47 protein-coding genes and 1 riboswitch (1 of these 48 cut by a window edge) are annotated in these 57,671 nt (G+C 43.0%); of the genes, 39 read left to right on the top strand and 8 right to left on the bottom strand.

The window, feature by feature from the left end; translation table 11 throughout:
• From CST_RS11200 to CST_RS11110, 19 genes are all read left to right on the top strand, one after another.
• Positions 1-1,091, top strand: partial view of an alpha-glucuronidase family glycosyl hydrolase gene (locus tag CST_RS11200; protein WP_015360033.1) — the 3' portion only. Its footprint begins 958 nt before the window's first position; 1,091 of the gene's 2,049 nt are visible here — the last part of the coding sequence; its start codon lies off the left edge, out of view; it ends in the stop codon at positions 1,089-1,091.
• A 490-nt stretch (positions 1,092-1,581) separates the two neighbouring features.
• Positions 1,582-3,018 carry a proline--tRNA ligase gene (proS, locus tag CST_RS11195; protein ID WP_015360031.1) on the top strand — a complete coding sequence of 479 codons (1,437 nt, stop codon included), beginning with the start codon at positions 1,582-1,584 and terminating at the stop codon, positions 3,016-3,018.
• A gap of 50 nt (positions 3,019-3,068) precedes the next feature.
• Positions 3,069-3,938 carry a DUF368 domain-containing protein gene (locus CST_RS11190; protein ID WP_015360030.1) on the top strand — a complete coding sequence of 290 codons (870 nt, stop codon included), beginning with the start codon at positions 3,069-3,071 and terminating at the stop codon, positions 3,936-3,938.
• A gap of 223 nt (positions 3,939-4,161) precedes the next feature.
• Positions 4,162-4,944 carry a CAP domain-containing protein gene (locus CST_RS11185; protein WP_015360029.1) on the top strand — a complete coding sequence of 261 codons (783 nt, stop codon included), beginning with the start codon at positions 4,162-4,164 and terminating at the stop codon, positions 4,942-4,944.
• 29 nt (positions 4,945-4,973) lie between these two features.
• On the top strand, positions 4,974-5,147 hold the full coding sequence (locus CST_RS13580; RefSeq protein WP_015360028.1) for a hypothetical protein: 174 nt from the start codon (positions 4,974-4,976) through the stop codon (positions 5,145-5,147).
• A gap of 311 nt (positions 5,148-5,458) precedes the next feature.
• Complete coding sequence (locus tag CST_RS11180) at positions 5,459-6,634, top strand: TolC family protein (protein ID WP_015360026.1); 1,176 nt, start codon at positions 5,459-5,461, stop codon at positions 6,632-6,634.
• Between the two features lie 14 nt (positions 6,635-6,648).
• The gene (locus CST_RS11175) at positions 6,649-7,752 is read left to right on the top strand and encodes a TolC family protein (RefSeq protein ID WP_015360025.1); all 1,104 of its coding nucleotides are present in this window, start codon (positions 6,649-6,651) and stop codon (positions 7,750-7,752) included.
• Between the two features lie 104 nt (positions 7,753-7,856).
• Positions 7,857-8,333 carry a general stress protein gene (locus tag CST_RS11170; protein WP_015360024.1) on the top strand — a complete coding sequence of 159 codons (477 nt, stop codon included), beginning with the start codon at positions 7,857-7,859 and terminating at the stop codon, positions 8,331-8,333.
• A 378-nt stretch (positions 8,334-8,711) separates the two neighbouring features.
• Entirely contained in the window at positions 8,712-9,239 is a 528-nt protein-coding gene (gene hpf, locus CST_RS11165) for a ribosome hibernation-promoting factor, HPF/YfiA family (protein ID WP_015360023.1), read from the top strand.
• Positions 9,240-9,378: 139 nt separating this feature from the next.
• Complete coding sequence (locus CST_RS13575; protein WP_015485137.1) at positions 9,379-9,552, top strand: hypothetical protein; 174 nt, start codon at positions 9,379-9,381, stop codon at positions 9,550-9,552.
• A gap of 215 nt (positions 9,553-9,767) precedes the next feature.
• On the top strand, positions 9,768-10,196 hold the full coding sequence (locus tag CST_RS11150; protein WP_015360020.1) for an NUDIX hydrolase: 429 nt from the start codon (positions 9,768-9,770) through the stop codon (positions 10,194-10,196).
• Positions 10,197-10,464: 268 nt separating this feature from the next.
• Entirely contained in the window at positions 10,465-11,115 is a 651-nt protein-coding gene (locus CST_RS11145; protein WP_015360018.1) for a YigZ family protein, read from the top strand.
• Between the two features lie 97 nt (positions 11,116-11,212).
• On the top strand, positions 11,213-11,941 hold the full coding sequence (locus tag CST_RS11140; protein WP_015360017.1) for a YebC/PmpR family DNA-binding transcriptional regulator: 729 nt from the start codon (positions 11,213-11,215) through the stop codon (positions 11,939-11,941).
• A 29-nt stretch (positions 11,942-11,970) separates the two neighbouring features.
• Entirely contained in the window at positions 11,971-12,429 is a 459-nt protein-coding gene (fabZ, locus tag CST_RS11135; RefSeq protein ID WP_015360016.1) for a 3-hydroxyacyl-ACP dehydratase FabZ, read from the top strand.
• Between the two features lie 3 nt (positions 12,430-12,432).
• Complete coding sequence (locus tag CST_RS11130) at positions 12,433-13,143, top strand: metallophosphoesterase (RefSeq protein WP_015360015.1); 711 nt, start codon at positions 12,433-12,435, stop codon at positions 13,141-13,143.
• 40 nt (positions 13,144-13,183) lie between these two features.
• Positions 13,184-14,815, top strand: a complete 1,632-nt coding sequence (dnaX, locus tag CST_RS11125) for a DNA polymerase III subunit gamma/tau (protein ID WP_015360014.1) — start codon at positions 13,184-13,186, stop codon at positions 14,813-14,815.
• Positions 14,816-15,287: 472 nt separating this feature from the next.
• Positions 15,288-17,081, top strand: a complete 1,794-nt coding sequence (gene rho, locus CST_RS11120; protein ID WP_015360013.1) for a transcription termination factor Rho — start codon at positions 15,288-15,290, stop codon at positions 17,079-17,081.
• A 310-nt stretch (positions 17,082-17,391) separates the two neighbouring features.
• Positions 17,392-17,616, top strand: a complete 225-nt coding sequence (locus CST_RS11115; RefSeq protein WP_015360011.1) for a hypothetical protein — start codon at positions 17,392-17,394, stop codon at positions 17,614-17,616.
• An 81-nt stretch (positions 17,617-17,697) separates the two neighbouring features.
• Positions 17,698-18,273 (top strand): uracil-DNA glycosylase, encoded by a 576-nt coding sequence (locus CST_RS11110; RefSeq protein WP_015485136.1) that lies wholly within the window; start codon positions 17,698-17,700, stop codon positions 18,271-18,273.
• A gap of 130 nt (positions 18,274-18,403) precedes the next feature.
• On the opposite strand, the gene CST_RS11105 is transcribed toward CST_RS11110, so the two are convergent.
• Complete coding sequence (locus tag CST_RS11105; protein WP_015360009.1) at positions 18,404-19,423, bottom strand: SGNH/GDSL hydrolase family protein; 1,020 nt, start codon at positions 19,421-19,423, stop codon at positions 18,404-18,406.
• A 191-nt stretch (positions 19,424-19,614) separates the two neighbouring features.
• Here CST_RS11105 and CST_RS11100 point away from each other — a divergent pair, with 191 nt between their 5' ends.
• The gene (locus CST_RS11100) at positions 19,615-20,760 is read left to right on the top strand and encodes an aminotransferase class V-fold PLP-dependent enzyme (RefSeq protein WP_015360008.1); all 1,146 of its coding nucleotides are present in this window, start codon (positions 19,615-19,617) and stop codon (positions 20,758-20,760) included.
• Here the strand turns inward: CST_RS11100 and CST_RS11095 are convergent.
• On the bottom strand, positions 20,757-21,572 hold the full coding sequence (locus CST_RS11095) for a metallophosphoesterase (protein WP_015360007.1): 816 nt from the start codon (positions 21,570-21,572) through the stop codon (positions 20,757-20,759). The genes CST_RS11100 and CST_RS11095 overlap by 4 nt on opposite strands.
• A gap of 121 nt (positions 21,573-21,693) precedes the next feature.
• Between CST_RS11095 and CST_RS11090 the strand changes: the two genes are divergently transcribed.
• The 8 genes from CST_RS11090 to CST_RS11055 all read left to right on the top strand — a co-directional run bounded on the left by CST_RS11090 (position 21,694) and on the right by CST_RS11055 (position 30,735).
• Positions 21,694-22,884, top strand: coding sequence for a phosphopentomutase (locus CST_RS11090; protein ID WP_015360006.1), 1,191 nt, complete (start codon positions 21,694-21,696; stop codon positions 22,882-22,884).
• Positions 22,885-22,974: 90 nt separating this feature from the next.
• The gene (locus CST_RS11085; RefSeq protein WP_015360005.1) at positions 22,975-24,276 is read left to right on the top strand and encodes a pyrimidine-nucleoside phosphorylase; all 1,302 of its coding nucleotides are present in this window, start codon (positions 22,975-22,977) and stop codon (positions 24,274-24,276) included.
• A gap of 95 nt (positions 24,277-24,371) precedes the next feature.
• Positions 24,372-25,598: a D-alanyl-D-alanine carboxypeptidase family protein gene (locus CST_RS11080; protein ID WP_015360004.1), complete on the top strand. Its 1,227-nt coding sequence runs from the start codon at positions 24,372-24,374 to the stop codon at positions 25,596-25,598.
• 123 nt (positions 25,599-25,721) lie between these two features.
• The gene (locus CST_RS11075) at positions 25,722-26,759 is read left to right on the top strand and encodes a hypothetical protein (RefSeq protein WP_015360003.1); all 1,038 of its coding nucleotides are present in this window, start codon (positions 25,722-25,724) and stop codon (positions 26,757-26,759) included.
• The gene (locus CST_RS11070) at positions 26,749-27,411 is read left to right on the top strand and encodes a DUF4129 domain-containing protein (RefSeq protein ID WP_015360002.1); all 663 of its coding nucleotides are present in this window, start codon (positions 26,749-26,751) and stop codon (positions 27,409-27,411) included. The genes CST_RS11075 and CST_RS11070 overlap by 11 nt, the downstream gene beginning before the upstream one ends.
• The gene (locus CST_RS11065) at positions 27,408-28,427 is read left to right on the top strand and encodes a DUF4350 domain-containing protein (protein WP_015360001.1); all 1,020 of its coding nucleotides are present in this window, start codon (positions 27,408-27,410) and stop codon (positions 28,425-28,427) included. Before CST_RS11070 ends, CST_RS11065 begins: the two co-directional genes overlap by 4 nt.
• Positions 28,428-28,433: 6 nt before the next feature.
• Positions 28,434-29,387 (top strand): AAA family ATPase, encoded by a 954-nt coding sequence (locus CST_RS11060; protein WP_015360000.1) that lies wholly within the window; start codon positions 28,434-28,436, stop codon positions 29,385-29,387.
• A 22-nt stretch (positions 29,388-29,409) separates the two neighbouring features.
• Positions 29,410-30,735: a DUF58 domain-containing protein gene (locus CST_RS11055; RefSeq protein ID WP_015359999.1), complete on the top strand. Its 1,326-nt coding sequence runs from the start codon at positions 29,410-29,412 to the stop codon at positions 30,733-30,735.
• Here the strand turns inward: CST_RS11055 and CST_RS11050 are convergent.
• Together CST_RS11050 and carB are read right to left on the bottom strand one after the other, a co-directional pair.
• Positions 30,711-32,111 (bottom strand): amidophosphoribosyltransferase, encoded by a 1,401-nt coding sequence (locus tag CST_RS11050; protein ID WP_015359998.1) that lies wholly within the window; start codon positions 32,109-32,111, stop codon positions 30,711-30,713. The genes CST_RS11055 and CST_RS11050 overlap by 25 nt on opposite strands.
• Before the next feature lie 23 nt (positions 32,112-32,134).
• On the bottom strand, positions 32,135-35,368 hold the full coding sequence (carB, locus tag CST_RS11045; RefSeq protein ID WP_015359997.1) for a carbamoyl-phosphate synthase large subunit: 3,234 nt from the start codon (positions 35,366-35,368) through the stop codon (positions 32,135-32,137).
• Positions 35,369-35,815: 447 nt separating this feature from the next.
• Here carB and CST_RS11040 point away from each other — a divergent pair, with 447 nt between their 5' ends.
• Positions 35,816-36,817, top strand: a complete 1,002-nt coding sequence (locus CST_RS11040; RefSeq protein WP_015359996.1) for a polysaccharide deacetylase family protein — start codon at positions 35,816-35,818, stop codon at positions 36,815-36,817.
• Positions 36,818-36,864: 47 nt separating this feature from the next.
• Here the strand turns inward: CST_RS11040 and CST_RS11035 are convergent, their stop codons facing one another.
• Positions 36,865-37,437 (bottom strand): hypothetical protein, encoded by a 573-nt coding sequence (locus CST_RS11035; RefSeq protein WP_242823553.1) that lies wholly within the window; start codon positions 37,435-37,437, stop codon positions 36,865-36,867.
• A gap of 31 nt (positions 37,438-37,468) precedes the next feature.
• Positions 37,469-38,302, bottom strand: a complete 834-nt coding sequence (locus CST_RS11030) for an SDR family oxidoreductase (protein WP_015359994.1) — start codon at positions 38,300-38,302, stop codon at positions 37,469-37,471.
• Positions 38,303-38,505: 203 nt separating this feature from the next.
• Here CST_RS11030 and CST_RS11025 point away from each other — a divergent pair, with 203 nt between their 5' ends.
• Positions 38,506-39,711 carry an aminotransferase class I/II-fold pyridoxal phosphate-dependent enzyme gene (locus tag CST_RS11025; RefSeq protein ID WP_015359993.1) on the top strand — a complete coding sequence of 402 codons (1,206 nt, stop codon included), beginning with the start codon at positions 38,506-38,508 and terminating at the stop codon, positions 39,709-39,711.
• 63 nt (positions 39,712-39,774) lie between these two features.
• Here the strand turns inward: CST_RS11025 and CST_RS11020 are convergent, their stop codons facing one another.
• Positions 39,775-40,152: a universal stress protein gene (locus CST_RS11020; RefSeq protein WP_015359992.1), complete on the bottom strand. Its 378-nt coding sequence runs from the start codon at positions 40,150-40,152 to the stop codon at positions 39,775-39,777.
• A gap of 469 nt (positions 40,153-40,621) precedes the next feature.
• Positions 40,622-40,758: riboswitch (cyclic di-AMP (ydaO/yuaA leader) on the top strand.
• Positions 40,759-40,865: 107 nt separating this feature from the next.
• Here CST_RS11020 and CST_RS11015 point away from each other — a divergent pair.
• The 9 genes from CST_RS11015 (at position 40,866) to CST_RS10975 (ending at position 57,174) form a co-directional block, all read left to right on the top strand.
• Positions 40,866-42,263, top strand: coding sequence for a citrate/2-methylcitrate synthase (locus tag CST_RS11015; protein WP_015359991.1), 1,398 nt, complete (start codon positions 40,866-40,868; stop codon positions 42,261-42,263).
• Positions 42,264-42,688: 425 nt separating this feature from the next.
• Complete coding sequence (locus CST_RS11010; protein ID WP_015485133.1) at positions 42,689-45,688, top strand: PD-(D/E)XK nuclease family protein; 3,000 nt, start codon at positions 42,689-42,691, stop codon at positions 45,686-45,688.
• Positions 45,681-48,962 (top strand): UvrD-helicase domain-containing protein, encoded by a 3,282-nt coding sequence (locus CST_RS11005; protein ID WP_015359989.1) that lies wholly within the window; start codon positions 45,681-45,683, stop codon positions 48,960-48,962. The genes CST_RS11010 and CST_RS11005 overlap by 8 nt, the downstream gene beginning before the upstream one ends.
• Positions 48,963-49,173: 211 nt before the next feature.
• Positions 49,174-50,946: a sensor histidine kinase gene (locus CST_RS11000; protein WP_015359988.1), complete on the top strand. Its 1,773-nt coding sequence runs from the start codon at positions 49,174-49,176 to the stop codon at positions 50,944-50,946.
• The gene (locus CST_RS10995) at positions 50,921-52,474 is read left to right on the top strand and encodes a response regulator transcription factor (protein ID WP_237266336.1); all 1,554 of its coding nucleotides are present in this window, start codon (positions 50,921-50,923) and stop codon (positions 52,472-52,474) included. The genes CST_RS11000 and CST_RS10995 overlap by 26 nt, the downstream gene beginning before the upstream one ends.
• A 116-nt stretch (positions 52,475-52,590) precedes the next feature.
• A complete protein-coding gene (locus CST_RS10990) occupies positions 52,591-53,901 on the top strand; it encodes an ABC transporter substrate-binding protein (protein ID WP_015359986.1) in 1,311 nt (436 codons plus the stop codon).
• A 147-nt stretch (positions 53,902-54,048) separates the two neighbouring features.
• Positions 54,049-54,963, top strand: coding sequence for a carbohydrate ABC transporter permease (locus CST_RS10985; RefSeq protein WP_015359985.1), 915 nt, complete (start codon positions 54,049-54,051; stop codon positions 54,961-54,963).
• A gap of 76 nt (positions 54,964-55,039) precedes the next feature.
• Positions 55,040-55,891 carry a carbohydrate ABC transporter permease gene (locus CST_RS10980; RefSeq protein WP_015359984.1) on the top strand — a complete coding sequence of 284 codons (852 nt, stop codon included), beginning with the start codon at positions 55,040-55,042 and terminating at the stop codon, positions 55,889-55,891.
• 137 nt (positions 55,892-56,028) lie between these two features.
• Positions 56,029-57,174 (top strand): alkaline phosphatase family protein, encoded by a 1,146-nt coding sequence (locus CST_RS10975; protein WP_015359983.1) that lies wholly within the window; start codon positions 56,029-56,031, stop codon positions 57,172-57,174.
• A 29-nt stretch (positions 57,175-57,203) separates the two neighbouring features.
• Here CST_RS10975 and CST_RS10970 read toward each other — a convergent pair whose 3' ends face one another.
• Positions 57,204-57,506: a hypothetical protein gene (locus CST_RS10970; protein WP_015485132.1), complete on the bottom strand. Its 303-nt coding sequence runs from the start codon at positions 57,504-57,506 to the stop codon at positions 57,204-57,206.
• Positions 57,507-57,671 lie beyond the last annotated feature (165 nt).

The following is a 57,671-nucleotide window of genomic DNA, read 5'->3' as shown; positions in this document are numbered from 1 at the left end:
TATGGCGCTGTTTTGTATATAACTGCAAGCAGGACTGGCGGGACAGAAAGACCGACAGAGCCAACGCAGCCTATGATACTTTCATGCCCCTTGACGGAAAATTTATGGATAATGTAATACTGCAGATCAAAAACGGGCCAATGGATTTTCAGGTGCGTGAACCGGTATCGCCGTTGTTCGGCGGGCTGACGAAGACAAATCAGATGCTGGAGCTTCAGATTACGCAGGAATACACAGGGCAGCAGAAGCATATATGCTATCTTGTCCCGCAGTGGAAAGAAATCCTTGATTTTGACACTTTTGCGGAAGGCAGGGGCTCAACGGTCAGGGAAATAATAGCCGGTAAAATATATCCCCAGAAATACGGGGGAATTGCTGCGGTTTCCAATATCGGCAGCGATTTGAACTGGACCGGACACGTTCTTGCCCAGGCCAATCTGTACGGTTACGGATGTCTGGCTTTCAATCCTGACAGGAGCGCTGAGGAAATTACCGAAGAATGGGTTCGTCTTACCTTTTCGTCGCATCCCTATGTAGTTAAAACAATAAGCAGCATTCTGCTGAAATCCTGGAGAACATACGAAAATTACACTTCACCGCTTGGCATTGGCTGGATGGTTAATCCCGGGCACCATTATGGCCCGAACGTGGACGGATATGAATATTCGCCGTGGGGTACATATCACCGTGCAGACTGCTTCGGCATCGGCGTTGATCGTTCGGTTGAAACAGGTACGGGTTTTGCAGGAAGGTACCACAAAGAAAATGCCGAAATGTACAATAACATTGAAACCTGCCCCGAAGAGCTGTTGCTGTTCTTCCATTATGTGCCGTATACATACAGGCTGAAATCAGGGAAAACGCTTATCCAGCATATTTATGATACACATTTTGAGGGCGTTGAGCAGGTCCGGAAATTCAGGGAACAATGGCTTACGCTGAAAGAACTGATAGATAAGGAACGCTTTGAACACGTCCTCGGGAGACTGGAAATACAGATAAGGGACGCTATTGAATGGCGCGACGTTATAAATTCATATTTCTACAGGAAAAGCGGAATTCCTGATGAAAAAGGGAGAACAATTTATTAAAAGGGATGAGTGCGCGGATAAAAAATGCAGTTTCGGGGAATTTTTACTGCAGTGCAAAAATATTTAAAGGCAAACGGTAATTTGCCCGGTTGCTTGACACGGAAAAAAAGCTATACTATATTAAGAATATCCGGTGTTTATTCAGCCTTTGCCATCGTACAGTGACGGACTGAATTTGCCGGAGGGTTCTGAAAAACTTCATACGGCAAATTTGATGAAGGGGCTGCGAAAAGTAAACTGTTCCCAGAGAATGAAGCCATAAGGTGGAAGGCTTCTGAACAAAAGACTTTTCTTCCCACCCCGGAGAAGCAATTGATGAAATTGCCGTCTGGCTTGCGATAAAAGCTTTCGAGCTGGGTAGTAATACCAATGTGGGTGGTACCGCGGTTTTTCCGTCCCTGTCGTGAGGGACGTTTTTTTATATACATGCCTTATCCAGCTTGTTACCGAAATAAGATTAACAGATGATCTTTAGGAGGAGTGCGGATATATGTCAAACGAAAAGAAATTTGTGGAAGCCATAACTCCAAGGGATGTAGACTTTGCCCAGTGGTATACCGATATTGTGAAGAAGGCCGATTTAGTGGATTATTCCAGCGTGCGCGGATGTATGATAATACGCCCGTATGGCTATGCAATCTGGGAGCTTATCCAGAAGCATCTGGACAAAAGGTTTAAGGAAACCGGGCATGAAAATGTGTATATGCCGCTGTTCATCCCCGAAAGCCTTTTGCAGAAGGAAAAAGAACATGTTGAAGGTTTTGCGCCGGAAGTGGCGTGGGTTACCCACGGCGGGAATGAGAAACTCACCGAAAGGCTCTGTGTAAGGCCCACTTCCGAAACCCTGTTTTGTGAGCATTATGCAAATATCATTCATTCCTACAGGGATCTTCCCAAATTATATAACCAATGGTGTTCGGTTGTGCGGTGGGAAAAAACAACTCGCCCGTTCTTAAGGACACTGGAATTTTTGTGGCAGGAAGGCCATACGGCGCATGCAACTGCCGAAGAAGCAATGGAAGAGACAATCAGAATGCTGAATATATATGCCGAATTCTGTGAGAATATTCTGGCAATTCCGGTGATTAAGGGCCGGAAAACCGAAAAGGAGAAATTTGCCGGTGCAGAGGCAACATTTACGATAGAAAGCCTGATGCATGACGGAAAGGCGCTTCAGACGGGTACGTCTCACAATTTTGGCGACAAATTTGCAAGAGTGTTTAACATCAGGTATACCGACAAAAACAATGAGCTGAAATATGTTTATCAGACATCCTGGGGTATGACTACAAGGCTTATCGGAGCGATAATCATGGTTCACGGCGATGACGACGGCCTTGTGCTGCCGCCTGAAGTGGCTCCGGTTCAGGTTATGGTAATTCCCGTACAGCAGCATAAGGAAGGAGTTCTGGAAAAGGCAAGGGAAATAACTGAAAGGATAAGCAGGGTGGCCCGGGTGAAGATTGACGACAGTGACAAGATGCCGGGCTGGAAATTCAGCGAATACGAAATGAAAGGTGTTCCGCTGCGCCTTGAGCTGGGACCGAAGGATATCGAGAACAACCGGTGCGTTCTGGTTCGCCGCGATACAAGAGAAAAGATTTTTGTTTCCCTTGATAATCTGGGGGATACGATCCCCGAAATTCTTAACCGCATTCAGAAAGACATGCTTGTAAGGGCGACGCAGGAAAGGAATAAAAAGACTTATACTGCAAAAACCATGGATGAATTTGACGAAATTATCACAAAAACACCCGGATTCATTAAAGCCATGTGGTGTGGCGATGAAGCTTGCGAAAATGCCGTGAAGGAGAGGACAAGCGCAACTGCCCGCTGCATACCGTTTGAGCAGGAGCATATTTCGGATACCTGCGTATGCTGCGGAAGACCTGCAAAACACATGGTGATCTGGGGCAAGGCCTATTAATGAAACGGTCTTGACGCGGTCGCGGTAATGACCGGCAGGAGGAAGAATTGATGGATAAACTTGTGAATGTCTTAAAGGGAATAATAATAGGTATTGCCACACTTGTTCCGGGTGTCAGCGGCGGAACAATGGCTATTATTTTGGGTGTGTATGATGATATTATTCATTCAATCAGTTCATTTTTCAGTGATGTCAGAAAAAATGCCGTATTTCTGGCAACCGTAGGAATCGGCGGGGTGATAGGCCTTTTCGGCTTCAGCAGGCTCATGGAATACCTGCTTGCCAATTTCAGGTATCCCATGATCTACCTTTTCATTGGCGTTATTATCGGCGGCATACCCGTTTTGTATAAGAAAACCGATACGGGAAATAAAAAGGCGGTCGACTGGATTTTTTTTGCCGCCGGTTTTGTCATTGTCCTTATTATGAATCTTTTTAACGTAACGATTGTAAATCTTGCAAATTCTACCGGAATTCTGCAGTTTGTTTTTCTTTTTGTCGCCGGAATAGTAATCGCAGTGGCGCTAATCCTTCCCGGGATAAGCACTTCATTCATGTTGCTGGCTATAGGGCTTTATGACGTTTTTATAGACGCAATAAGCAATGTTAAGCTGAACTATCTTATACCCATCGGTTTGGGGGTGGTTTTCGGGGTTCTTACTACAACAAGGATCCTTGAAAACAGCATGAATAAAAAGCCAAGGCAGACATATCTTCTGATACTTGGTTTTGTGGTAGGGTCGGTGATAGAGGTGTTCCCGGGGCTTCCGGAAGGATTTGACACAATTCTTTCGGGCGGTACCGGCGAAGTTGTTTCTGAAATCCTGCCGGCGGTACTGGAAATAGTCGCTTCGGCTGCGACCCTGATTCTCGGATATTTGTTAATCAGATTCATGAGTAAAAAATTCGGTGACATATAATCAGGAATAAAGCCGAGGATTTTTGTTTAAACTAAAATTACACAATTCAAAGAAAGCTTTGAATTGTGTAATTTTTTTATTTTCTGTAAATAATTCTGATGCTCCCGAGACATACTATTTATTACAATGCGGATTCTGTGGCAAAAACGGAACTGCGAGGAAATTTCACTGCCTTTGCAGGGTGAAACCATGGGATCCAGATTATGGTATGAGGAGGGAACATATGAAAAGAAAAGTCTTAGCAGTTCTTCTGCTTACCTTTCTGTTTACAGGCGTGTTTGGCATGTTAAGCCGCGATATGACCCCGGCCAATGCCGAAATGACGTGGAAAAGGGTGGACTTTATCAGCGGAATTGTTACTGCTTATGAGCTGAATGTGCGGAAAGGACCGTCAACGAAGTATCAAATTATAGGTACGCTGAAGAAGAATCAGTGGGTCAATGTATTAGCGGAGATTGACGGATGGTACGTAATTTTCGAGCCGAATACCGGATTGGTTGGATGTGTCAGCAGCAAATATCTGCAGCCACCTCACAAAGTAAATCAGACTCCCGATACAGGTACTTCCACTCCAAAAGCGACAGCAACGCCGACACCTACTCCGGTTCCGTCAAGTGTCACTCTGTCCAAGGACGAACAGGAGCTGCTTGATTTGATTAATGCTGAGCGCGCCAAGGCAGGTCTTGCGGCCCTGAAGGCCGATCCTGAACTTATGGAAGTTGCAAGGCTCAAAGCAAAAGACATGGTTGAAAACAACTATTTTTCGCATCAGTCCCCAAAATACGGATCACCTTTTGATATGATGAGACAGTTTGGTATAAGTTTTAAATCTGCGGGAGAAAATATAGCAGGGAACAGTACTGAGGAAGGCGCTGTTAAGGCGTGGATGAATTCCGAAGGACACAGAAAAAACATCCTGAACGGAAATTTCAATTATACGGGAATCGGAATTTATCAGAGTCCGAAGTACGGTAAAATTTTCGTCCAAATGTTTATTGGACGGTAAAAACTGAAATCAATGGAGGTGTTCGGAAAGTGAGCAAAAACCAAAACCGTAATCAGAATGAAAACCGCAATAACAATACTCAGGAACAGAAGAAAAAGAATACCAACCTGTGCAATGACCAGTTGGGAGAGAACCTGACCGAATTTGCGCAGGAGGTAAACCCGAATAACGAACAACAAAAAAAGAAAAACAACAATAAGTAAAAACATCCACAAGGAGGAAACGACGCTTTCAGCGTCTGAATCCCGGCGTTAATTTGCGCAATAATTGAAAAAAAAAAGGGCTGCCTCTAAGAAAGGATTACCGGAGGCAGAACCCTTTTTATTTTTTGCCAGGGAATAATTTTTCAGCTTCCGGGCGGGTTCCGGTCCGTTAAGCAAGACCCCTTGCAGACAGGCTGATTACGCGTCCTGAACAGTTCGGGCACTCAATGCGTATTTCAGACTTTTCAGGATGAATTTACGTTTATATAATAAATGTGCAGGGCAAAGAACAGATAAAAAGGAGGGCTATTATGGGAAAAAAAGTAACCGCCCTTGTTACATTGATGTCCGTTTTTTTCGTATGGTTTATTCCACAGGCCCGGGCTGTTTCGGAAAACATTCTGAACAGGCAAACTGCGGTTGAACTTGTTGTAAAGAATTCCACTCAGCTTTGGAATGCAAAGGAAGAAGAACGGTTTGCCAAGGAGGAATACGAGGAGCAGGCGGCCAGAGCGCAGAGCATTGACATTGAAAAGTTTTCATTTGAAAACCCTTTTACCGGGGAGGAGGAATATTACTACTATACATCGGCCGAACAGATGCAGCTCAGGATGGCCAAGGAATTTGTCCCCGAAAGCCTTAAATTCAGCCATGAAGTTAAGGAAAAGACTGTAAAATTCACAGAAAATGCTCTGTCAAATGCCGCAGACGAACTTTTTCTGGGACTGTACAGTACATATCATTCGGTGAAACTGGCGGAAAAGGGCCTTGAACTGGCAAGAAAAAATCTGCAGAGACAGCAGGAGCTTTTTGATAAAGGCATAATAACCGAACTTGAGCTTGAGGAAGCGGTGCTGGATTTGAAAGAAGCCGAAAATTCGGTTAAAAAGGCGAAACGGGATTTTGAAAATATGCACCGTACATTTAACCGGCTTGCAGGCCTACCTCTGGATTTCAGGTATGATTTGATTGGTACCCCGAGGACCGATGCAGAAGATATACGGATAACCGAGGACGAGGCTGTAAAAAGTGCATTGGAAAACCGCATGGAGATTTGGAGTACAAAGAGGCAGATTGAGCTTGTTGAACTGAGAATGGAAATCTACCGTCATAAAAATGTTTACAAATTCGATTACTATACGATTAAGGACTATGCCGAAGCGCAGGATGAACTGGAAAACCTTAAGCTTACCCTTGTTCAGCAGGAATATGATATTGAAAAGGAAATACGTCAGGCTTATAAGGATCTGAAAAAGAGTTATAATAATCTGAAACTTGCCGAACTTAACCTGGAAAGGCAGAAAAATCAGCTCGAGACTTTGAAAAAGCAGTATGAAAAAGGACTTATACCGGCCTCAGCGGTGGAGCAGACCGAACTTGCGATAAGTAACCTTGAATTTGCTGTGAATATGAGCCTGATAAGTTATTTAAACAAGCAGGATAGGTTTTACCGCGCAATCTCGGTTGGCCCGGGGGTTACTGAATGAAAGGAGAGGTGTAAATGAAAAAATTTGTTGTGTTAATCCTTTGTTGCATGCTTGCCACCGGTACGTTTGCCCATGCTGAAGAGAATGTTGTCAGATTCACCTATGAATCGGCGGTGGAAACCGCAGTGGAAAACTCAATTCAGCCCGAACTGGATGATTATAATATAAAGGCGATGGAAAGCGCATTGGAAAAGGCAAAGGAAGAGGCGATCAAGGGGTTTATAGGCGGAACGCCCCAGGAAGTTGCTGAAAGAAAAATAATAAAAGAAGTGGGGCCTTTTGAAGCAGAGGTAAACCTTGAGGTTGCAAAAAGGCAAAAAGCCGACAACATAAGGCAGATTAAGGCCGATGTCTACCAGGAAATGATGAAGGTATTGCTTGCGCAGGAAAGCATTGAGATAAAAAAGAAAAGGATAGATCTGCTCGAGGAAAAGTATCAGATAGATTTGCAGCGTTTTGACGAGGGGCTTGTTTCAGAGGCAGAAATAACAGAACAGGAACTGGCTTTGTCGGTGGAAAGACTTGAGCTTAAAAACATGGAAACCGCTCTGGCTTTAAATATTTTGAATATGAAACAAAAGCTGCATGTGGACTTAAGCGATGACTGCAGAATTGAATTTGATTATAAGCTTCAGAAAATAGGAACGCCTTATGTACTTGACATTTTTGACATTGAAAATGCCATAATTAAGGCGAAAGAGAACAATACCCTGGTTTATCAGAAAAAAATGGCTCTGGAAGCGGCGGAAAAAAAGCTTGAAATTACAAAACAGCATCTGAAGCCCGGCCATGACTTTTATGAAAAAAAAGTTTATGAATTTGAAAAGGCAAAAAAGGATTTGTATGATGCCGAAACAGATTTGGAAGTATCAATAAGGAATGCATATAACGAGCTTCTTACCGCATCAGATGCACTGGATCTGGCCTTGAGACGGGAAGAACTGGAAAACAGCAGGTTTAAAACACTGGAAATAAAATATAATGCCGGCGTAATAAGCCGCAGGGATATGATAGACACCGAAATTTCGCTGCTGGCGCGCAGGCAGGCTACACTTGAGGCGATTTGCGATTTCAATATTAAAAACGATGTACTCAGAAACCTGATTGAATTCGAATAATCGTAAATTTTTGCAGGAATACTATATATGTTGAATTTTTATTCAACATATATAGTATTTTTTTGTCGCTTTATCAGAGCGACGCTGTAAGGAGGGATATTTTTATGGCAACCATAGTTGGCATATTTGACAGGGTGGAAAACGCTGAAAGAGCGGCAAGGGAAATAAAGGAACGGGGATACAGTACCGATGAGATCTCAATAATGGTTAAAAACCAGGATGAAGGGAACGGTCAGAGAGTAGAGGGCGTGACCAATGACAATATTTCCAATGGGGCTGTAACCGGAGGCATAATAGGTGGCCTTGCAGGCCTTCTGCTTGGAGCTGGTATGGTTGCAATACCCGGCCTGGGGATTATTGCAGCCGCCGGACCGATAACCGGACTCATCGGTGGTGCCGCTGCGGGCGGAATTATCGGAGGGCTTATTGATTTGGGTATTCCTGAACAGGAAAGCAGAAAATATGAGAATGACATCAGACAGGGAAAAGTTGTATTCACAATGCGGACAGACGACGACAAGGTTGAAGAAATACTCAATATTCTTCATGAGAATGGCGCCGAAAGGGTAGATACCCACTGACACTTAAAGGACGACTATTGTCTGAAGGCAGTGAAAATGGCCAGTGTCCCGCGCGGATAATGGCCATTTTTGTTTTGAACTTAAAACCTTCCCCACATACATACACAAAAATGTGCATAACTTATCCACAACCTGAGATACAACCGGTAATAGTTACTCACAGAGTTATTCACATTATCCACAGCTTTTTCAGATAAATTGTGAATAACTGCTGTGCATTTGTGGATATCCTGTTTAAACCGCCTGTACTGCGTGCAAATAATGTTTCATGCGAATTCTTTGCGGGTAAAAAATAAACAAACGGATGTTAATTATCCGATATTAATATATAATATTGGATAAGGAGAACTATTCTAATTCCCGAAAGGAGTATGGGATATGAAGTACATTGTAAACGGCAAAAACATCGAAGTGACCGATGCATTAAGGGAACGGGCAATAAAGAAACTGAGCAAAATCGAGAAATTTTTCAAATCTGACGCCGAATGCAATATTATGTTCAAGGTGGAAAAAAACCGTCACATCTGCGAAGTTACCATTTTTTCCAAAGATCTCTTCATCAGGGCTGAAGAAACGACAAATGACATGTATGCTTCAATAGATATGGTAATTGACAAACTGGAACGTCAAATCAGAAAAAACAAAACCAAACTTGGAAAAAGAATTCGCCAGGAAAGTGTTATCCCTGAAAATTTTGACATAAAAGAAGACATAGAGGAAGAGAATTATAAAGTTGTAAAAAGCAAACGGTTTGCGATAAAACCCATGGATGTTGAGGAAGCCATACTGCAAATGAATCTTCTGGGGCACAATTTCTTCGTATTCACCAATGCCGAAACCGAGGAAGTAAACGTGGTTTATAAACGTAAGGACGGAAATTACGGTTTAATAGAACCTGAATATTAATCATAAAATAATATTAAAATATTATTAAAGATGTAGTAAAAATCAAATTTTGTGGTAAAATATAAGTAAGAGATGCACAAAAAACGGTTTTGGTTTAAGTGACATTTTGTTGAATCCTCCTGAAAAGGAGTTGGAAATTTTGACAGACGAAAAAATCAGGCTTTCGAAACAGGATCTTCGTATAATTGACATATACTCCAAAAAAAATCCGGAAGACATCATGCCTCAGTTTGGAAATCCTGATTATGAATTTATTGATGTTTCAAATACTGCGCAGGGTTTTAGAAGGGCAAACAACAGTTTTTTCGAATAATATGCCGGAAAGCAGGTAGTAAAATTGGAAGGATTTCATTTAACTTTTTTTAACAAGTGTGTATTAAAAAATTTATATAAGCTGTTTATAAGGCACCTGAATGAAATTGTTGGTAATTTCATCATGGTGCCTTTTTTGTTATCTTTAAAACCTGTTTATCCTTCCGTCCGTACTACGGGGAACCGTATAAGAATAAATGAAAGGGGTAATGGGATATGATATTGCGCAATTGCGCCGGAGGTGTGGTTTTCTCAAAAAACCACAAAGTTTTTCTTCTTAAGAACGAAAAAGGGGAGTGGGTTTTTCCGAAGGGAGTAATCAGAAACAATGAGCCGCAAAGCGAGGTGGCTCTGCGGAGGGTGAGGGAAGAAGGCGGGATTAATGCCACAATTATTTCACCGGCAGGTAGAACCAACTATGAATTCTTTTCAGTAACAAGGCAACAGCCCGTATGCAACCGTATAACATGGTTTATTATGCTCGCCGAAAGTGAGGATTATAAAATAGGAGAACCTGAGAAATTTCAGGATGCCGGATTTTTCACAATAGAAGAGGCAATGGAAAAAATAACTTACAGTCAGGATCGTTCATTACTTCACGTTTCTTATCTGAAATTTAAGGAACTGGTTCAGATTGCAAGCTAAAGCGATTAAAAACGAAAATAACGGATCAGCCTGGGGGTTGGCCGATAAAATGTTGAATATCATATAAATTTTCCGGGAGTAATTTGTATAAATTACTCCCGGAATGTGGCGGACTGTGTAAATTTCCTGGCTGGCCGTGATTTCGCCGGAATTTACAGAAAAAATTCGCCTTTCGGTTTATCACATCCCTATATAATTCATTTGTCATATCCGCATGTTTTCTGATAGAATAAAGGGTGATTAAAAAAGCTTTTACCGGAGTGGTCGGATGTACGAAAATATTCGTACCGTTTTGAACATCGGTACAGGAGAGTATGAAGAAAAACGATCACGTTTTTTGGCGTGGGTTTTTCCCGTAAGTTCGGAAGAAGAAGTTTTCTCACACTTGGAGTTTCTTAGAAAAAAATATTATGATGCAAGGCATCACTGCTATGCTTATATAATAGAAAATGAAACGGAGATTCAGCGTTTCAGCGATGACGGTGAGCCTTCCGGGACGGCAGGTCTGCCCATACTTGAGGCCATCAGGAAAAAAGGGCTTGTAAACGTCCTGGTAGTGGTTGTGAGGTATTTCGGGGGCATACTTCTTGGTGCCTCGGGATTGGTAAGGGCATACGGCAAGGCTGCAATTTCCGCCCTTGACAATACCACTACGGTAATAAGAAAATTATGCTGTGAGGCCTGTGTTCGGGTGGATTACGCATTGTACGGCAAGATACGGAACTTTCTTGAGACAAATAATTATCCGGTTAAGGATACACGGTTTACCGACAGCGTAGAGGTGGTACTGGTTATAGAGGAAGGGAGAAAGGATTCTTTTTGCAATGGACTGACAGAAATTACCGGCGGAAAAACCGAGGTTGTTTTTGGGAACAAAATACATGCCTATTTTGACGAAGAAGGAAATTTTGTTAAGTGATTATTTTAATACAATAATGTTGAAATTGTTCTGATGTCATGAGAGAATATACTGTAACTAAAAACCGATATGAATTTATTTTATTTGAGGTGAGGTTATGTCAGGACATTCGAAATGGGCCAATATCAGACACAAGAAAGAAAAAACCGATGCGCAGAAGGGAAAGATATTTACTAAACTGGGCCGGGAAATAGCGATGGCAGTTAAGGCCGGCGGGCCCGATCCCGAAACGAATTCCCGCCTGAAGGATGCAATTGCAAAGGCGAAAGCCAACAACATGCCTAACGAGAATATAATGAGAAGCATTAAAAAAGCAGCCGGGGATATATCCACCGATGATTACGAGGAAATTGTTTATGAGGGCTATGGTCCCGGCGGCGTTGCAATTATTGTGGAAACCCTTACGAACAACCGAAACCGCACCGCGGGGGATATAAGACATATTTTTGACAAATACGGCGGAAACCTCGGAACAACCGGATGTGTGTCTTTCATGTTTGACAAAAGAGGGCAGATTATAATTGAAAAAAACGACAGCATAGACGAAGACAGTCTCATGATGTCTGCGCTCGAAGCCGGTGCTCTTGATGTGGCTGTTGAGGATGAGTATTATGAAATAATCACCGAGCCGCAGGACTTTTCGAAAGTTGCCGATGCACTGGAAAAGGAAGGCTATAAGTTTGAAAGCGCGGAAGTTGCCATGATTCCGAAGACAACAACAACGCTGACCAATGAAGAAATGATCGCAAACATGGAAAAACTGATAGAAAAGCTTGAAGATCACGATGACGTGCAGAATATTTATCACAACTGGGAACAGGGGTAATTTAAAAAATTTTGTCCGGGAGAGTATTTATGGAGAAAAAATCGCTGGATATAACCGCTATTCAGGAAATTATCCCGCACAGGTTCCCATTCCTTCTGGTGGACAGAATAACCGAACTGGAGCTGGAACCTGTGATAAGGGCGGTCGGAATTAAGAACGTGACCATTAACGAACCGTTTTTTCAGGGCCATTTCCCGTCATATCCCGTAATGCCCGGTGTACTGATTGTTGAAGCCCTTGCTCAAACAGCGTGTGTAGCGGGGATGATGCTGGAAGAGAACAGGGGAAAGATTCCGCTGTTTACAGGAATAGAGGATTTGAAATTCAGAAGACAGGTGGTGCCGGGAGATACCTTAAGGCTTGAAGTTGAGTTCATTCAGATGCGCCATGGGATGGGGAAGGCCAGAGTGCGTGCTTCGGTTCAGGACCAGACGGCGGCAGAGGGAATAATTAAATTTGCCATAATTGAACAAAAGGGAAAAGAATAGGCTATGCGTGTATTTGCGATATCGGATTTACACCTTTCACTGGCCGAAAACAAACCCATGGATATTTTTGATCGGGTATGGGAAAATTACATGGACCGTATCCGGGAAAACTGGATTAAAGCCGTAAATGACGATGATCTGGTCCTGATTCCCGGTGATATATCATGGGCGACGTATATTGAAAATTCCGCTCCCGATTTTCTGTATCTGGAAGCGCTTCCCGGAAAGAAAATAATATCAAAGGGAAATCATGATTACTGGTGGACAACCCACAGTAAACTGAACAAGTTTAAAGAAAGTCTGTCATTGAACAGTATTGCCTTTCTTCATAACAACGCTTTTTTTTACGGCAGCCTGGCGATAGTCGGAACAAGAGGATGGAAGAATCCGGAAGACGAAGATTTTTCAGCCGAGGACGAAAAAATATATAACCGTGAGCTGGAACGGCTGAAAATATCGCTGAAATTAACCGAAAATTTCGGCGGAACGAAAATTGCAATGCTTCACTATCCTCCTTTTTCAGCCAGGGGTAACCCTACAGGGTTTGTGGATATAATGAAAAACTACGGTGTGAATATATGCATTTACGGTCATCTTCATGGCAAAAGCAGTAATTCCGCTACTGAGGGAGAAATTGACGGGATAAGGTACCACCTGGTGTCTGCGGATTATCTGAAATTTGAGCCTCTTTATTTGGGGGAATGGCTGACCTAAGCAAGGGGTGATTAAAACGTCACATCTGGCATTATACCGAATGTATAGACCTCAGACCTTCGATGAGGTCGTGGAACAGCAGCATATAGTAACAACACTGAAAAATGCGGTTATTTCAAAAAAAATAGCCCATGCATATCTATTTTGCGGGACCCGGGGTACGGGAAAAACCACGATGGCGAAGATATTTGCCCGTGCGGTTAATTGCCTGAATCCCGTTGACGGTAATCCCTGCAACAAGTGTGAGATATGCAGGGGAATTATCGACGGGACGATACTTGACGTCATGGAAATCGACGCTGCGTCCAATAACAGCGTAGACAATATAAGAAACATAATTGACGAAGTGGTATATACTCCCACGAGGGCTTCGAGGAAAGTGTACATTATAGATGAAGTGCACATGCTGTCGATTGGCGCCTTCAATGCCTTACTGAAAACTCTGGAGGAACCTCCCGAACACGTAATATTTATTTTGGCGACGACCGAACCCCATAAGCTTCCTGCCACCGTGCTTTCACGATGTCAGAGGTTTGATTTCCGGCGCATAACGTCACGGGGAATAGCCAACAGGCTCATTTCCATTGCAAAGGACTGCGGTGTGGCTTTGTCTGAAGAAGCGGCGTTGTTTATTGCCTCGCTCAGCGAGGGGGCTTTAAGGGACGGTATAAGCATACTGGATCAGTGTATTTCCACAGGAAAGCCTGAACTGGACCTGGAATCGGTTCAAAAAATCGTCGGGGTTGCGCCGGGTACGGTGATAATTAATACGGTGGGTTATTTTTTAGAGCGGAGAAGCAGAGAGGCAATTTCGCAGATTGATTTGGTATTTTCGGAAGGAATGGATCCGGGGCAATTCATTCATAATTTGATCCGTTTCATGCGGGACATTCTTATTTTTAAAACCACCGGCGACCTTTCCCATTTATACAGCGTAACCGAGGAGGAAAAAAAGGCTGTTCAGAATTTCGCAGGGAAAATGTCCATGCCTTTAGGCCTTGCGGTAATACGTGAACTGACCGGCCTTGAAGCTTCTTTAAGATGGAGTTCCAGCCAGCGTATTCTGATTGAAACTGCGTTTTTACGTATTTGTTCGAGGGATATTGGTTACGGAGAAGAGGAACTTGCGGAGCGTATTCAACTTCTTGAAGACAGATTGAGGGAAATTGAGGAAGGAATTGTTAAAGGGGAATTGCGGCAGGATTTTGCCTCAGACTGTGCTGTGAAAAATGACGGTGAAAATGGAACCAGGCCCGTGACGGAGGCTTTTGAAAACGGCCTGGAGACCAATACCGGACGAAATGACGAAAATTCCAAAACTCAGAATAAAACGCAGTTTAAGCCGTTTACCGAATGGGAAAGCGTTCTGAAGGAACTTTCAGGTATTGGGCGTATGAAGCTCTATAGCAGCCTGATAGGAACAAAGGCGGTTTGGACTGACGATAAAACCATAGGCATATTATTTCAGGAAGAAGACGAATTCAAACGGCGCATACTGAACGAGAACGGCAATATGTCAGTAATAGCCGATACCGTAAAAAGAGTTACCGGTTTGGAGGTTAATGTATCGGTGCTTAATAACAAAAAGGAAGAAAAGAATTCAGATGTACCTGAAAACATTCTTGCCTTCGCCAAAAGAAAAGGAGTAAAACTTGATATAATAGACGAATAGACAAAAATAATTTGCAAACATATTAGAAAAGGGTATTGACAACGCCCTTACCAAGCTGCTATAGTAAAAAACAGAACAGAGGCGTATAAGCTGTTCCCTGCGACATGTATCATTTTTGGTATTTCAGTCCATGATATTGATAAGGGCTTTGTTATAGTCGGTTGATCGTAATAACTACCCAGTGACACAACAAAATCCAGTTTATATCCGGATATATGAAAGATTAATTAGTTATTTTGTTGGTTTTTCTGCGGGAAATATATTTTGGTGTTCACAAAAACCAAAATTTTTAATATGATCTATTATTAGGTTAAGGAAATTGTATACTTATTCAGGCACCCGGGGCCAATAAAAATTGAAAACAATAAACAATATAATAACCCGGGCGTTTCGTGAAAAAATAATTGGTTTAATCATCCGTACCAATCAAATATAGATTTCAATTACGAAAAACAGAATAAGGCGGTGTGTCATGGAAGATATAGCGAAACTGCAAGGCAAGAGCCTGAATGATTTGAGGTATATTGCCAAAGTAATGGGTATAAAAAGCATAACCCGTTACAGAAAGCAGGAATTAATAGAAAAAATACTGGAAGCCGGACAAAAAAAGGACGAACTTGTCCAGCCGATGCAGGCTACTGTGAAAAAAAGACCGGGGCGTCCGAGAAAAAATAAGGATGCCGAGGAAAATGAGATGCAAGCCGTACAGCAGCCTGTTCCCGCTGAAGAAAAGGATAAGGAAACTGCAGAATCGGATGCAGCGGGTGAAACATATGATAAGCAGGAAGAAACAACTGTAACGGCGCAAACCGAAGAGACGGCTAAAGAAGAAGCCAAAAAAGATACCGAACATCCTGAAAAAGTTGTTACCGAATCCGCTGTAAAAGAGGAGAAAAAAGCCGAAACCGGCGAAAGCAGACAGCCGGCTTCAGAACAGCAAACCGAACGGGAAACGGCTGTTGAGGATACGGATAAACAGGATAAACAAGATAAACAGGAAAGAACTGATAAACAGGAAAAGGTTCAGGATAAAGAGACTTCCACTGAAAGCAATGTTAAGGAAACAAAGGAATACAGCGTAAAACCGGTTCATATAAGAGACCTTTCCAAACTTGAAAGTGATGAGCCGGTGAGCGGTATACTTGAAGTTTTACCCGATGGTTACGGGTTCTTAAGAGGACAGAATTATCTTTCGGGACCTCGGGATATTTATGTTTCCCCGTCACAAATCAGGCGTTTCAATTTAAAAACAGGCGACAAGATTGTAGGAAAGGGAAGAATTCAAAAAGAAGGCGAGAAATTCCAGGCGCTTTTATACGTACTGTCGGTAAACGGAGATCCACCAGAGGTCGCACAGCAGCGCAAACCCTTTGATCAGCTTACGCCCATCTATCCCAATGAAAGGATTACCCTGGAGACCGAACCAATGGAGCTGTCGACGAGGCTGATAGACTTAATTGCTCCGATAGGCAAAGGTCAGAGAGGGTTGATTGTCTCTCCTCCAAAAGCAGGTAAAACAGTTCTTCTGAAAAAGATTGCGAATGCCATTACCCAAAATTATAAAGACATGGAATTAATAGTGCTGCTTATTGACGAGAGGCCGGAAGAAGTAACAGATATGCAGCGCTCAATAAAGGGCGACGTAATTTACAGTACTTTTGACGAGCTGCCGGAGCATCATATTAAAGTGGCCGAAATGGTGCTCGAACGTGCACAGAGGCTTGTTGAGCAAAAGAAGGACGTGGTGGTGTTACTGGACAGTATAACCCGTCTTGCGAGAGCGTATAATTTAACCATTCCGCCGACGGGAAGAACTTTGTCAGGTGGTCTTGATCCCGGTGCGTTGCATAAACCTAAAAGATTTTTCGGTGCAGCAAGAAATATTGAAAACGGAGGGAGCCTTACAATCATAGCCACCGCCCTGATAGACACCGGAAGCCGTATGGATGATGTTATATACGAAGAATTTAAGGGAACGGGTAACATGGAACTGCATCTTGACAGAAAGCTGTCTGAAAAGAGAATATTCCCCGCAATAGACATTAACCGTTCAGGAACACGCCGTGAAGAACTGCTTTTGAGTCAGAAGGAACTCGAGTCTGTCTGGGCTATACGAAGGGCAATAAGCAACATGGGCACGGCGGAAGTGACGGAAATGATTATAAACCGCCTGATGCAAACAAAGACAAATGAAGAGTTTATAAACAGTATTAACCTGGCTTTTCTGCAGAAGGAAAAAAATAATTTCGAATTACTGTACAAATAATACAGTCTGTAATAATGAACCCAAAGGGGCGGGGATTCCTGCCCTTTTTGCATGAATTCCTGAAATGAAATATTCTGAGATTTTGCCGGTATTTGTGCAATTGTTCATCTGTCGCCGGCGCGGCTGAATTTTAAGCGAGCGGGATTTTTTCGCAGAAACCTCAGAAAACTGCGCATAGTATCCCTTTTAACCGGGCACAATACAAATGCATTAAGATGTGTTTTGTTGATATGGTTTGTTTTTCGGTGTTTCTTTAATTTTTCTGAAAATAGTTTTTTAAAATAATTCATTTCAAAGAAAGAGGGATACTATGGTCAATGGATATGATCAGGACGTCTTTGGCGAAAAGACAAAATTTGTAAAGAAGAAAGGTGTATACAGGCTGAAAAAAACCTCTGAATTCAACGGCGTTATCAACAAAAACAGTCATTTGAGCGAAATGGGCAAGGAATATCCTTCAGGCGAAGACGTTAAAAACAAAAAGGATAAGGAAAAACTGTCATTCCAGGAATGGGCTGAAAAATATCGTCAATAGGTTACGCTTTTTCAGGTCCGGTGCTTTTCATGCCCGCTGTTTTGTGATAGGATAACTACAGAAAATTTTCTGAAGGGAATTATGATGCAGGACCTGAAACTTTACGAAAATTTTGTAAAGGCGTGCCAAAACTGTACGAAGTGTGACCTTGCCAAAACAAGGACCAATGTTGTCATTGGCAGAGGGAATAATATAAACGCGCCTGTAATGCTTGTGGGGGAAGGTCCCGGTGAACAGGAAGATCTTACGGGACTGCCGTTTGTCGGCCGGGCTGGAAAGCTCCTTGATCATTTGCTTAACGCTCTGATGTTCAGCCCGGAAGATTATTATATCTGCAATATTGTCAAATGCCGGCCGCCGAATAACAGAGAGCCTACAAGGGAAGAGGCTGAGGCATGTCTTCCTTATCTCAGATTCCAGGTAAGATACATAAAACCTAAAATTATAGTCTGTCTTGGCGGTACGGCGTTAAGGTACATTGTCGGGGGTGACGCGCGCATCACCAAGGTTCGTGGCAACTGGGTCGACAGACCGGGATTTTTCAGAATAATGCCTACTTATCACCCGGCAGCGGTTCTGAGGGATCCGTCCAAAAAAGAGGAATTGTACCAGGATATGAAAAAGGTTAAGGAATACCTTGATTCCATTTCGTCGTAAAACATATCTCATATGTTTGAAGCCTTATTTAGCAAATATGGGCAATATGCAGGGCATGGCATGTAATGAACCGAATGAACGCGGCTGAAAAACGGACGGCATTCTGCCAGGAATGCCGTCCGTTGATTTTTTAACGGTAATCTCTGAGAAGATGTGACATAAGCGGGTAAAGGGTTTCGGCCATACGCATGAACCCAAGGGCGTTAGGGTGGCAGCCGTCAATCGTGCATTCACTTCTGCCCACAGGCCCGAAGAACTGCATGCCGTCTACGAAATATACATTATTATCGCCGGATTTCTTTGCATTAATGTATGTCTGATAAATTATGTTTCTTCGTTCAATGCTGTCCTTAGGATCCCTGTCAAAATCCGGACGGGACATCATTACTATCGGGATATCCGGGTGAGCCTCTCTTATAACCTTGAAAAAGGGTTCATGGGTATTGGCAAGATGCTCGGGAGTCGGCGCATTGTGATCATAGTCATATACAAAGACCGAAATATTTTTATGTTTTGCGATATATTCGGCAAATACAAGTTCGCCCTTCGCACCGCCTGAAAATCCGTAGTTAAAGTAATCGGCGTCCAGCCATCTTGACAGTATGCTGGTGTAAGCCGTTCCCGGTCTGGGTGCACATCCTCCTTCGGTAATCGATGAACCATAGTATATTATTGGGCTATTTACCCTGTATTCAGCGGCCTGGTAAATATTTGCGCCGTCATCAATGCCTATTTCCATCGATGCTATCTGCTCGTTTCGGGGGAGATTTATTGTTACCGTTTCAGGCTTTGAGGATTTGACCAGTTTGGTTTCAACTGTTTTGTCCGTTTCATTGTAATTTGTCGGCGCGACATATCCGGCAAAACGGGATTGAATTCCAGTACCAAAGTATACGTCGGCTCCCGCCGAGCCGGGCAACGGAATAGCCCTGTCCACGTTAAGGGTTTTCAGCTCCATACGTATAGTAATGGTGGCTGAATCGGTGACAAATCTTACTCTCCCGCCGATACAGCGTTTACCCACTATATTGTACTGGGGCATTTTCTCCATGATGTCGGGCGTGAGACGCCAGAAGTTCCCGTTGTCGGGATCAATTACATTAAGTCCGTAAATTTTTATTGGAGGGTCGGTGATTTTATAAATTTTCATATTATCCTTCCTTTATACATGAAAAATTCTGTCTGCTTCATTCAGAAACTTTTTACCACAGAAAAGCTGAAAAAGCAAGCATAGCAAACCGGCTTCACAATAAATTTTTCGGGGTTTAACATTCCGGTACAGGGTTAAATTGCATGAAGTATAGTCATATAATTTAATATCCGGGGGAAAGGAGTATTGCTATGATTTATCTGGATAACGCCGCAACTTCATGGCCTAAGCCTCCGCAGGTAATACAGGCAATGACGGATATTTTGAAAAGAGGATGTGCAAATCCCGGCAGAAGCGCCCATGCCATGGCGCGCCAGACAGAGGACGCGGTGCTGAACGTAAGGGAAGCCGTTGCAAAATTTTTTAATATAAAAGACCCGTTGAGGATAGCTTTCATGCCAAACACAACCTACGCACTCAACGCGGCAATTTACGGAGTAATCACCGAAGGTTCTGTTGTTGCAACAACGGCAATGGAACACAATTCGGTGCTTCGGCCGCTGAAAACACTGGAAAGCAGGGGCATAATCGGTCTGGAAACGGTAGAACCTGACAGGTACGGCAGAATTTCGGTTCAGAGCATTAAAAAAGTTTTAAGAAAAGGAATAGACCTTTTTTGCATGACAGTTTCCTCAAATGTTACAGGTGCAATAATGCCGGTCACCGAAGCCGGGAGGATTTGCAGGGAACTGGGCATAACCTTTTTGGTGGATGCCGCACAGGGAGCGGGAGTAATCCCGATAGACGTTGAAAGGATGAATATTGATATGCTGGCTTTTCCGGGACATAAAGGACTTTTGGGACCCCAGGGAACGGCAGGGTTATATGTAAGAGAGGGGATAAAAATAAAACCGTTCATTCAGGGGGGCACGGGGAGCTTTTCAGATCGCCTTTTTCAGCCCGAGGTTTTTCCCGACATTCTTGAAAGCGGAACACTGAATGTACCGGGTATTGTAGGCCTTGGCAAAGGAATTTCGTTTATCAGTGAAACCGGAATCGAGCATATACGGCTGAAAAAAAAGAAACTGCTGACAATGCTTTTTGAAGCCCTGTCAAAGGAAGAAAACATCACCGTTTTTTCGCCCGGGCCGGAGCAAAATTCCGGAATTTTTGCATTTCTGGTACATCATATGGATTCGTCCGAGGTCAGCTATATACTTGACAGAAAATTCGGAATTTGCACAAGAAGCGGATTCCACTGCGCGCCGTTGGCACACCGTGCTCTTGGCACATCAGACTCGGGACTTGTCAGGATCAGTCCGGGATACTTTAACAACGAGACCGAAATAGAACTTACAATAGAAGCAATACGGAGTATAGCGCGGAGAAAGCTTTAAATGTCAATTACCGTCACCTCAGGAACCGAGAAAAAGCGGAAAGGTATTAATACCGTTCCCAGCCCTCTGCTTATGTATATTAAGTTGTCCCGTACTTTTGCAAATCCCTTTATGTATCCCATTCTGCTCAGTTTGTCCCTGCGCAGCAGCAGGTACTCGATTTTAAACGGCATCCATATCTGGCCGCCGTGAAAATGGCCCAGTAAAAGCAGGTCGACGCTTTTTTCGGGAATATTGAGGGAAACGTCGGGGTTATGGGAGAAGGCTATTACAATGTTGCTGTTACCTTTAACGCGGTTGAATATATCATTGCTGACGGGCTTGCCTGTTTTCACGTCGTCAATCCCGACAAGGGCAACCTTTTTGTCTTTCCCGGAATTTTTCCCGCAAAAAAAGACCACGTCATTTACAAGCAACTGAATATTCAGTTGCTTCATTGTCATGTCAAAGTTGTCCTTGAATGACGGATTTTGCCTGAAACACCTGTGTTCATGGTTTCCGTATACGGCAAAGACAGGAACGCCGATGTCAAGATTTTTGTACCATTTTGTGAATTTATTCAGATTTTCGGGTTTTTCAATCAAGTCGCCGCTTATCAGTATAAAATCTGGATTTGCTTTGCGTATGGTTTTTCTTAGCCGGGAAGATGAAACAAGCAGAAGGTTTATATGTATGTCTGTAAGGTGCAAAAGCCTTAGCCCCGTTCCGAAATTCAGGTTATAGTATCTCGTTTTGTATACTGAAGCCTGAACAAGCATGTAAATAATTACCGTCAATAAGAACAAAGGTGTCATTATATACCATTTAAGCATTCAGCACTTTCCTTTCAGGGGATTTTTTCTGCTCCGGGAGTTACGTTGTTTATTTTAACAGATAAATGATAATATATGAATAGCGTTTGTTTTATATCCTTTAATGACGGGAGGCATGAAAATGAAAAGATTTATTGTCATTGTACTTGACAGTGCCGGGATAGGCGAGCAGCCCGACAGCATAAATTACGGGGATGAAGGCAGCAATACCATCGGACATATATCACAGCTCGTAAAGGATTTTTCCCTTCCGAATATGGAAAAACTGGGGCTTGCGTTTATAGACGGATTCGGCGAAACATACCGTACGACAACGGATTTAAATAAAATTGAGCTTTCGGGCGCATACGGAAAAATGACCGAAAGATCTGCCGGAAAGGATACCACGACCGGGCACTGGGAAATAGCTGGTATTGTATTGGACAAACCTTTTCCCGTTTTCCCGGACGGTTTTCCTGAAGATTTAATGAGGGAATTTGAAAGGAGAATAGGCCGAAAAACCCTTGGAAACAAACCCGCGTCCGGAACAGTTATAATACAGGAATTGGGCGATGAACATGTAAGAACCGGCTATCCTATCGTATATACATCGGCTGACAGCGTGTTCCAGATTGCGGCCCATGAAGGCGTGATACCCGTTGAAGAATTATACGAAATATGCCGGATCGCCAGGGAGCTGCTGACCGGCGAGTATGGCGTCGGCAGGGTAATTGCGCGGCCTTTTACGGGGGAATCGGGAAATTACACACGGACCGAGAGGAGAAAGGACTTTTCCATTGAGCCGCCTGACAAAACAATATTGAATTACCTTGCCGAAAACGGTTATGAGGTCCGCGCGGTCGGCAAAATTGAAGACATTTTTGCCGGATCGGGAATTACAAAATCGGTTCATACGGGTTCAAACAGCGAAGGGATAGAAAGAACGATTGAATGGATTAAGGATGACTTTGAAGGAATGCTGTTTACGAACCTGGTTGATTTTGATATGCTTTACGGCCACCGAAACAATGTGGAAGGGTATGCAAAGGCTTTAATGGATTTTGACCGGAGACTGCCCGAAATAATCGGGAATCTCAGGGATGGGGATGTATTGGTTATTACCGCCGACCACGGATGTGATCCGTCCACGGCAAGTACCGATCATTCCAGGGAATATGTTCCGCTGCTTATTACCGGAAAGCATGTCAAAAAGGGAGTAAATCTTCATACCAGAAGCAGCTTTTGTGATGTCGCAAAGACAATAGCCGAGTATTTCGGGGTGGAAAACCGGCTTGGCGGCAAAAGTTTTCTTGAGCTTATACTTGACGTTTGAAAGGACCTTCTGTTTTAAAGCGGCATGAACAAATATTTGAAAAGGGATATTTCTGTGTAACAATGCCGATATACCGGAAGGAGTATGGATATGTTTGCACTGGATTTGATTATAAAAAAACGGAATGGTCAGAAACTTACAAAAGGCGAGATTGAATACTTCGTAAACGGGTACACGAAAGGCGAAATACCCGATTACCAGGCTTCTGCTTTTCTGATGGCGGTATACTTTAACGGAATGGATACCGATGAAACGCTGTGGCTGACCGAAGCCATGCTGAATTCCGGCGACAGAGTGGATCTTTCGGCAATACCCGGCGTGAAGGTGGATAAACACAGCACAGGCGGTGTCGGGGACAAAACCACCCTTGTGGTGGCGCCGATTGTCGCGTCGTACGGAGTCCCTGTGGCCAAAATGTCGGGAAGAGGGCTGGGGCATACCGGCGGAACGGTTGACAAACTGGAATCCATACCGGGTTTCCGCACGAACCTTTCACGGGAAGAATTTATCAGGAACGTAAGGGAAATAGGCATTGCAGTTGCAGGCCAGACCGAGAACCTGGTGCCTGCAGATAAAAAGCTTTACGCGCTCAGGGATGTAACCGGCACTGTGGAAAACATATCGCTGATTGCTGCAAGCATAATGAGCAAAAAGCTGGCATTGGGATCGGATGCAATTGTTCTTGACGTTAAAACCGGAAGCGGGGCGTTTATGAAAACCGTTGCCGAGGCCGAGAGACTTGCAAGGCTAATGGTGGATATAGGCAACGGCGCGGGCAGAAGAACGGTGGCACTTATAACCGATATGGACAGGCCTCTCGGAAACAATATAGGAAATGCGCTTGAAGTGAAAGAAGCGGTTGAAACCCTGAACGGAAAAGGCCCTGAAGACCTGAAGGAAGTTTGTATCGAACTTGCGGCAAATATGCTTTTTGTTGCGGGAAAAGGGGAGATTGAATTGTGCAGGAACCTTGCCGCCGAAGCTATAGAAAAGCGTACCGCGCTTAATAAGCTGATTGAGATGGTGATAAGGCAGGGCGGAGATCCAAAGGTTATAGAAGATACGTCGAAACTGCCCAGAGCGGAGTTCAGGGCCGAATGGAAAGCCGAAAAATCGGGGTTTGTGGAAAAAATGAACGCTGAAAGGCTTGGAATTGCATCAGTGTTACTGGGCGCAGGAAGAAAAACCAAGGAAGAAGCCATTGATCCAGCAGCAGGTATTGAACTTGTGAAAAAAACTCGTGACAAAGTTGAAAAGGGTGAAACAATCGCTTTTCTTTATGCTTCGGATGAAAACAGGATACATGAGGCACTTCAGGTCTTGAAAAGTTCGATTGTCATCGGTCCGGAACCCGTGCCGGAAAAGCCCATGATTTTGGGAAGGATTCAGTAGCCATGACGCAGACAAAATAAAAAATAAGCCCGAATAAACCTATATCGGCCATGCATACATTTATTATGGGACTAAATTGCGGGAGTTTTTCGTAAATGATAAAAAAGGCGGTCGTGTGGGTTTTGCTTTTCGCTCTGTTGCTTGTTCCGGCGAATCCGGGCGTTTTCGCAGTTGAAGAGGAAACAGGGCTTCAAAATGAGAACAGGCCGTTGACAGGAAATGAAAATGCGCCGTTGCTTGAAAACATTCCCTTTGAAATCAAGGCAAAATCGGCATTGCTTATGTGTGCAAATACAGGGGAAATTATTTTTGAAATGAACAGTGATGAGCGGCGTCCCATTGCTTCAATTACGAAAATCATGACAATGCTGCTGGTAATGGAAGCCATTGCACAGAATAAGATCAGCCTTAACGATGTGGTAGTGGTTTCGGAACACGCCGCAGGCATGGGAGGCTCGCAGGTATACCTTGCCCCTGGTGAAGAGTTTACCGTTCATGATCTGCTGAAAGCCGTTGCGGTACATTCGGCAAATGACGCGTCGGTTGCTCTGGCGGAGCACGTGGCAGGCAGCGAAGGGGTTTTCGTATCAATGATGAATGAAAAGGCAAAAGAGCTGGGTATGATAAACACCAATTTCCTTGACTGCTCCGGGTTAACCGATGAGGGACATTACAGCACAGCCAGGGATATAGCAATTATGTCGAGGGAGCTTATAACAAAATACCCGCAGATAATTGAATACACCACAATAAAACATGATACTTTCAGAAACGGTACCTTTGACCTGGACAATACAAACCACCTCATAGGAAAATACAGGGGAATAACAGGCCTTAAAACCGGCTTTACAGACGCGGCCGGATACTGCCTTGCAGCGACGGCTTCCCGAGACGGGCTGGATTTGATATCGGTAATACTTGGCGCCGAAAGTATGAGCCTGCGCTTTTCAGAGACGACAAAAATCCTTGATTACGGCTTTTCTAACTATGAAATACTGAAAATAGAGAGAAAGGATGCAATAGCCGGAAATGTGAACGTTAAAAAGGGATTAACGCTGACTGTGCCGGTAGCATATGAGGATAACAAATCGGTTTTGCTGAAACGCGGGCAGCGGGACAAGGTAAAAGAGGAAATCAGGCTTCCCGAATATATTAATGCGCCCGTGTCGATCGGTGACAGGGCCGGCGAAATGGTGTTACTGCTTGAGAACAAGGAAATACTGAATATACCGCTGGTTGCAACCGAGGAAGTGGAAAAGGCTACGTGGATAAAACTGTTTTTAAGGCTTATGGTACATTGGTTTTCACTGGCAAGAAGATAATATATTCCGGGGATACATAATGGGCGGAGTTCCGCCTTTTTTTTTATTTGTTTTACAATGTTTGACACAAAGTGAATGGTATTATATGATAATAAATATAGATTTTTTACAGACGGAGGATTTATGAATTCGCTAAGGGCGTTACGGAAAGCGAGATTTACCGATATACTGGATTATGGAATTTTTCTTTTTAAAAAACATTTTAAAGATATTTTTATAATAAACCTGATGTTCAATATTCCTGCAATGCTATTACTGAACCTGTTCAATCCGGTATTTACCGAGAAGTACTGGAAGCTTATGGAACCCACGGAACTTGTGAAAACAAGCCCGGCGGCGATAGTTTCATCAGTGGTTACTTTGTATGCAATGCTGTTTGGTGCAGTGATTCTGCAAGGATTGTATGCCATTACGTTAAAAAATGTAATGGAAGGTGCCGTTGTAAGGATTATTTACGCCGATACCGTTCTGAACAGAAAAGTGACGGTCAAGCAGGCCATAAAGGAGTGTTTCGGCCAGTTTGGCGTTTTACTCCTCGGGAGGGTGCTGTATCTGCTGATCCAGTGCGCCGTATTTTTGGTTTTATACATTGTTCTGTTTGCCGGGATGTTTGCATTGTCTTTCAGTATCACAGGACTTTTAGTCACGGCATTTATATACCATAAAATTGCGGTTGCCCCTCTGATCCTGGGGATTTTGGCGGTGCTTGGAATTATAATTTTGATTTCACTGGTAGTGGGATTTTTTATCGGAAAATACTGGATGTTTATGCCCGCAATATGCATAGAGGGGAAAAAGGCGGCAGCAAGTATCGGCAGATGTAATGTGCTTGGTAAAAATAATTTTTTCCTGATCGCTCTTACTTTTGTTTTCGGTAATTTACTTGTTTCGCTGTTCCCAATGGTTGTAGGAGTGGTTTTCGGTTTAATCGCTTTGAATTCAGGAAGATTTGACATGGAACTGTATAGGATAAGTATCGTGATAGCGCAGATTTTTGCCGAGATACTGCGCCCGGTGCTTATATGCATATTTACAGCTATGTACATTACCCTCAGGGTTAAACGCGAGGGGCTTGATTTGGAAATGACTCTTTGGGAAATAGAACGTGAAGAAGCCGGGAAATTGACGCCTTCGATACAGGGGGAATACAATGAGGTCTGACAAAATAAGCGAGCGGGAGATCAGGCGCATACTGGATGACATACTGAAAAGGCGCGAATTTAATCAGAACGGGAATTCGAATTCGGTGTTTAAGCTGGTAAGTGATATATGGGAATCCATACAGGAATGGGTAAGGGAGTTTTTTGACTATTCGCAGCCGAACCGGGAAATCCGAGTTTATTCGGGGCTGAACAGCTCTTCGTTTCAGACGGTGGCGAAGGTCTTGCTGGTATTGACCGCGTCCGTTCTGCTTTTTTTACTGGTAAGACTGATAACAAAAAGGCTGTATATGTCAAAAAAAATTAAATTTGCTGAATTTCCGCGCGTCTCTGAGTATCTCAGCCGGCCTGAAGACGCATTAAATAAATATAGCGAATGCATGACCGCAAAAGAGTATTCAAAAGCCCTGAGGTTTCTTTTTATAGCCCTGCTTCTGGAACTTGACAGAAGAAAAATTATTAAGATTGCAAAGTGGAAAACAAACCGTATGTATCTGAGGGAAATCAGGCTGAAGGACGAGACATTGGCTGTATCTGTGCAGGAGTTCGTAAATCTGTTCGACGAATGCTGCTACGGCAACAGAAATATAGACGAGGCCAGCGTTAGCAGATGGTTTGAATTTTATGCTTTGCAGAAGGAGAAACCGGTATGAATGTCCGGCTGAAAAACTGTCTTTTATTCGTGCTCGCAATATTTATGTCGGTATTCGCCGTAACAGTTTTATATTCAGCAACTGTGTATAAAACGGATTATGCTGATTACACCACGTACGGAACCGGAGACTTGGGGCTTAAGGCTTTATACCTTCTTGCTGGTAAATGCGGTTTTCGGGTTTCACGGTATCATTACCCGGTGAAATTTTTAAGGGATAATCCCGTGATGGTTGCATATTGTCCCGCAGGTTCGGTGTTTAATGACAATGAAGAAAAGAACGGCCTTAGAAACTGGCTTAATAACGGCAATACGCTTGTTGTAATTCTGGATCACCGGAATATTGATAATTTGTGGATTTTTGACTATATTTCAGAGAATAGACGATGGTATGAAACGGAAAATGCAGGAAATGTCACAATTACATGGTATGGGCTTGAAAATGGGGTTATTTGCGTTTTGGACAGTGCTGACAGATTTCTGAACAAAAACATCTCAGACAACACCGGCGCGGCGGTTGCTTTTATTAATGTGCTCGCAAGAATTAATAATCCAAAGGTGGTATTTAACGAGTATTACCGGTTCATGCAGAAACCTGCGCCCGGTTTATGGGATTTGATTGGACATACCGGTCAGCTTATAGTCATCCAGCTTGTAACGGTCGTTCTTCTTGTTGTGATAAGGGGCTGGAAAACATTTGGCAGGGTGCGCGGCGACAGGGAAATGACAAAAAGAGCCGAAAATGAAATAGTCATGGCACTTGCAGGTCTCTATCAGAAGGAAAAGGCCTATTCGCTGGTATTGTCAAATTATTACGGCCGCTTTGTCCGGAGATACGGCGGATATTTGAGAACGGCGGGCTATGTAAGGGACAAAGCCTTGCCCCTTCTGAACGAATGCGAATATTATTTGAGGACGGGGGATTTAAGCAAAAAGAAACTGAAAGAGATTGTCCTTGGGCTCCAAAAACTTGAACTTGAAATTAGTAACCGAAATCAAAGGCAAAGAAAGGAATGATACCTAATGGACGGTAAACCATTGGTTAAAGAGAAATATGACGGGCTGATGAATGAACTAAGGAAAGTCATAGTGGGCCAGGATGAATTTCTGGAACAACTGGCAGTAGCGCTGTTTACGGGTGGACATGTGCTGATTGAAGGCGTGCCGGGAATTGGGAAAACCTTGGCGGCAAGGGCTTTGGCCAGGACGCTTAAGTCGGACTTTTCAAGGATTCAGTTTACACCCGATCTTTTGCCTTCGGATGTTACGGGAACAAAAGTGTTTGATGTCAAAAACAGTGCTTTTTATGTGAAAAAAGGCCCTGTTTTTACGAATATATTGCTTGCCGATGAAATAAACCGCGCCACTCCGAAAACCCAGTCGGCACTTTTGGAATGCATGGAAGAAGGAAACGTAACGATTGACGGGGAAACCTACGAACTTCCGAAACCCTTTATGGTTCTTGCCACGATGAACCCGCTGGAGTTTGAAGGAACTTACCCGTTACCCGAGGCACAGTTGGACAGGTTTTTAATGAAACTGAAAGTCAGGCATCTTCCGCCAGAGCAGGAGGAAGTGCTTCTAAAAAAGGTAAATGAGAGCGGGGGCACGATTAGCGCTGACGCTGTTTCGGCCGTTATTGATCCGGATGAATGGGCGCAAATTGTGCAGGAAATAAACAGGGTTTTTGTAAACGAAAACATAATACGCTATATTACTTCGTTAATTTACGTTACCAGGACTTCGCATGCGGTGCTTCTCGGAGCAAGTTCCCGGGCGTCGATAGCGTTGCTTAAATGTGCAAAGACCGTCGCGGCGATTTCGGGGCGGGATTTTGTAATACCTGAAGATGTTACTGAAATGGTAAAGCCTGTGCTGAGGCACAGGATTATAGTTAAGCCTGAGACGGTGCTTGGTAATCTGACCGTTGACGACATTCTGGACGAAATATTAAGGACGGTGGAAGTGCCCAGATAACGACGGTTGGGCGGATGTTTGTATGTTTTTCAGCAAACGGTTTGTTTTACTGGTTTTATTTGGCTTTATACCTGCCGCTTTTTCGCTGATACCTGGCGTTGGAGCATATGCGGCGCTTGCTTACAACTTGGTGCTGGCTGCGCTGCTTATTGTGGATTTTTGCATATCTCCGAAACCCGCGAACCTTGTTTTCAGAAGGGAAACCGGGAGAATTTTGTCCCTTTCCGACTGGAACAGAATTGATCTGTACATAGAAAATCCTTTTAATCACAGGTTCACAATTGAACTCAGGGACAGTGTGCCGGAAAGTTTCGGCGTGGACAGTGAGATACTGAAATTTACGGTAAATCCCGGTGAGATCAGGAATGTATATTACAATGTCAGGCCGGTGAAACGGGGAGAGTTTGAGTTTCCGGATTTGTATGTGAGGTTAACCGGTGTTCTGGGACTGTGCGTCGTTTCAGGAGTGATTAAAATCAGCGACAGGGTAAAGGTGTATCCAAACCTTGGTGATTACAGAAACAGAAATCTTTCAATCACCCGAAAAAACATGGTGTCTGCGGGGATTAAGAAGCTACGGAGCATGGGGGCGGGCACGGAGTTTGAAAGTGTCCGTGAATATGTTCCGGGCGATGATTTTAGATATATTAACTGGAATGTAACGGCAAGAACGGGACAGCTTTACACAAACTATTATGAGCCTGAAAAAAATCAGTATGTATATCTGATGATGGATACAAGCAGGGTTATGGACGAGGAAATAAATGAAATAACCAAGCTGGATTACGCGGTTAATGCTGCGTTCACGGTTGCCGAAACGGTAATAGGCTGCGGTGACAATATAGGGCTTCTGGCTTTTGACAGCGAAATAAGCAGGTTTGTGCCGGCGGCAAAGGGAACAGCGCATTTTCAAAGACTGGCGGAAAGCCTCTACAATATTCAGGCAACCGACACTTATGCCGACTATCATAAGGCTTTTTCATTTTTGCAAAGAGAGCAGAGCAGGCAAAGCCTGGTACTTTTATTCACCGATCCATTTAATTTCGAGCATGCAATGGACATCGTCAGTGCGTGGAAAACCTGTGCGTCCGCCCACAGGGTCATGGTCATATGCATAAAGAATCCTCATCTTTATGATGAGGCGGAGAAGATAATAAGAGTAAACGAAGACATTTTCACAAAAAGCGCGGCGCTTAAGCTGGTGGATGACAGGCTGCGAACATTTTCCGTTCTTGAAAGGTCGGGCGTTTATGTGCTTGAATCGGCCCCCGACAGGTTCACAATAGATGCAGTCAATGGTTATATATCCATGAAGACGGGGTTTTATTCCAAACCGTTCCAGCAATAGGTACACAGGTTTTCATGGGGAAGACCGATTGCATCGAGCATATCGGGAAGAGTCTGATATTTCAGTGTGGTAAAGTTAAGCTGTTTTCCGATGTATTCCACCATGCGGCAGTATCTTTCGGTCCTGTGGTCGCAGTACTCGTCCAGATGGGCGTTACTGTCCCCTTCAAGGAACTGGATCGCTCGCCTTGTAATCAGTTCCATTTCAGATTTTGACCTTGAAAAATTGTGGTATTTGCAGTTAAACAGCAACGGCGGGCAAGCCGAGCGAATATGAACTTCTTTTGCGTTATGGCTGTACAGGAACTGGACGGTTTCCTTCATTTGTGTGCCGCGGACTATAGAATCGTCGCAGAATAAAATTTTTTTACCGTTTATCAGATCCACAATTGGCATAAGTTTCATTTTGGCGATAAGGTTTCTCATTTCCTGGGTTTGAGGTATAAAACTTCTTGACCATGTAGGGGTGTATTTGATAAACGGCCTTACATAGGGTATTTTTGCTTCGTTCGAATAGCCTATTGCATGAGCTACGCCTGAATCAGGGATTCCGGCTACATAGTCAACATCCACTTTGTCATTTCTTGCCATGATCGCACCGTTCCTGTTCCGCATTATTTCCACATTAACGCCTTCATAAGTTGAAGAGGGATAACCGAAATAAACCCACAGGAAAGAGCAAATTTTCATTTTATTCCCGGGCGGATTAAGCTGTTCAATGCCGTCGGGAGTTATAAGCACTATTTCGCCGGGACCGAGCTCATAATGCATGCTGTAACCGAGATTGGCAAAAGCACAGGACTCAAACGAAACGCAATAAGCCCCTTCCTTTTTCCCGATAACAAGCGGGGTTCTCCCCAGACGATCCCGCGCGGCGTATATGCCGTTGTTGGTTAATACCAGCAACGAACATGAACCGTCAATCGTTTCCTGAACACGCAATATACCGTCTTTAATCGTGCTTTCCCGGTCAATTAATGCTGAAACCACTTCGGTCGGATTTATTTCGCCACGCGTCATTTCAAGGAAATGCATCAGATTGGATTTCAAACAGTGGTCAACAAGTTCATCCAGATTATTTATACGTCCGACGGTAGTAATTGCATAATGCCCCAGATGGGAGCGGACAAGCAACGGCTGGGGTTCGTTGTCACTGATGCAGCCTATACCCATATTCCCGCTCATTGAGGACAAATCCACTTCAAATTTCGAGCGGAACTGGACGTTTTCAATATTATGTATTGACCTGGAAAAGGAACGGCCCGACCATACCGCCATCCCACCCCGGCTTGTTCCGAGGTGGGAGTGGTAATCGGTACCGAAATAAAGGTCCATTACACAGTCATTCTTTGAAACAACTCCAAATATTCCTCCCAAGGACAGCACACTCCTTAAACTTGCTATTTGTCAATGTCCGCATGGTAGCCCTGAAGAGACTTTACCTTGTCGTCTTTCTCATGATTTGCCCTGTATGCTGCAATACCTTTAGCACTTGCAAGGGCCGCGGTCATTGTGGTAATATACGGGATTTTATACCTTATTGCGCTTTTCCTTATGTATGAATCATCATGCTGGCTCTGTTTTCCAGCAGGGGTATTCACTATGAGCTGTATTTCCCCGTTGAGGATTAAATCCACAATATTAGGCCTTCCTTCATACATTTTTTTTACTTTCCGGCACTTTATCCCGTTATTCGTAAGATAATTATACGTTCCCTCGGTGGCGATTATTTCAAAATCAAGTTCTGCAAATTTTTGCGCAATCTCAAGAAGGTATGGTTTATCCCTGTCCGCAATGCTCATCAAAACGGCGCCTTTCGTCGGAAGAGGAACCTTGGTTGCCTCCTGGGCTTTGAAATATGCCAGGCCGAACGAGTTGGCAATTCCCAGCACCTCTCCGGTGGAACGCATCTCAGGACCCAGCAGCGGATCAACTTCAGGGAACATGTTAAACGGGAATACCGCTTCCTTAACTCCGAAGTGGGTTATCTTTCTGTGTTTCAATTCGGGTACCGGAGATTTCATGCCCCTTTCTGCGGCAATAATGATTTCGGTGGCAAGCCGCGCCATTTGTATATTGCAAACCTTTGACACCAGTGGTACCGTCCTGGACGCGCGGGGATTTGCCTCAAGCACATAAACCCTGTCGTTGCAGACGGCATACTGAATATTCATTAACCCGACAACCTTTAATTCGTTTGCAATCTTGGCCGTGTATTCGGATATTGTCCGTATATGCTCGGGTTTAAGGCTGATTGGCGGTATTACGCACGCCGAATCCCCTGAATGAATTCCGGCAAGTTCTATATGCTCCATCACCGCAGGTACAAAGGTATTGCTGCCGTCCGACAGAGCATCGGCTTCGGCTTCAATGGCGTTTTCAAGGAATTTGTCTATAAGCAGCGGACGATCGGGGGTAACGCCTTTGGCTTCGGAAACGTATCTTTCAAGCATTTCCTGATCATATATCACTTCCATGCCGCGTCCGCCCAGCACATAAGACGGTCTTACCATTAACGGATAACCGATTCTTTCGGCAATTTCCAGGGCTTCGTTAAGATTGCTTGCCATTCCCGACTCCGGCATCGGAATGTTCAGCTTATCCATCATATGCCTAAACAGATCTCTGTCTTCAGCTGTATCAACCGTTTCAGGGGTTGTGCCCAGGATCCTTACACCGGCTTTTGCAAGTTCCCCGGCAATATTCAGCGGAGTCTGCCCTCCAAACTGGATTATTATTCCGGCCGGCTTTTCATGTTCATAAATGCTTAATACGTCTTCTACCGTAAGAGGTTCAAAATACAGGCGGTCGGATGTGTCGTAGTCGGTTGAGACAGTTTCGGGGTTACAGTTGACAATAATCGTCTCATACCCCAGATCGCGGAGTGCGAAAGCGGCATGGACGCAGCAATAATCAAATTCTATTCCCTGGCCTATGCGGTTTGGACCTCCGCCCAGGACCATAACCTTCGGTTTTGCGTTTGAAGTGCATGTTTCTTTCTTTTTTGAGCCGTTATATGTGGAATAATAATAACAGGCATTTTCAACGCCGCTTACAGGAACTGTATCCCACTCCTGCACAACGCCAAGCCCAATTCTTTGTTTCCGTATTTCTTCTTCGCTTGTGTCCAAAAGCATTGCAATGTATTTGTCGGCAAAACCGTCTTTTTTTGCTTTTATAAGCAATTCATCAGGAAGCCTGGATCCTTTATATTTCAATATTTCTTCTTCCAGCTCAACCAGTTCCTTCATCTGCTGGATGAACCATTTTTTGATATGGGTGATTCTGCTGAGCTGATCAACATCCGCACCTTTGCGCAGCGCTTCATATATTATAAACTGGCGTTCGCTTGAAGGTTCAATCAAAAGATCCAGTAATTCCTTTAACCCCAGTGAATTGTAGTTTTTTGCGAAACCAAAGCCATAGCGTCCGATTTCCAGAGAACGCACGGCTTTCTGAAGGGCTTCCTTGTAATTTTTGCCTATACTCATTACTTCGCCCACGGCTTTCATCTGCGTTCCAAGCTGGTCCTTTGCGTCCTTGAATTTTTCAAAAGCCCAGCGCGGGTATTTAACCACCACATAGTCAGCCGACGGCGTATATTTGTCAAGGGTACCGCCTTTGTAATACGGAATTTCGTCAAGAGTTATTCCTACAGACAGCATTGCTGAAATAAAGGCAATCGGAAAGCCGGTGGCTTTTGATGCAAGAGCTGATGAACGGGATGTGCGAGGATTGATTTCAATAATAACGATCCTGTCTGTCACCGGGTCGTGGGCAAACTGGACATTTGTACCGCCGATTACTTCTATTGCTTCAACGACTCTGAAGGCATATTCCCGGAGCCGTTGCTGCAACTGGGGACTTATTGTAAGCATCGGCGCAACACAAATCGAATCACCCGTGTGTACTCCCATTGCATCAATATTTTCAATAAAACATACCGCCACCATCTGATTTTTGGAGTCGCGAACCACTTCAACCTCAAGTTCTTCCCAACCAAGCACCGATTCCTCAATCAGGATTTGTCCCACCATGCTTGCAGAAATACCACGGCTTGCGACCTGCCTCAGTTCCTCAATGTTATAAACAAGCCCGCCGCCTGTGCCACCAAGCGTATATGCAGGGCGTATAACAACAGGAAAACCAAGCTCAAGGGCGATTCTTTCTGCTTCCTCAACACTGTAGGCAGGCATACTGCGGGGAGTTTCAATACCCAGCTTCCGCATTGTTTCCTTGAATGCTATTCTGTCTTCGCCGCGTTCAATGGCATCAACCTTCACACCAATTACTTCGACGTTATACTTTTCGAGGATTCCTGCTTTTGACAGTTCTGAACAGAGATTTAACGCTGACTGACCGCCCAGATTCGGAAGAAGTGCGTCGGGACGTTCTTTTTCAATGATTTGGGTTAACCGTTCAACGTTCAGGGGTTCAATATACGTGGCATCTGCAATGCCGGGATCGGTCATAATTGTGGCCGGATTGGAGTTTACAAGTACAATTTCGTAACCAAGCTTTTTTAAAGCTTTGCAGGCCTGAGTGCCCGAATAGTCAAATTCGCACGCCTGGCCGATTACAATCGGCCCTGAACCAATAATGAGAATCTTTTTAATATCAGTTCTTTTTGGCATATTATTTAGCTCCTTAACCTATGAAATGTGAGGTTTAATGTTTTGCACAAGCTGTTTAAGCAGACAATAATAAGTCGGTAAAAATGGAAAATGCAATTTTAAGTTTTCAAAATTTCATTTCTAAAACTTTCTAAGTTTATATAATATTATATAATGCAAATTGCTTCAATACACTTTTTAAATAATTTTTGATTTTCCAATCCCATAGACTGTTATCCAAAGATAATAATTCGGTGGGTGGTATGGACCTGACTTTGCATGTCTGGCTTAAAATTCCACCGCCTGCGATTTGGAAAGTAGGGGCGGTGATTTGTACGGAGAAAGCGATCAATAATAAAAATTTTTTAGGGTTATACTGTGCTGACAATCTGTGGTATAATCCTCAATGTGATGTAAAATGGAGCGGCTGATAAGCCGTATTATTTTTTGTTTTAAGGAGATTTTCAAATGGTTAGGTTTTTTTATTTCTGTTTGATATTTTTTCTGATGATAACCCTTTTAAGCGGTTGTAAAACGGTTACGGTTTCGAGAACGATGGAGAATGAGGAAAACAATAAGGTATCTTCCCCTGAAACTTCAGGCTCCGCCTTACCCGAAACCGAATCAAATGCCGTTTCTGAAACTGATGCCAATAAGGCTGAGCCGACGGCATACCCGGAATTTACACCGTCACCTGCGGCCGGACTTTCTGTCACCGTGACCCGGGTTCCAACTCCGGTTTTTACGCCGACTCCGGCTCCCGAACCAGTCTCAGGGACAAGTCCTGCCCAGGATCAGGAGAAAGCCGCTTCTGAGCTGATGTACCCGGTAAAAAGTTTTAATGATGAAACCCGTATTTGCCTTACATTTGACGACGGGGGAAATCAGAAAGCCGTAAAAAAGGTCCTGGAAGTGTTAAAAAAGCACAATGTGAAAGGCACTTTTTTTATAATAGGTAAGTATCTGAAAACCCATGCTGATTTGTGGAAACAGGCCGTTGAGGAAGGCCATATAATATGCAACCATACACAGAACCACGTTTGGCTTACACGGCTCAGCAATGACGAGGCGAAAAAGGAAATAACCGAGTGGGAAGCGAATGCCGCAGAGGTACTGGGACAGGAATATATAGACAGGATGAAACGGGAGTTTCCGTTCATTCGTCTCCCGGGTGGCGCGGGAAATGACAGTGACAGGATATTAAAGCTTGTTTCCGAAATGGGGTATATTCCGGTGGGATGGAATCTGGAAAGCTATTATGCGGTACTCAGGCATCATGATTTAAAGACGGAATCTGTTGATTTATTAGCGGAGGAGGTTCTTGAACATATTTCGAAAAAAGTGACGGGAGGTTCGATAGTCCTTCTGCATTTTAATCCCTATGACACATCAAGGCTGGACGATATAATCAGCGCAATAAAGGAAAAGGGCCTGACGATGCACCTGCTTTCAGAGTGCCTTGATTTTTAGTTTCGATTATTAACGCCGGCATGATTGGTAGTGTTCGGGAAACAATATCAATCCCCGGAGATTTTCCGGAAAATGTCCATTAACCCGTCATATTGTTCCGACAATATTTCAATGAATTCCACCACTTTTCCATCTTTCAGCAGCGGCGGAAAAACTTCATACAGTCTGTCAATAAAAACTTCCTCCACCGGATACTTAACGGGGTCCCGGGTAATGGGGCAAATCCCGAAACTCCTTGGATCCAGCCTGAACTCCACTCTGCTGTATTCATTCAGGTACGGTATTAAAGGAAAGATTCTGCATGACAGCGGACGCTCGTTCCTTGGACATTCCCCGCCGCATACCAGCAACTTTATTACATACCCGTCAGAAAGGACTATATTGGTGTCTTTAACCGAACACCAGCCCTTGCCGGCATATAAATATTCTTCTCCGGGGAAAAGCAGCATTCCGTTGTTATCAGTGCCGGTACAGCATTTTGCGTTGCACAGCTGCCCGCAGTCAAAACTTAAAGGCGTAATGTTTTCCAGCTTTCCCCAGACTTTTTTATACAATTTTTTATACTTTAATTCAGAATTCATAATTCCCTTTCTGTTTTCGCCATGACTCAGCAATTTCAAGTATACAGGTTTATCAAAACCATTGCAAACATTATTTTTTCACGCAGTTGTAATAAGATCGAATAACCGATTCGAAAATTCTTCCGGGCAGTATCCGTTTTGCGGCGACCGAAAGTTTCTGATCAAATTTGCCTATTTTATACCTTAATTTCGGATTTTTACTGTCTATTATTCTGCCTATCACTTCGGCCAGTTTTTCGGGCTCACTTCCATGGGATTCATCGTATTCTATTTTTTCAGTAACCCTGAGAAACATATCCCTGTACGGCGAAGTTTCAAGTGCTGCACCTTTCGCATGAGGTCTGTATTTCTGTGAGCCAGATTTGTGATCGGTGGGTTCAACAATCACGACCTTAATTCCGAAATCCCGGGTTTCAAGGCTGAGTGCCTCAGAAAAACCTTCTATTGCGAATTTTGAAGCGCTGTACGCACATTGGAAAGGTATTGCCAGAAGACCCATTATGGAACTGAAGTTTATTACAAGGCCGTTTTTTCTTTCTCTCATATATGGCAGTACGGCCTTACACATTCTTACCGTTCCGATAAGGTTTGTGTTTATAACCTGTTCGAACTCACACATGGAAATATCCTCCACCGACCCCAAAACCAGCATGGCGGCGCAGTTTACAAGAACGTCTATTTTTCCTTCGGCGTCGATGACGCTCCGGACAAATTCGTTTACCGAGTTTTCGTCGGTGACGTCCAAATACATCTTTTTAAGATTTCCGCTGTCCGGGCTGGAATTTTTAAAGGATCTTGCGCCCGCATAGACGTTATGCCCCATATTTCCAAGATGGTTAGCAACCGCAAGACCCAGCCCCGAAGACGCTCCCGTGACAATTATAACTTTTCCGCTTTGCGGCATGAATAAGCCCCCTTGAACAAATTTTCCATTTCAGAACAATTCTAATACAAACCTTTCAAAAAATCAAAAATATATGGATATTTTAAAAAAGTGTGATACAATATTTTTGTATTTACCTTTGTTTCAGGTATTATGACTTAGTAATAAATGCGGCTTGTAACTTTTTTAACAGCCTGATTCATAAAGGACAAGGAGATGTTGGTATGGACCTGTTTCAAAAATGTTATGATTACACAGCGGCGAAAGAAGCTATGGAAGCTGGGATTTACCCGTATTTTCACTATCTTGAGACCGGCCAGGACACCGAAGTAATTATGGAAGGCCGCCATATAATTATGATTGGGTCAAATAATTACCAGGGACTTACATCAGACAGACGTGTAATAGAGGCCGCTAAGGAGGCTTTGCTTAAATACGGCACGGGATGCTCAGGATCGCGTTTTTTGAACGGAACCCTGAAATTACATATGGAACTGGAAGAAAGGCTGGCTAAATTCCTGAACAAAGAAGCCGCACTGACATTCAGTACCGGTTTTCAGAGTAATCTCGGCATAATTTCGGCGCTTGCGGGGAGAAATGACTATATCATATGTGACAAGGAAAACCACGCGAGCATTTACGATGCCTGCCGTTTGAGCTATGCGAAAATGGTAAGATACGAGCATAACGACATGGAGGATCTGGAGAGGAAATTAAGGGAAATTCCCGATAACAAGGGAAAGCTGATTGTAACAGACGGCGTATTCAGTATGAGAGGCGATATATGCAATCTTCCCGAAATAGTCAGACTTGCCGAAAAATACGGCGCACGGGTTATGGTGGATGACGCCCACGGCCTTGGCGTTATAGGTGAGCATGGCCGTGGAACGGCTGAGTACTACGGCCTTGAAGACAAAGTGGATATCATAATGGGTACTTTCAGTAAGTCTTTGGCGAGCCTTGGCGGATTTATGGCCGCAAGTGAGGAAGTGATCCATTATGTAAAGCATAATTCACGCCCCTTTATCTTCAGTGCGTCAATACCTCCCGCTAACGCCGCTGCAGCTTTGAAAGCCCTCGAAATTATAGAACAGGAGCCGTGGAGGATAAAGAATTTGCTGAGTATTGCAGATTATATGAGGCAGGGGCTAAAAAAAATGGGTATTCCGATACTTGACTCAGAAACCCCGATTATTCCGATAATGACCTATGAGACCGAAAGGACATTTTTGGCTACGAAAATGCTTTTTGAAGAGGGGGTTTACGTAAATCCTGTAATAGTTCCCGCTGTACCGCCCGGGCAGTGCCTACTCAGAACGAGTTATACTGCAACGCACACAAAAGAGCAGATGGACAGGGCTATGGAGGCGATAGGCAAAGTATTTTCAAAGCTTCCGCCGGTAAAACCGAAAGAAGGAAAAGCAAATTAAACGTTTTAAGCAAAAATAAAAGGACTGTATTAATCATTACAGTCCTTTTTGCTTATGTATAACCTAAGGTATAACCTCAATGTTTATTTCGTCCTTTAGCAGGTTGCAGAGCTGTTTGTAGAATTTGTTTTCCTGTTCATTATTCGACTGCCCGAGTACAATTAAGTCTATTCCGTTGTTTTTTGCAAAGTCTGCTATGGTTTTTGATATATTGTCCGATCTTAATACTGTCATATCTGCATTGTATTCCTTCGAGACCTTAAAAAGATATTCAAGGGCTTCGCTTTCACGGCTGTTGTCAAGAATATTCCATGAATTTTTTGCAACATGCAGGACACGAAGATTTCCGTTTTTTGCTTTAAGTTTGGATGCGGCTTTTATGAGTCTTTCGCAGGTTTTTTGTTTGGTGACGCACACTAATACATTCTGATATAAACTCAACTGGATCTACCTCTTTTTCATTCGTTTTTGAAAAGCCATACACTAAAATTATAACAGAAAAAGATTTAGAATTTCTTAACTTATTGTGAATTGTTTGTTACTAAATATTACAATGTTGTCTTTGCCCAATGCGCCGGACAACGGAAGTTTCGGTATTTCGGCGCTGTAAGAAGATCTGAAAAAACACCGATGCCAAAGCCGTGGTGACATCGGATTTCATTATATAAAACAAAACTGGTGTCGAAATGTTACATTTAAATAAATAAATTCCACATTACAACTGATGACCATAAATTTTCCCCAATCTGATCATTAAAATAATGAACACAAAATTATTAATAACCCAATATTTGCAATGAAAGGAATTCGGGAAAATTTTCATTTCGGAGTTCCCGTTACATCCAAGTTTTTGTTTGACAAAGAGTATTGCATATAGTAAAATAATGATACGATCGGTGTTTTTATCTTAAAATTGTATAGGCTTAATTCACATATAGTGAAGCGGGGGAACCAATTTTTTGGGGCGAATTCCTTTCTAAAAGGATAGGGTAACTCTTTCAGCCCGAGCCCGGCAGCTAACCTCGTAGGCCTTGAAAGAGGGGTATAGCACATAACCATGGATATACTCCATGGTTTTTTTATACACAACAGCTAAAATTCTTACTTTTATTACACAAATTGTAATTTATTATTTTGGTTTAAGGAGGTGTAACATGGACGGAATTAAGAAAAGAAAACATGCCTTGCTTGAGGAATACGCTTCAATAGCGGAGAAAAGCAACAGAATTGATCCCGAACTCTATATTAAGTACGACGTGAAAAGGGGCCTGAGGGACATAAACGGGAAAGGCGTTTTGGCAGGGCTCACCGAAATTGGTGAAGTAACGGCGTCATATGTCAACGAAAAGGGCGAGACTGTTCCGGGGCCGGGTAAATTAATTTACAGAGGCATGGACATAAAGGACATAGTCAACGGGTTCCTGTCGGAAGGCAGGTTCGGTTTTGAAGAAGTGGCGTATTTGTTGCTTTTCGGAGAGCTACCCACGATAAACGAACTGAACGAGTTTAAATCTTTGTTGGCGGAATACAGGAAGCTGCCTCCGTCCTTTGTGGAAGACGCCATTATGAAGCTGCCAAGCAGGGATGTTATGAACATTCTGGCAAGAAGCGTGCTTGCGTTATATACTTATGATGATCAGGCTGATGACATATCCATCAGCAATGTTATAAGGCAGTGTCTGCAGTTAATAGCTCAAATCCCTCTTTTGGCCGTTTACGGGTATCAGGTGCTGGCTCATTATCACCAGAAAAAGAGCCTTGTGATCCACGTCCCGAAACGCAGGTATTCCACTGCCGAGAATATTCTTCATCTTTTGCGGCCGGATTCAAAATTTAGCCATCTTGAAGCCGTGATTCTGGATTTATCCCTGGTTTTGCACGCAGAACACGGCGGGGGAAACAATTCCACCTTTGCCACCCATGTAATAACATCAACCGGAACCGATACCTATTCCACAATAGCGTCTTCAATATGTTCGCTGAAAGGACCAAGGCACGGCGGAGCGAATGTAAAGGTTGTTCAGATGTTTGAAGATATGAAACAAAATGTCAGAGACTGGGACAATGAAGGCCAGATAAGAGATTACCTCAACAAATTACTGAATGGCGAGGCTTTTGACAGAAGCGGCCTGATCTATGGTGTGGGCCATGCGGTGTATTCCGTATCCGATCCAAGAGCCGAGATACTGAAAGAATATGCAAGGGAGCTTGCGAAGGAAAAGGGCTTTGAGGAAGAATTCAGACTTTATGAAAAAGTGGAACGAATTGCGCCTGAAGTTATTGCGGAAAAAAGGAAAATCTACAAAGGCGTAAGCATCAATGTGGATTTCTATTCAGGATTTGTTTACAGGGCGCTTAACATTCCTGAAGAGCTGTTCACCCCGCTCTTTGCAGTGGCAAGAATTGTAGGCTGGAGCGCCCATCGAATAGAAGAATTGGTGAATAAGGGCAAAATAATAAGGCCGGCTTATAAGAGCATAGCACCTCAAAGAGAATATGTGCCTCTCAGTATGAGAAATGCCAAAATGGACAGCCTTGCAGGCAATTTATAAACTTAACTTGCCGATTTACAATACAATATGGCCATGGCATGTTACAGGGGACTTGTTTTTTCCGAAATCACGCACTCGGTTCCGGGTATTTTGAAATTTTTCCTCTGATATGCATGGCCATAATCATGATTTCGGCGTATATTTCCGTATATGACTTCTCCGGGTGTTTAAACATCTTATTATTCAGTTATCCAAAGTTTTATTGCAATATTCCAAAGTCTGCTGCGTTGGGTCAGCCCGACAGGCTGTATCATCACCGTTTTCGTCCGACTTGTCTGCCCATGAAGAGTTTTTTACGCCAGTTACGGTTATTTTTCTCTCAACAGAATTACGGTTTTATAGTAATATTAATATATAGCCTAAATGTCCTTCAGCATGCTTGTGGTTACCGGTTCGAAACTTCCAACGGACAGGAGACATTAACAATGATAGATGCTTTGGCTGCCGTATGCACTGATAATCTGTTAAGGAACAAAATACTTATCGTACCGTCATATTCGGTGGGGCGGAATATTATCACATCCCTTGCGTCGTCAAAAATCCCGGTGTTCAATCTGAGAGTTGAGACGGTTCAGGGGCTGGTGCATGAATTTGGCATGCCGCTTTTAAGCGGCAGAAATGAAATACTAATCGATGATACGGTATCACGCCGGGAAATGTTTTCAGTTATATATAAAATGAAACGCAATAACGAGTTTGAGTATTTCACCGATATACAGCCGACACCTTCAGTTGCGGATATTATATGGAACGCCGTAATGGAAATCAAATATGCAGGTTTGGATCCCGACTCTCTTGATGAAACTTTGTTTGTTTCCCCGGAAAAAGCGAGAGATATTAAAAATATAATTAAAAACTATGATTTGTTGCTCAAAGCAGAAAAAATGACCGATTATCCGGGGCTTATACAAATGCTTCTGGAAAGCGGGGTATCGAGCAGGGAGGTGTTGCTGCTCGTTCCTAACAGCCTTAAACTTCGTTTTATTGAAAGAAAATTTATTGATAAGGCATTCAGCCCGGTTAAGGTAATTTACGACGAGCCTGTCGCAGGCATGGATGCGCCGAGGTCATATTACCGCCGGGAATATCCTGAAGAGAAAAAATCCTCCTCTGTATTTGCCAGTTTGTTTTCTCCGGATGAGCGCAGGACAAATAACTGCTTAAACAATATTCGCATAATGAAAGCCTACGGTGAAAGCAACGAGGTTGAAGCCGTGATGCGGGACATTGTGGAACGAAAAATACCCTTTGACAGTGTATGTATTTATACATCTGCAATGGAGCCCTATGCCCAGCTGTTATACCAGAAAGCAATGCTTCTCGGCATAGATGTTACGTTCGGTTTTGGCATTAGCGTTTTAAACTCAAGGCCCGGAAAGGCCTTTAATGCCCTAATTCAGTGGATGGCTTCAAATTATCAGGTATCTTGTCTGACAGGAATGCTTTATCAGGAACTGATAGAGATACCCGGGGAAAACGGCTGGACAATAACCCCGTTTCAGGCGGCGAACGCGTTAAGGGTTTCGGGAATTGGCTGGGGAAGAGAAAGGTATCTTCCTGTTCTCGATGAAAAAATAACGCTTCTTCAAAATGAAAGCAGTCCGGATGATGAAAAAGCGCAAAACAGGATTAAAGTATTTGCCATTCTCAGGGGTTTTGCAGAGACCGTGCTGAACATGCTTCCCGAGTCAAATGACGGAATGGTTTACCTGGATAAACTCGCAAAGGGGATATCGGATTTTATCAGTTCATTTGCCCAGGTGAAAAGCGTGATGGACGCAGAGGCTAAAAAGGCAATAACCGAAAGGCTTGAGCTGATTTCAACGGGACTGTTGGTTGAGTTTGATGAAGGGCTTCGGATTATTGAGCATTATATCGGTGGTATCCGGATAAGAGTATCCGGACCGGAAAAAGGGCATATCCATCTTACCGATTTCGATGGCGGTTTTTATATAAACCGCCGCAATCACTATTTCATCGGTTTTGACGCGGACAGATTCCCGGGAAGAGCGGGGGAGGATCCCGTTTTACTTGATGTGGAAAAGCAAAGAATCTCGGAACATATAGCCACAAACAGGGACAAGCCCGCTGAAAACTTATACAGGCTTGTTCAGTTACTGGCAGCGACAGAGGGGAATGTGACAATTACATATTCAGCCTTTGATACGGCGGAAAACAGGGCCAAAATACCCTCGCCGTTTGTGCTTCAGGTTTACAGGATGATCAGTGGAAATGTTTCTGCCGACTATTCTGATTTAAAAAATTATCTTGACGATACCAAAGGATATACCTCGGACAACGCCCTCGATGAGACGCATTTTTGGCTTAATGTGTACTGTAAAGGTTTTTCGGCGGAGAATTTGAACAAATCGGTTACCGAATGCTATCCTCATTTGAAACACGGGATAAACGCGTGGAACTGCCGCTGGAGTGACAGATTGACCTGTTATGACGGGTATGTCGGGAAACTGAATCTGTATAAGGAAAATGAAGTGTTTTCTGCAAGCCGGCTTGAGTTTTTGGCAAAATGCCCGTATCAGTATTTCCTGCGTTATGTTCTGAACGTGTCACCACCCGAGGAACCGGTATATGATCCTGAAAAGTGGCTTGATCCCTTACAGAAGGGCTTGCTTTACCATGCTGTTTTCGAACGGTTTTACAAGACGTTAGCAGAAAAAAACGAGAAACCGTCTAAAGAGGCTCACTGTTCGCTTATACTTAAAATTGCCGAAACGGTGATCGACGAATTCAGGAGACAAATCTCGCCTCCGAACGATGTCGTGTTTGACATTGAAAAAAGGGATATTCTTGAATCATGCCTGATTTTCCTGGCGTCTGAAGAAGAGAATTATGACGGAGGCATACCTGTTGAATTTGAACTTGCATTCGGGCTGGACGACAACGGTTACCCTCCGGTGGAAATCCGTCTTGGAGGAGAAAGAACACTTCTGTTGTCGGGAAAAATCGACAGGGTTGATAAACTGGATGAAAACATTTACAGAATAGTGGACTATAAATCAGGAGGAACTTACGGTTTCAGCGACAGGGATTTTTTCAAGCAGGGAAGGCAGCTTCAGCATGCTTTGTATGCCTATGCCTTGGAAGTACTGCTCAGAAACAAAAATAATGCCGGAGACGTAAAAGTAAGAGAGGGGGTCTATCTGTTCCCCACAAGGAAAGGTGAGGGCAGGCGTTTTATCCGCGTTCAGCGGGATCGGACCAAACTAATAAAACTGCTTAACAACCTTTTTGACATTATTGAGGAAGGGGTGTTCGCCCCGACCGAAAATACCGACGACTGCCATTGGTGTGACTACCGGCAGGTGTGCCGCGTTCACAGGCTCGTGAATGTGATACAGGCCAAAAGAAATGATCAGGACGTTTCTGCTCTTGTGGCGTTAAGGGGGCTTAGAGACTATGAATGAAAAGGTAATCCCGGATATTGACGAAAGAAATCAGATAGTAAATGAACTTGATAAAAATATGCTTGTGGAAGCGGGAGCCGGATCTGGAAAGACTACAAGCATTGTAAACCGTATGGTAAGCCTTGTAATTTCGGGAAAATGCAAAGTGGAAAACATGGCCGCGATAACATTTACCAGAAAAGCGGCGCAGGAGCTGAAAGAGCGCTTTCAGAACGAACTGGAAAGACGGTACCGTGAGGAGGAAAATACAGCGATTAAAAGCGCTCTTAAAGAAGCGCTGGAGAATATGGAAAAGAGTTTTATAGGGACAATACATTCCTTCTGTGCTTCATTGCTGAGGGAAAGACCTGTCGAAGGCGGTGTTGATCCCGATTTTGAGGAAATGGACGAATTGACCGATAAACTTATGCATAAACAGGCATGGCAGCAGTATTTGCTTGATATCAGGAAGGATTTTCCCGAAAAGCTGGCAGAACTCAATGATATCGGAATTAAGCCTGCGGACATGGAAGAGATTTTCAATCTTCTGACCGAATATCCCGATGTGGAGGTTGTGCGAAGCCGTATTCAAAAGCCCGACTTAATGCCTGTTGTTAAAGAACTTAAAAAACTTCTGTACAGGGCAAGGCATTACATCCCGAAAACCGAACCTGAAAAGGGGTATGACAGTCTTCAGTCAAAAATCATGGATTCGGTCCGAATGCTCAGTTATTTTGACATGGATACTGACATTAACAGGGTCAGTATACTTGAAAGGTTTGAAAACGAGCAGAGAGTGATTCTGAACAGGTGGCTTTGTGACAGCGCAACAACAAAGCAGATTCAGGGAGAGTTTAATACCATTGCTCAAACACAAATAAAACCTGCTTTGCAAAAATGGCGGGAATATTGTCATGATGTAGTGATGAGCTTTCTGCTTCCTGCGGTGGAGTATTACGAAAATCTTAAAGCCAGGCGGTCGGGGCTTAACTTCCAGGACTTGCTTTTAAAAACAGTTAACATGCTTAAAAACCATCCCGAAGTCAGGCTGTACTTCCAGAATAAATACCGTTGCCTTCTGATAGACGAATTCCAGGATACCGATCCCATTCAGGCCGAGCTGATGTTTATGATTACAGGGCAGGACATAAATGAAAAGCAGTGGCATAAACTTGTTCCCCACCCCGGTTCCCTTTTTGTTGTCGGGGATCCGAAACAGTCCATATACAGATTCAGAAGGGCGGATATCGATATATACAACCGCGTGAAACAGATATTTTTGCAAACCGGCGGAAGTGTGGTGAAACTGACAACCAGTTTCCGCTCAATGGATACTTTGGGGATATGGTTTAACCGGGTTTTTGAGAATCTGCTGTCGGGCGGGGAGACTGCCTGCCAGGCCGAATTTTCTCCTCTGAATGCCGTTAATGAGAATGCCGCCGGGTGTGACTCGGGTGTAAGGGTTATAAAAATACCCGGAGAATTTGAAAAAAAGCAGGAGATAATTGAAACCGACGCAGAGTATATTGCGCGGATTATCCGAAACGCCGTTGACAATGGAGGAATAAAACTCTACAGAACCCCGCAGGAGAAGGCAAAAGGTCTTTCTGAAAAACCGGAATACAGGGATTTTCTAATCATTCTGCGTTACAAGGACGGAATGGAAGTTTATGCAAAAACGCTGAAAAAGTACGGTATCCCGGTACAGATGTCGGGCGGCAGTCTGCTTTCCGATGTGGAGGAATTAAAGGAGTTTATTATACTTCTTAAGTTTTTGCGGGATCCCGAAAACCAGGTCCTGCTTGTTGCCGTGCTTAAAGGGATATTTTTTGGCATCAGCGACAAAGCTCTGGCGGAATACAGACTCTGTGGAGGCGTTTTCAGGCCTTATGCCGAAATTCCGGCAGATTTGCCCGAAGAGATCGCATCCTTGTTCAGGACTGCATATGAGAAACTTTTGATGTACCTTAACTGGACGAGAAATAATCCGCCGGTAACCGCTTTTGAAAAAATTGCGCAGGATATAGGGTTAATCCCGCTGGTTCTTGTCGGGACAGAAGGTCAGACAGGCTGCGGGTATATAATAAAAATTCTGGAAATACTGAGACGCAATGCCGTTTCAGGTTTCAGCGATTTCAATTCAATGGTTGATCGGCTCGACGCAATAGTAAATGCGAATTTGGACGAAGAGCTTGATATAACCGGTGAAGAGCGCAATGCGGTAAGGATTATGAATCTCCACAAGGCAAAGGGCCTTGAAGCCCCTGTGGTTTTTCTCGCCAATCCTTACAAAAAACCGAACATTGCTCCCGATTACCATATTCAAAGAGCCGAAAACAAATCGGTCGGCTATTTCGTTATAAAAAAGAAAACAGGCGAATTTCAGCCTAAAAGGATTTTGGCTCAGCCTTTGAACTGGGCGGAATATGAGGCCGCTGAGACCCGATACCTGAATGCCGAGGAAACCCGTCTTTTGTATGTTGCCGCAACAAGAGCCAAAAATCTGCTTTTTATTTCCTGCTGTGAAAAAAACAACAACAAAAACCCATGGGAACCGTTGCTTGACTTTACCGATACCAGCAAGGACGTTTATGAAATACCTGAAATACCTGTTCCTAAGCCTGATTACCCCAAATCATCAGTATATATAAAAAGGAAGGAACTTGAAGAATATACGAAACATGTGAAGGAACTGATTAACACCGCTGAAAGACCGACATACATGGAGCTGGCTGTGACCGACGTAATAAGCGAAGATCCGCTTCCTGCCGTAAAGGGCGGCCTTGGCCCTGAGTGGGGAAGCGCCATGCACGAAATTATTGAAAGGCTGGTAAGGGATGAAGCATATTACGGCAACTGCATGGATTTAATACTTAAGCGGTATGGATTTACGGAACCGGAGCATGGCAAACAGGCCGAGAAACTGATAAAGGAATTTAAAGAAAGCGAACTTTATTCACGAATACTGAACGCTGAGCTGAAATTAACCGAAATTCCTTTTGCGATCCGGCTGGAAAGTGGCGACGCAGTATATGAAAAACTGGGCATAAATGATTCACTGCCTGTAATTCTGCATGGTAAAATTGACCTTGTCGTCAAGGAGAAAGACGGGTGGGCCGTAATTGATTATAAAACTAACCATTATGAAACAGAAGAACAATTAAATTTACTCATTAGGCATTATTCAAAACAAATTGAAATTTACTGCTCCGTTCTGGAAAAGATCCTGAATGAGAAGGCTGTAAGCGGTGAACTGTATTTTACCGGCCATGGTCTTGTAAAAGTTGTGCCTTAACGGCAATCCATATTATTTCGATATAGTAAACGGATAACTGTGAAACCTTTTCGCCATGTTTTAAACAGGCATATGAGTTTTAAGCAACGGCAGGAGGAACAGTCAGGTGCTGTCGGTTGCCGCAAACATGTGAGAGAAAAAATTCCTTAACAGAAACGGCAAAAAGGGGGACAGACAGAAAAATTCCGCATTTTGAAGGACAGGGTTCTCTATGTTCCGGTTCAAAAATCAGTTATCCATTAAGAAAAAGCTTATTCTGATTAATATTATTGTTGCCATAGTACCGGTAATTGCCTTTGCAGTTCTTTTAACAGATGTTTATGACGATTCGGTTAATAAAAGAACCGAAAAAAGTGTGGAGGATTCAAGCAAAATAATTGCATCACGCATTACGCGGGTTTTACGGGATGCTGAAAACTGCTCGAATTATTTAACCGTTAATATTAATAAAGCTTTTGAAGAACAACTGAGCCAGATGTCGCAACAAAACGTGTTAAATTACCAGAAAGCTATATCCAATGAATTGTATGTCTCCAAGATTATCTTTGATGAAATTGATTCGGTGGCTTTTTACAGTGTGGATGGCAACTTTTATGTTTCAGACTATTCCATGCTGAAAAACATTGAGAGATTCAGGGACAGCCCTATTTTGCGTAAATTGGAAGCTACTACGGGCAAATCAATATGGTTTCCTTATGAGAAACGCGAGTATATGGTCCGGGATGCAGACCGGCCGGTGCTTACACTTGGTAAAAAGGTTATACGGATAAATTCGGGCGAACCTTTGGGATATTTGATTATTAATGTTAGTATCGGTTCCATAGAACGGAATTTGGAAAATCAGCTGATTAGCTACTTTCTTCTGGATGATAATAACCGGGTTATAAGTTACGGGATTTGTTCTGAAACCCTCAACGAGCGGGATGCTTTGGATTTGATTGATAAATCCGCACGAAACGTAATACAAAGGCATAAAGGCAGGAAATATTTCATATCGCGTTACAGGATTGAAGATTACCAATGGACGCTGATAGCTATAACCGATCTGGATAAATTCAATGTGGATGCAAAGAGAATATTTTATCTTGTTATTGTGGTCGCAACGGTGGCAACTTTATTGGAAATTGCGCTTTCAGGTTATCTTACCTCCAGAATAACCGAGCCGCTTATGAAACTCAAAAAAGGCGCGGAAGAAATTGCAAAAGGGAATATGAAAATCAGGTTCAATTTTAAAACAGGGGATGAAATCGGTCAGTTGGGAAAGAGCTTTAATTATATGACCGAAAAGGTGGAAGAGTTACTTAAAAAGGTGGACTACGAAGCCCGGAAAAAACGGGAATACGAACTTTCTTTGCTGCACCAGCAGGTAAAACCCCATTTTTTATATAACACCCTTGATATCATAATAAAACTGATAGAAATGAATAAAAACGGTGAAGCAAGAAGGGCAACCAGCAAGCTGGCCGATTATTACCGAAATTCATTGTCAGACAGGAAGGAAATAATTACAGTCGGACAGGAGATAAGAATTGTTGAGGATTATCTGGAATTACAGAAAATCAGGTACGGTGATTTGTTCACTTATGAAATCGACGTCGACGCGGAAATTGAAAATATGCTGATACCAAAGCTTACCCTTCAGCCTCTGGTTGAAAATGCAATATATCATGGAATAAAGTATCTGGACAGGACTGGAAATATAACAATTACCGGAAGAATGGAAGAAGATTATGTTATCCTTTCAGTTGAGGATAACGGCGTAGGAATGAAGAAAGAGACATTGGAATCCATATTGTTAAATAATGTTGAAGGCCATTTTGGCGTATACAGTGTAAACCACAGAATAAAGCTTATGTTTGGCGATAAATATGGAATTTCAGTAAACAGCACCGAAGGATTGGGAACAAAGGTGGACATCAGGCTTCCAAAAGAACAGGAGGGAGTTTTGAAACAGGGAAATGATGAAGATAATGATTGTGGATGACATGCCTGTTTTCCGGGAATATCTCAGAAATTTCATAGACTGGAATGCATACGGATTTGAAATATGCTGTGAAGCAAAAGACGGAAAAGAGGCGCTGGAACTTTATGAAAAATACCTTCCCGATATTGTGCTGGCCGATATTGTAATGCCGTATTATGACGGACTTCAGCTGTCGGAAATGCTGCTGGCTGAAAATCCGGATTTGTCAATTATACTTATAACCGGCAACAGTGAATTTGAATACGCAAGAAAGGCAGTGAAGCTGGGAGTATGTGATTTCATAGTCAAGCCTTTTGAAAAGGAAGAGCTTATAATTTCCCTGCTGAAACTTCAGGATAACGTTAACAGACACCTTGAGGAACAGAATGAAAAAGAGGAAATACAAATAAAACAAAAGGAGGATTTCTTAAGGAAACTCATTTATTCAAACAATCCCGGCAGCCAGTATGAGTCCGGCATATTCCCGTCGGAATACTTTTTGGTCGCTACCGTGAAAACAGAACTGCACGAGAATAAGGTAAACCCGGACAATATTGTCAAATGGAGACATATTTTATATGAGCTGCTTCATAACATGATAAAAATTAACGGCGTGTTTGAAATCTTTTATGACTATGAGGGCAATATAGTGACAATACTAAACTTCCTCGACAAAAAAGACATGGAAAATTATGCCGCGTACGAATTTAAAGATTTGATTGATCTTGCCAGAAAGCACCTGGGGTTTAACATTTCCGTCGGTATCAGTGATTACTGTTACCGAATTTCGCAAATAAAGGACGCCTATTACCAGACAATACAGGCGCTCAGTGTTTCATACAATCTGCGAAAATCCGGGATATTTGATTATAGAAAAATGAGACTGAATGCCAATCAGGAATTTTATTCATGGAAAATTATCGATGATATATATTATAGTCTTGACGCACTGGACTATGAGAGGATTGAAAGGTTAATTTCCGCTGAACTGGACAGAATCAGGGAATACGAAAATCCCAAATTTGCCCCGATGATATATATGAGTCTGTTAAGTCTGCTTTTTTCATACATAGTAAAAAACGGAAGGAATATAGATGACATTTTCGGAAAAGACTTTTATCCCTACACAATGCTGACGGGTAACATGCCATACACGAAAAAACGGGAATTTATATACGACTGTTACAAAAAGACTGTGGAATTCAAAAAAGAAAACACCGACAGTGCGGAAGCCGTAATTGCCGAAAAGGCAAAATTGTACATAGACAGTCATTTCCATGAGCCGGATCTTACGGTGGCGGATATTTCAAAAAAACTCCATGTAAATCAGACATATCTCAGGAGAATGTTTAAGTCAGCATATAATATGACGATGAGCAGCTATATAACCGCAGTGCGAATGAAAAAAGCGCGGGAACTGATTATGGAGGGGCGGCAGAAACTTTCAAGCATTTCATGCAGCGTCGGGTATAATGATGTAAGTTATTTCACCAAATGCTACAAGAAATTTTTTGGTTATTTACCCAGCGCAACGAAAAATAAATTTTGAATATTACCAAACAATTTTGAAATTTCCGTTGTTTACAATACAGAATGCCTCTAAACTAGACCTTGGGGGGTTTGGAAGAAAGGAATCTTCCCAAAATTGTCTGGAGGAGGTAGAGTATGAATAAGAAATTGGCAATCTTACTCGTCATTGTAATTGCTGTCTCAATGCTTGCAGGGTGTACGACAAATTCAGGCAATGAATCATCCACAGGAGGAAATGCGACAGAAAAAAACAACAATGCGGAAGAAAAAATTACACTTCGAATTTATGCCCAGTATTTTGATGATGACACCAAGGTACCGTATGATTACGCCGTGGAAGAACTGAAAAAGGCATATCCGAATGTAAAACTGGAACTTGAACCTCAGGCGCAGGATGACGGACAGAAACTGATGACTCTGGCTGCCACAGGCAACCTCCCCGATATTTATCAGGTTGGACTTGCACAGATTGAGAATTTTAAAAAGTCGGGAAATATCATGATCCTGAACGAGGTGGCTGAAAAAACAGGTTTTATTGACAAGGTTTATGAAAGTGCAAAAAACATTCTTTATAACGAAGACGGTAATATTTATGCATTTCCGTATGCAGGCAACGAATATGTTCTGTGGTATTACAACAAGGCATTGTTTGAACAGTACAAGGTGAAAGTACCAAAGACTTTTGACGATTTGCTGGAAGCTATAAAAGTTTTCAGGGAAAATGACATAATCCCCATGGCGCTTTTTGGAGCGGAAGGGTGGATTACGGTTGCGTTTTATGACTGCCTTGCAACCAGATGGGATGCCGGTGGAATTGCAAAACTTGACAACGGGGAAGCAAAGGCGTCAAATGAGGCATATGTAAATGCCGCAAAGACAATGCAGCAGTTGGTTAAGGCCGGACTGTTCTCAGACAGCGTAAATGTTACGAATTACGATCAGGCATCCGAACTGTTTCTGTCAGGCAAAGCAGCCATGTTCCTGAACGGACAGTGGTACATTCCCGATGCAACGAAAGCTTTGGGGGACAACGTTGACTGGATGTTTTATCCTTCTTATGACGAAGAATCCTACGAGGCCGGAAAAACTGTATGGTCAGGTGGCGGGGCAGCATCAGGCTATGCGGTAAACCCTTCATCCAAACATGCACAACTGGCGGCGGAAGTTGCGGCGTTTATTTCAGAGAAATACTGTGAAGCAAAAGTGAAATTACGTGGAATGCCGTTCGTTGCCCTAAAGGTGGATGTTGAACCTGAAACCGACTACGCTCCGATGACAAAAAAGCTTTTGGATCACATACCTAATATAACCAGTGTTACAAAATTTGACTGGCATCTTACCAATTCCCTGTTTAAAACAACCATTGAAGATCAGACCAAATTTTTACTTATTTCCGATTACAGTGTGGATGATTTTATCCGGGAAGTTGACAATTCCCTGAATTAGAATTTGGATTAAGCAAAGGGGGCTCTTCGAAACCGGGTGAAAGGCGATGCCGCCGATCACCCGGCAAAGAATCCCCGTTCTATGGATGACTGTCCTTTCATTAAAACCTTACTATAAATTACTATAAAATTCGGAAGGTGCATTCATTTGAGAAAATTCTACAGTAATCCTGTTGCAATAATACTGTTTATTTTACCGGCACTTACGCTTTTTATTATAATGATCCTATACCCGATAATCCAGGTTTTCGTGAAAAGCTTCTATGAATGGAATGGGATTGGAAGCGGTAATTTCATTGGTTTTAAAAATTACACAATGCTTTTCCGGGACACGGTTTTTTATATTGCGAACAAAAACGCTTTGATTTTTTCATCAGTCATTACGGTATTTCAGCTTGTACTCGGCAGCTTTTTTGCCTTTGCCCTGACAAACATGAAAATAGCAGGCAAAAATTTTCTGCGTGTCGCATATTTTTTACCGGTGGTTCTTTCTGTTACCGTTGTGTGTCAGCTGTGGCTTTCCATATATAACGCCGATTACGGCCTTTTGAACAATCTTTTTAAAGCCCTTGGGCTGAGATATCGACAGAAGTGGCTTTCAGAGACTTCGAAGGCAATCTATGCGGTTGCCTTTGTAAACGCATGGCAGTGGATGGGTTATCAGTTTGCGCTTATTATGGCAGGAATGAAATCCATTCCGGATTATTATTACGAAGCCGCAAAAATAGATGGCGCTTCACAATGGAAAACATACTGGCACGTCACTCTTCCTCTTCTTGCCGAAACCTACAAACTGAGCCTTATTGTGTCACTTACAGGCGGAATAAAAGCATTTTCCGAAATGTTTATCATGACCAAAGGCGGACCGGGGAATGCTACTTACACTTTGACATATATCATGTACAAGGCGGCTTTCAGGGAATACCGGTATGGATATGGAATGGCGGCTGCAAGTATTATGGTTTTGGAATGCCTTCTTGTTATTATAATCATCAACAGGTTGGTACGCCAGAGTGAAGATTTTTATAAACCCAGGAAGAATTTGAATTTTAAGGCCGGTTGAAAAATTTGCAGTATATGCTGATGGGGCAGGTGCCGGTTCCAATTTTTCATAAATTTGCTGCGAAAGGGTAGTGCAAATGATTGGATGGGGTAATGCAAAAAAAAATGTAACGTCAAGGATAATATTTAACGCTTTCTGCTGGATTTATGCGGTTGTGTCATTGTATCCCATTATTTGGCTGATATTCTATTCATTCAAAGACAATAACGAAATTTTTGTGACTAATCCGTTCGGCTTTCCGCGGGTATTTCGCTTTGAAAACTATGTAAGGGCCTGGTCGGAATACAGCGTACCGGTTTACTTCGGTAACAGTGTTTTTGTATCTTTTGCGACGGTGTTTCTTACCATCCTTTTGGCGTTGCCTTTCTCCTATGCGGTATCCCGGATGAAATGGCGAGGAAGGGAATTTGTAAGAATACTTGTTTCGGTTGGAATGTTTGTTCCTGTTCAGGCCATATTAATACCCGTGGCACGGATTATTAACGGCTTGAATTTGGGTTCCAGCAGATTTGGCCTGGTTTTGCCCTATACAGGCATTAACCTTGCCTTTGCCACCCTCGTGTATTATAGTTTTTTGGTTACTTTGCCCCCGGAATTTGAAGAAGCTGCATGTATCGACGGAGCAAGTGTTTATACATGCTTTTTCCGAATCATTGTACCCCTTGTGAAACCGGCTACCGCCACGCTTGTTATTTATATCTTTTTAAATGCCTGGAACGAGTTTATACTTGCCAACGTGTTAATTGTAAAAGAGCATTTGAAAACACTGCCGTTGGGAATATTGTTTTTCCAGGGCCAGTTTACCACCGACTGGGGTGCAATGGGAGCAACAATGGTAATGGCAAGTTTGCCGACAATAATTATTTACTGTCTGTTTAGCAAGCAGGTGGAAAAAGCCCTGACAATAGGCGGAGCAATAAAGGGTTAGAAATTTTAGTCAGTCCTGTGGCATTTAACAACATGACGAAAATTAAATAAAAGCGCTTGAATTTTTGAATTTTCCGGTGTATTATCCATAAATAACACATATAGATATATCGGGGATAAGTAATCGGGAGCGGAAAAATGAGCAAAATAATAAGGCCTGATTATGATAACTGTATATTAAATATTGTTTCTTCAATACTTAAACATTACGGGATAGACACCGGATATTCCACAATTGATTTACTCGACAATATTCTGCTTAAAAACTATAAGAATATTGTGCTGATGATTTTCGACGGAATGGGCGCGGATGTCCTTGAGAAAAATCTCAGGCCTGAAAGTTTTCTAAGAAGTAACATTAAACGCCGGGTAACGTCGGTATTCCCAAGCACCACCACTGCCGCAATGACCGCTTACTATTCAGGCTTGTCTCCCAATGAGCATGGATGGCTGGGGTGGTCGCTGTATTTCAAGGAATTTAACGGGTGCATCGACACTTTTACAAATCAGGACAGTTTTTCAAAAACGAATAACTATAGTCTGCATGCCGCTTATACATTAATGCCGTATAAAAGTATATTTCAGCTGATAGATGAGGCAAACGGTTCTGTTAAATCGTATACGGTAATACCTGAAAAAATCACCATGGCTGACGGACCGAACATTGAAGTAAGAATAAGTTCGGAGGAGAGTCTTTTTGACAGCATTTTGGAGCTGTGCAACAAAGAGGGAAGAAAATTTATTATGTCATACTGGCTCGAGCCCGATTCCACAATGCATGAAAAGGGTTGCTATACCGATGATGTAAAACTTTATATGCAAAAACTTGACGAACTGGTTTTGAAAATGCATAAAGAGCTAAACGATACAGTGGTCATTATTAGTGCCGATCACGGGCAGATTGATATAAACGGGGAAATATACTTGAACGAAATTCCGGAAATAGACGAATGCCTGGTTATGCCGCCTTCGATAGAGCCAAGGGCTGCATCGCTTTTTGTAAAACCCGGGATGGAAAAGGTTTTTGAGGAAAGATTCAAAAAATATTTCAGCGATGATTTTATTCTTATTCCAAGGGAAGTGGTGCTGAGCAGCGGCCTTCTTGGCAAGGGGAAACCGCACAAAAAGGTTGACGATTTTATAGGAAATTACCTGGCCTGCGCCGTGACCGGTAAGCTTTTGCGTTACAGAACACTTACTTCCCGGGAACCATATGTTTTCAAAGGCCATCATGCGGGCCTGACCGAGAAAGAAATGCTTGTCCCGCTTATAGTTCTGGAGTAATTTTAAATATAAAAACTTCTATAAAACGGTCAAACTATATACCGTTTACAGCTGTTGTATATAATTTCTCCGTTACTGTACTTTTGAGTCCTTTCCATAGTTTCAACCATTTCAAGGAATTCGGGTAAATGTTCTGAATTACAGTATTGTTTAAGTTCATGCAGGGTTGAGGCATGAAATTTTTTTATCTTAAAAATGTATTTCTTTATGATATCTGTTAAAGCCGTAAACCCAAATCTGTAATTTGAATTTTTAGTTTTGCATAATGACCCGGGGTTGAAACCGTGATTCAAAGATTTTTCGAAAGAAGTAACAAAGTTAACTTTTTGCATTATGTTCCCTCCATTCGTTTTTAACGTTTTTGATAAAACCATATATATAACGAATGGCATTTCCAAAGTGTTGTTCTAAGGTAAAATATCCCCCGTAACTTAAAGGAATTAACAAAAAATTTTATTAAATGCATGCCGGCGGATAATGAACAAAGTCTAAATGCA

The organism is Thermoclostridium stercorarium subsp. stercorarium DSM 8532, from assembly GCF_000331995.1.
In the GTDB taxonomy this organism is placed as follows: Bacteria; Bacillota; Clostridia; order DSM-8532; family DSM-8532; genus Thermoclostridium; species Thermoclostridium stercorarium.
This window is presented reverse-complemented; position numbering and strand designations above follow the sequence as displayed.

Excerpts from the sequence above, each read along its gene's own strand:
- CST_RS11015 (WP_015359991.1), top strand. The coding sequence starts at position 40,866 with ATGGACGGAATTAAGAAAAGAAAACATGCCTTGCTTGAGGAATACGCT.
- CST_RS11000 (WP_015359988.1), top strand. The coding sequence starts at position 49,174 with ATGTTCCGGTTCAAAAATCAGTTATCCATTAAGAAAAAGCTTATTCTG.
- CST_RS11025 (WP_015359993.1), top strand. The coding sequence starts at position 38,506 with ATGGACCTGTTTCAAAAATGTTATGATTACACAGCGGCGAAAGAAGCT.
- CST_RS11115 (WP_015360011.1), top strand. The coding sequence starts at position 17,392 with ATGGTCAATGGATATGATCAGGACGTCTTTGGCGAAAAGACAAAATTT.
- CST_RS11005 (WP_015359989.1), top strand. The coding sequence starts at position 45,681 with ATGAATGAAAAGGTAATCCCGGATATTGACGAAAGAAATCAGATAGTA.
- dnaX (WP_015360014.1), top strand. The coding sequence starts at position 13,184 with ATGTATAGACCTCAGACCTTCGATGAGGTCGTGGAACAGCAGCATATA.
- CST_RS10970 (WP_015485132.1), bottom strand. The coding sequence starts at position 57,506 with ATGCAAAAAGTTAACTTTGTTACTTCTTTCGAAAAATCTTTGAATCAC.
- CST_RS11130 (WP_015360015.1), top strand. The coding sequence starts at position 12,433 with ATGCGTGTATTTGCGATATCGGATTTACACCTTTCACTGGCCGAAAAC.
- fabZ (WP_015360016.1), top strand. The coding sequence starts at position 11,971 with ATGGAGAAAAAATCGCTGGATATAACCGCTATTCAGGAAATTATCCCG.
- CST_RS10980 (WP_015359984.1), top strand. The coding sequence starts at position 55,040 with ATGATTGGATGGGGTAATGCAAAAAAAAATGTAACGTCAAGGATAATA.
- CST_RS11010 (WP_015485133.1), top strand. The coding sequence starts at position 42,689 with ATGATAGATGCTTTGGCTGCCGTATGCACTGATAATCTGTTAAGGAAC.
- CST_RS11150 (WP_015360020.1), top strand. The coding sequence starts at position 9,768 with ATGATATTGCGCAATTGCGCCGGAGGTGTGGTTTTCTCAAAAAACCAC.
- CST_RS11095 (WP_015360007.1), bottom strand. The coding sequence starts at position 21,572 with ATGCTTAAATGGTATATAATGACACCTTTGTTCTTATTGACGGTAATT.
- CST_RS11060 (WP_015360000.1), top strand. The coding sequence starts at position 28,434 with ATGGACGGTAAACCATTGGTTAAAGAGAAATATGACGGGCTGATGAAT.
- CST_RS11065 (WP_015360001.1), top strand. The coding sequence starts at position 27,408 with ATGAATGTCCGGCTGAAAAACTGTCTTTTATTCGTGCTCGCAATATTT.
- CST_RS11085 (WP_015360005.1), top strand. The coding sequence starts at position 22,975 with ATGTTTGCACTGGATTTGATTATAAAAAAACGGAATGGTCAGAAACTT.
- CST_RS11145 (WP_015360018.1), top strand. The coding sequence starts at position 10,465 with ATGTACGAAAATATTCGTACCGTTTTGAACATCGGTACAGGAGAGTAT.
- CST_RS11170 (WP_015360024.1), top strand. The coding sequence starts at position 7,857 with ATGGCAACCATAGTTGGCATATTTGACAGGGTGGAAAACGCTGAAAGA.
- CST_RS11190 (WP_015360030.1), top strand. The coding sequence starts at position 3,069 with ATGGATAAACTTGTGAATGTCTTAAAGGGAATAATAATAGGTATTGCC.
- CST_RS11110 (WP_015485136.1), top strand. The coding sequence starts at position 17,698 with ATGATGCAGGACCTGAAACTTTACGAAAATTTTGTAAAGGCGTGCCAA.
- CST_RS11175 (WP_015360025.1), top strand. The coding sequence starts at position 6,649 with ATGAAAAAATTTGTTGTGTTAATCCTTTGTTGCATGCTTGCCACCGGT.
- CST_RS11105 (WP_015360009.1), bottom strand. The coding sequence starts at position 19,423 with ATGAAAATTTATAAAATCACCGACCCTCCAATAAAAATTTACGGACTT.
- CST_RS11040 (WP_015359996.1), top strand. The coding sequence starts at position 35,816 with ATGGTTAGGTTTTTTTATTTCTGTTTGATATTTTTTCTGATGATAACC.
- CST_RS11180 (WP_015360026.1), top strand. The coding sequence starts at position 5,459 with ATGGGAAAAAAAGTAACCGCCCTTGTTACATTGATGTCCGTTTTTTTC.
- CST_RS11070 (WP_015360002.1), top strand. The coding sequence starts at position 26,749 with ATGAGGTCTGACAAAATAAGCGAGCGGGAGATCAGGCGCATACTGGAT.
- hpf (WP_015360023.1), top strand. The coding sequence starts at position 8,712 with ATGAAGTACATTGTAAACGGCAAAAACATCGAAGTGACCGATGCATTA.
- CST_RS11185 (WP_015360029.1), top strand. The coding sequence starts at position 4,162 with ATGAAAAGAAAAGTCTTAGCAGTTCTTCTGCTTACCTTTCTGTTTACA.
- CST_RS10975 (WP_015359983.1), top strand. The coding sequence starts at position 56,029 with ATGAGCAAAATAATAAGGCCTGATTATGATAACTGTATATTAAATATT.
- CST_RS11075 (WP_015360003.1), top strand. The coding sequence starts at position 25,722 with ATGAATTCGCTAAGGGCGTTACGGAAAGCGAGATTTACCGATATACTG.
- CST_RS11030 (WP_015359994.1), bottom strand. The coding sequence starts at position 38,302 with ATGCCGCAAAGCGGAAAAGTTATAATTGTCACGGGAGCGTCTTCGGGG.
- rho (WP_015360013.1), top strand. The coding sequence starts at position 15,288 with ATGGAAGATATAGCGAAACTGCAAGGCAAGAGCCTGAATGATTTGAGG.
- carB (WP_015359997.1), bottom strand. The coding sequence starts at position 35,368 with ATGCCAAAAAGAACTGATATTAAAAAGATTCTCATTATTGGTTCAGGG.
- CST_RS11100 (WP_015360008.1), top strand. The coding sequence starts at position 19,615 with ATGATTTATCTGGATAACGCCGCAACTTCATGGCCTAAGCCTCCGCAG.
- CST_RS11090 (WP_015360006.1), top strand. The coding sequence starts at position 21,694 with ATGAAAAGATTTATTGTCATTGTACTTGACAGTGCCGGGATAGGCGAG.
- CST_RS10990 (WP_015359986.1), top strand. The coding sequence starts at position 52,591 with ATGAATAAGAAATTGGCAATCTTACTCGTCATTGTAATTGCTGTCTCA.
- CST_RS11140 (WP_015360017.1), top strand. The coding sequence starts at position 11,213 with ATGTCAGGACATTCGAAATGGGCCAATATCAGACACAAGAAAGAAAAA.
- CST_RS10995 (WP_237266336.1), top strand. The coding sequence starts at position 50,921 with ATGATGAAGATAATGATTGTGGATGACATGCCTGTTTTCCGGGAATAT.
- CST_RS11080 (WP_015360004.1), top strand. The coding sequence starts at position 24,372 with ATGATAAAAAAGGCGGTCGTGTGGGTTTTGCTTTTCGCTCTGTTGCTT.
- proS (WP_015360031.1), top strand. The coding sequence starts at position 1,582 with ATGTCAAACGAAAAGAAATTTGTGGAAGCCATAACTCCAAGGGATGTA.
- CST_RS11055 (WP_015359999.1), top strand. The coding sequence starts at position 29,410 with ATGTTTTTCAGCAAACGGTTTGTTTTACTGGTTTTATTTGGCTTTATA.